General features: G+C 61.5%; 51 protein-coding genes and 2 pseudogenes (1 of these 53 running past the window's edge). 33 read left to right on the top strand and 20 right to left on the bottom strand.

The features are described from left to right. On the top strand, positions 1-296 hold the final stretch of the coding sequence (locus JO965_RS48055) for a molybdopterin-binding protein (protein WP_246776669.1). 724 nt of this gene lie to the left of the window's left edge; only the last 296 of its 1,020 coding nucleotides appear in the window; the start codon falls outside the window, past its left edge; it ends in the stop codon at positions 294-296. After that, complete coding sequence (locus tag JO965_RS48050; protein WP_246776668.1) at positions 293-880, top strand: NTP transferase domain-containing protein; 588 nt, start codon at positions 293-295, stop codon at positions 878-880. Before JO965_RS48055 ends, JO965_RS48050 begins: the two co-directional genes overlap by 4 nt. A 49-nt stretch (positions 881-929) precedes the next feature. Here the strand turns inward: JO965_RS48050 and JO965_RS23925 are convergent, their stop codons facing one another. From JO965_RS23925 to JO965_RS23915, 3 genes are read right to left on the bottom strand one after another with little or no spacing between them, the layout of a single operon-like run. Continuing rightward, positions 930-3,155, bottom strand: coding sequence for a xanthine dehydrogenase family protein molybdopterin-binding subunit (locus tag JO965_RS23925; RefSeq protein WP_203444331.1), 2,226 nt, complete (start codon positions 3,153-3,155; stop codon positions 930-932). A 5-nt stretch (positions 3,156-3,160) separates the two neighbouring features. After that, positions 3,161-4,177: a xanthine dehydrogenase family protein subunit M gene (locus JO965_RS23920; RefSeq protein WP_203441427.1), complete on the bottom strand. Its 1,017-nt coding sequence runs from the start codon at positions 4,175-4,177 to the stop codon at positions 3,161-3,163. Continuing rightward, the gene (locus JO965_RS23915; RefSeq protein WP_203441426.1) at positions 4,174-4,695 is read right to left on the bottom strand and encodes a (2Fe-2S)-binding protein; all 522 of its coding nucleotides are present in this window, start codon (positions 4,693-4,695) and stop codon (positions 4,174-4,176) included. The genes JO965_RS23920 and JO965_RS23915 overlap by 4 nt, the downstream gene beginning before the upstream one ends. A 471-nt stretch (positions 4,696-5,166) precedes the next feature. Between JO965_RS23915 and JO965_RS23910 the strand changes: the two are divergent. Continuing rightward, positions 5,167-6,830, top strand: a pseudogene (locus JO965_RS23910) (Na/Pi cotransporter family protein). A gap of 224 nt (positions 6,831-7,054) precedes the next feature. Here the strand turns inward: JO965_RS23910 and JO965_RS23905 are convergent. Both JO965_RS23905 and JO965_RS23900 read right to left on the bottom strand, forming a co-directional pair. Beyond that, complete coding sequence (locus JO965_RS23905) at positions 7,055-8,035, bottom strand: aldo/keto reductase (protein ID WP_203441425.1); 981 nt, start codon at positions 8,033-8,035, stop codon at positions 7,055-7,057. An 18-nt stretch (positions 8,036-8,053) separates the two neighbouring features. Further along, a complete protein-coding gene (locus tag JO965_RS23900) occupies positions 8,054-8,884 on the bottom strand; it encodes an aldo/keto reductase (protein ID WP_203441424.1) in 831 nt (276 codons plus the stop codon). 208 nt (positions 8,885-9,092) lie between these two features. Here JO965_RS23900 and JO965_RS23895 point away from each other — a divergent pair, with 208 nt between their 5' ends. The 3 genes from JO965_RS23895 to JO965_RS48045 all read left to right on the top strand — a co-directional run bounded on the left by JO965_RS23895 (position 9,093) and on the right by JO965_RS48045 (position 11,020). Continuing rightward, complete coding sequence (locus JO965_RS23895) at positions 9,093-10,007, top strand: LysR family transcriptional regulator (protein ID WP_203441423.1); 915 nt, start codon at positions 9,093-9,095, stop codon at positions 10,005-10,007. Between the two features lie 155 nt (positions 10,008-10,162). Next, complete coding sequence (locus JO965_RS23890; RefSeq protein WP_246776667.1) at positions 10,163-10,765, top strand: NAD(P)-dependent oxidoreductase; 603 nt, start codon at positions 10,163-10,165, stop codon at positions 10,763-10,765. A 102-nt stretch (positions 10,766-10,867) separates the two neighbouring features. Next, positions 10,868-11,020, top strand: a complete 153-nt coding sequence (locus JO965_RS48045; RefSeq protein WP_246776666.1) for a hypothetical protein — start codon at positions 10,868-10,870, stop codon at positions 11,018-11,020. Between the two features lie 77 nt (positions 11,021-11,097). On the opposite strand, the gene JO965_RS23885 is transcribed toward JO965_RS48045, so the two are convergent. The 3 genes from JO965_RS23885 to JO965_RS23875 form a co-directional block, all read right to left on the bottom strand. Further along, a complete protein-coding gene (locus tag JO965_RS23885) occupies positions 11,098-11,685 on the bottom strand; it encodes a hypothetical protein (RefSeq protein ID WP_203441422.1) in 588 nt (195 codons plus the stop codon). A gap of 536 nt (positions 11,686-12,221) precedes the next feature. After that, the gene (locus JO965_RS23880) at positions 12,222-14,648 is read right to left on the bottom strand and encodes a hybrid sensor histidine kinase/response regulator (protein WP_203441421.1); all 2,427 of its coding nucleotides are present in this window, start codon (positions 14,646-14,648) and stop codon (positions 12,222-12,224) included. A gap of 50 nt (positions 14,649-14,698) precedes the next feature. Beyond that, complete coding sequence (locus JO965_RS23875; protein ID WP_203441420.1) at positions 14,699-16,870, bottom strand: EAL domain-containing protein; 2,172 nt, start codon at positions 16,868-16,870, stop codon at positions 14,699-14,701. A gap of 559 nt (positions 16,871-17,429) precedes the next feature. Between JO965_RS23875 and JO965_RS23870 the strand changes: the two genes are divergently transcribed. Next, the gene (locus tag JO965_RS23870; protein ID WP_246776665.1) at positions 17,430-18,389 is read left to right on the top strand and encodes a crotonase/enoyl-CoA hydratase family protein; all 960 of its coding nucleotides are present in this window, start codon (positions 17,430-17,432) and stop codon (positions 18,387-18,389) included. 1,652 nt (positions 18,390-20,041) lie between these two features. Then, entirely contained in the window at positions 20,042-20,470 is a 429-nt protein-coding gene (locus JO965_RS23865; protein WP_203441418.1) for a tetratricopeptide repeat protein, read from the top strand. A gap of 291 nt (positions 20,471-20,761) precedes the next feature. Here JO965_RS23865 and JO965_RS23860 read toward each other — a convergent pair whose 3' ends face one another. From JO965_RS23860 to JO965_RS23845, 4 genes are all read right to left on the bottom strand, one after another. Continuing rightward, on the bottom strand, positions 20,762-23,632 hold the full coding sequence (locus JO965_RS23860; RefSeq protein ID WP_203441417.1) for an ATP-dependent Clp protease ATP-binding subunit: 2,871 nt from the start codon (positions 23,630-23,632) through the stop codon (positions 20,762-20,764). Between the two features lie 311 nt (positions 23,633-23,943). Then, positions 23,944-25,290, bottom strand: coding sequence for an NAD(P)/FAD-dependent oxidoreductase (locus JO965_RS23855; RefSeq protein ID WP_203441416.1), 1,347 nt, complete (start codon positions 25,288-25,290; stop codon positions 23,944-23,946). A gap of 692 nt (positions 25,291-25,982) precedes the next feature. Next, positions 25,983-27,188 carry a pyridoxal phosphate-dependent aminotransferase gene (locus JO965_RS23850; protein WP_203444330.1) on the bottom strand — a complete coding sequence of 402 codons (1,206 nt, stop codon included), beginning with the start codon at positions 27,186-27,188 and terminating at the stop codon, positions 25,983-25,985. Between the two features lie 189 nt (positions 27,189-27,377). Then, complete coding sequence (locus JO965_RS23845) at positions 27,378-28,043, bottom strand: RraA family protein (protein WP_203441415.1); 666 nt, start codon at positions 28,041-28,043, stop codon at positions 27,378-27,380. A 149-nt stretch (positions 28,044-28,192) separates the two neighbouring features. Between JO965_RS23845 and nac the strand changes: the two genes are divergently transcribed. The 18 genes from nac (at position 28,193) to JO965_RS23755 (ending at position 44,346) form a co-directional block, all read left to right on the top strand. Next, on the top strand, positions 28,193-29,134 hold the full coding sequence (gene nac, locus JO965_RS23840; RefSeq protein WP_203441414.1) for a nitrogen assimilation transcriptional regulator NAC: 942 nt from the start codon (positions 28,193-28,195) through the stop codon (positions 29,132-29,134). Between the two features lie 102 nt (positions 29,135-29,236). Beyond that, positions 29,237-29,689: an acetyl-CoA carboxylase biotin carboxyl carrier protein subunit gene (locus JO965_RS23835; protein WP_203441413.1), complete on the top strand. Its 453-nt coding sequence runs from the start codon at positions 29,237-29,239 to the stop codon at positions 29,687-29,689. A 6-nt stretch (positions 29,690-29,695) separates the two neighbouring features. Continuing rightward, positions 29,696-31,048, top strand: coding sequence for an acetyl-CoA carboxylase biotin carboxylase subunit (accC, locus tag JO965_RS23830; protein WP_203441412.1), 1,353 nt, complete (start codon positions 29,696-29,698; stop codon positions 31,046-31,048). Continuing rightward, positions 31,045-31,704, top strand: coding sequence for a 5-oxoprolinase subunit PxpB (pxpB, locus tag JO965_RS23825; protein ID WP_203441411.1), 660 nt, complete (start codon positions 31,045-31,047; stop codon positions 31,702-31,704). Before accC ends, pxpB begins: the two co-directional genes overlap by 4 nt. Continuing rightward, positions 31,701-32,693 (top strand): biotin-dependent carboxyltransferase family protein, encoded by a 993-nt coding sequence (locus JO965_RS23820; RefSeq protein WP_203441410.1) that lies wholly within the window; start codon positions 31,701-31,703, stop codon positions 32,691-32,693. Before pxpB ends, JO965_RS23820 begins: the two co-directional genes overlap by 4 nt. Beyond that, the gene (locus tag JO965_RS23815; RefSeq protein WP_203441409.1) at positions 32,690-33,103 is read left to right on the top strand and encodes a biotin/lipoyl-containing protein; all 414 of its coding nucleotides are present in this window, start codon (positions 32,690-32,692) and stop codon (positions 33,101-33,103) included. The genes JO965_RS23820 and JO965_RS23815 overlap by 4 nt, the downstream gene beginning before the upstream one ends. 12 nt (positions 33,104-33,115) lie before the next feature. After that, positions 33,116-33,880, top strand: a complete 765-nt coding sequence (locus tag JO965_RS23810; protein WP_203441408.1) for a LamB/YcsF family protein — start codon at positions 33,116-33,118, stop codon at positions 33,878-33,880. A 107-nt stretch (positions 33,881-33,987) separates the two neighbouring features. Then, a complete protein-coding gene (locus JO965_RS23805) occupies positions 33,988-34,758 on the top strand; it encodes an SDR family oxidoreductase (RefSeq protein WP_203441407.1) in 771 nt (256 codons plus the stop codon). Between the two features lie 6 nt (positions 34,759-34,764). Further along, entirely contained in the window at positions 34,765-35,466 is a 702-nt protein-coding gene (locus JO965_RS23800; RefSeq protein ID WP_203441406.1) for an amino acid ABC transporter permease, read from the top strand. Between the two features lie 3 nt (positions 35,467-35,469). Continuing rightward, positions 35,470-36,225 carry an amino acid ABC transporter permease gene (locus JO965_RS23795; protein ID WP_203441405.1) on the top strand — a complete coding sequence of 252 codons (756 nt, stop codon included), beginning with the start codon at positions 35,470-35,472 and terminating at the stop codon, positions 36,223-36,225. A 32-nt stretch (positions 36,226-36,257) separates the two neighbouring features. Further along, entirely contained in the window at positions 36,258-36,989 is a 732-nt protein-coding gene (locus tag JO965_RS23790) for an amino acid ABC transporter ATP-binding protein (RefSeq protein ID WP_203441404.1), read from the top strand. A 35-nt stretch (positions 36,990-37,024) separates the two neighbouring features. Next, positions 37,025-37,867 carry an ABC transporter substrate-binding protein gene (locus JO965_RS23785; RefSeq protein ID WP_203441403.1) on the top strand — a complete coding sequence of 281 codons (843 nt, stop codon included), beginning with the start codon at positions 37,025-37,027 and terminating at the stop codon, positions 37,865-37,867. Positions 37,868-38,177: 310 nt separating this feature from the next. Then, complete coding sequence (locus JO965_RS23780; protein WP_203441402.1) at positions 38,178-38,942, top strand: SDR family oxidoreductase; 765 nt, start codon at positions 38,178-38,180, stop codon at positions 38,940-38,942. Positions 38,943-39,064: 122 nt separating this feature from the next. Next, entirely contained in the window at positions 39,065-40,006 is a 942-nt protein-coding gene (locus JO965_RS23775) for a 2-hydroxyacid dehydrogenase (protein WP_203439846.1), read from the top strand. An 11-nt stretch (positions 40,007-40,017) separates the two neighbouring features. After that, positions 40,018-41,052, top strand: a complete 1,035-nt coding sequence (locus JO965_RS23770; protein WP_203439845.1) for an L-idonate 5-dehydrogenase — start codon at positions 40,018-40,020, stop codon at positions 41,050-41,052. A gap of 26 nt (positions 41,053-41,078) precedes the next feature. Next, positions 41,079-42,650 carry a Re/Si-specific NAD(P)(+) transhydrogenase subunit alpha gene (locus JO965_RS23765; protein WP_203439844.1) on the top strand — a complete coding sequence of 524 codons (1,572 nt, stop codon included), beginning with the start codon at positions 41,079-41,081 and terminating at the stop codon, positions 42,648-42,650. 11 nt (positions 42,651-42,661) lie between these two features. Further along, positions 42,662-44,092 (top strand): NAD(P)(+) transhydrogenase (Re/Si-specific) subunit beta, encoded by a 1,431-nt coding sequence (locus JO965_RS23760; RefSeq protein WP_203439843.1) that lies wholly within the window; start codon positions 42,662-42,664, stop codon positions 44,090-44,092. A 44-nt stretch (positions 44,093-44,136) separates the two neighbouring features. Further along, positions 44,137-44,346: a hypothetical protein gene (locus JO965_RS23755; RefSeq protein ID WP_371826817.1), complete on the top strand. Its 210-nt coding sequence runs from the start codon at positions 44,137-44,139 to the stop codon at positions 44,344-44,346. 225 nt (positions 44,347-44,571) lie between these two features. Here JO965_RS23755 and JO965_RS48960 read toward each other — a convergent pair whose 3' ends face one another. Beyond that, the gene (locus JO965_RS48960; RefSeq protein WP_256451900.1) at positions 44,572-44,706 is read right to left on the bottom strand and encodes a hypothetical protein; all 135 of its coding nucleotides are present in this window, start codon (positions 44,704-44,706) and stop codon (positions 44,572-44,574) included. Positions 44,707-45,758: 1,052 nt separating this feature from the next. Next, positions 45,759-45,902 carry a hypothetical protein gene (locus JO965_RS23750; RefSeq protein WP_203441401.1) on the bottom strand — a complete coding sequence of 48 codons (144 nt, stop codon included), beginning with the start codon at positions 45,900-45,902 and terminating at the stop codon, positions 45,759-45,761. 381 nt (positions 45,903-46,283) lie between these two features. On the opposite strand from JO965_RS23750, the pseudogene JO965_RS49435 reads away from it, so the two are divergent. From JO965_RS49435 to JO965_RS23740, 3 genes and pseudogenes are all read left to right on the top strand, one after another. Beyond that, positions 46,284-46,697: pseudogene (locus JO965_RS49435) on the top strand (DUF1612 domain-containing protein); the annotation flags it as partial. A gap of 8 nt (positions 46,698-46,705) precedes the next feature. Beyond that, entirely contained in the window at positions 46,706-46,951 is a 246-nt protein-coding gene (locus JO965_RS49430) for a helix-turn-helix domain-containing protein (RefSeq protein WP_371826816.1), read from the top strand. Between the two features lie 479 nt (positions 46,952-47,430). Further along, on the top strand, positions 47,431-49,050 hold the full coding sequence (locus JO965_RS23740) for an NAD(P)/FAD-dependent oxidoreductase (RefSeq protein WP_203441400.1): 1,620 nt from the start codon (positions 47,431-47,433) through the stop codon (positions 49,048-49,050). A 21-nt stretch (positions 49,051-49,071) separates the two neighbouring features. Here JO965_RS23740 and JO965_RS23735 read toward each other — a convergent pair whose 3' ends face one another. The 4 genes from JO965_RS23735 to JO965_RS23720 all read right to left on the bottom strand — a co-directional run bounded on the left by JO965_RS23735 (position 49,072) and on the right by JO965_RS23720 (position 50,697). After that, positions 49,072-49,383 carry a hypothetical protein gene (locus JO965_RS23735; RefSeq protein ID WP_203441399.1) on the bottom strand — a complete coding sequence of 104 codons (312 nt, stop codon included), beginning with the start codon at positions 49,381-49,383 and terminating at the stop codon, positions 49,072-49,074. Positions 49,384-49,578: 195 nt separating this feature from the next. After that, positions 49,579-49,851, bottom strand: coding sequence for a hypothetical protein (locus JO965_RS23730; protein WP_203441398.1), 273 nt, complete (start codon positions 49,849-49,851; stop codon positions 49,579-49,581). A 99-nt stretch (positions 49,852-49,950) separates the two neighbouring features. Then, positions 49,951-50,256: a helix-turn-helix domain-containing protein gene (locus JO965_RS23725; RefSeq protein ID WP_246776663.1), complete on the bottom strand. Its 306-nt coding sequence runs from the start codon at positions 50,254-50,256 to the stop codon at positions 49,951-49,953. A 33-nt stretch (positions 50,257-50,289) separates the two neighbouring features. Next, positions 50,290-50,697, bottom strand: coding sequence for a hypothetical protein (locus tag JO965_RS23720; protein ID WP_203444357.1), 408 nt, complete (start codon positions 50,695-50,697; stop codon positions 50,290-50,292). Between the two features lie 413 nt (positions 50,698-51,110). Here JO965_RS23720 and JO965_RS23710 point away from each other — a divergent pair, with 413 nt between their 5' ends. From JO965_RS23710 to JO965_RS23700, 3 genes are all read left to right on the top strand, one after another. Further along, positions 51,111-52,064, top strand: a complete 954-nt coding sequence (locus tag JO965_RS23710) for a transglutaminase family protein (protein ID WP_203441396.1) — start codon at positions 51,111-51,113, stop codon at positions 52,062-52,064. After that, positions 52,061-52,879: a transglutaminase family protein gene (locus JO965_RS23705; protein ID WP_203441395.1), complete on the top strand. Its 819-nt coding sequence runs from the start codon at positions 52,061-52,063 to the stop codon at positions 52,877-52,879. Before JO965_RS23710 ends, JO965_RS23705 begins: the two co-directional genes overlap by 4 nt. A gap of 303 nt (positions 52,880-53,182) precedes the next feature. Beyond that, the gene (locus JO965_RS23700; protein WP_203441394.1) at positions 53,183-53,995 is read left to right on the top strand and encodes a bifunctional 2-polyprenyl-6-hydroxyphenol methylase/3-demethylubiquinol 3-O-methyltransferase UbiG; all 813 of its coding nucleotides are present in this window, start codon (positions 53,183-53,185) and stop codon (positions 53,993-53,995) included. 170 nt (positions 53,996-54,165) lie between these two features. Here JO965_RS23700 and JO965_RS23695 read toward each other — a convergent pair whose 3' ends face one another. After that, positions 54,166-55,281: a site-2 protease family protein gene (locus tag JO965_RS23695; protein ID WP_203441393.1), complete on the bottom strand. Its 1,116-nt coding sequence runs from the start codon at positions 55,279-55,281 to the stop codon at positions 54,166-54,168. 469 nt (positions 55,282-55,750) lie between these two features. Between JO965_RS23695 and JO965_RS23690 the strand changes: the two genes are divergently transcribed. Next, positions 55,751-57,130 carry a cytochrome P450 gene (locus JO965_RS23690; RefSeq protein ID WP_203441392.1) on the top strand — a complete coding sequence of 460 codons (1,380 nt, stop codon included), beginning with the start codon at positions 55,751-55,753 and terminating at the stop codon, positions 57,128-57,130. Positions 57,131-57,272: 142 nt separating this feature from the next. Here the strand turns inward: JO965_RS23690 and JO965_RS23685 are convergent, their stop codons facing one another. Further along, entirely contained in the window at positions 57,273-57,467 is a 195-nt protein-coding gene (locus tag JO965_RS23685; RefSeq protein WP_203441391.1) for a hypothetical protein, read from the bottom strand. Between the last annotated feature and the right edge of the window lie 204 nt (positions 57,468-57,671).

Here is a 57,671-nt window from a genome sequence, read left to right as displayed (position 1 = left end):
ACGTCATTCCATCCGCCATCGAGCGGGCAGGCGGACGAGTGGAGCATTTCGGTATGCCTGTCGATCCTGGAAACCTGCTTCTCATCGGATCCATCGCCGGCAAGCCTGTCATCGGAGCTCCTGGCTGTGCTCGGTCACCCAAGGAGAACGGGTTTGACTGGATTCTTCACCGACTTCTTGCGGATGTTCCCGTGACACGGGCTGACATCATGTCACTTGGCGTCGGAGGGCTTCTTATGGAGATCGTCTCCCGGCCACAGCCGCGTGAGGGCGGCGAAAGCGAGGCTGACGAATGAGCGATGTGGCGGCCATTGTTCTGGCTGCCGGGCGCGGCACCCGGTTCGGCGACGAGCCGAAGCTGCTGGCTCGGCTTGGCGGCAAGGCCTTGGTTCGCCATGTCGCTGAGGCTGCCGTCGGCTCCTCGGTCGATCCGGTTATCGTGGTGACCGGCCATCGATCCGAAGAGGTCGAAGCAGCGCTGCACGGGCTTCCCGTTCAGATCCTCCATAATGCCTTGTTTGCACAGGGGCTTTCGACGTCGCTGAAGGCCGGGTTCTCCGCTCTCCCGCCAAGGGCGCGGGCTGCAATCATCCTCCTCGGGGACATGCCCTTCGTGAAAGCCGATCTCATCGATGCCCTCGTGGTAGGGTGGCGAGAAAGGGGAGAACCAGCGGCCCTGATCCCCACCTTGAACGGCCGACGTGGCAACCCGGTCGTGCTCTCACGTGATCTCCAAGCTGCGATCGAAGGCCTGTCCGGTGATATCGGCGCAGGCCCACTTTTGCGTGGACGGTCGGACGTTCTCGAATGGCCGATCACGGATCCTGCTGTCGCTCAGGACATCGACACGAGAGAGGATTTCGCCAAGCACCGAATGTGAGCGGCCGAAGCGGGGACTTTCACCAGCATTGCGGATTGGCCACTTAAGATCAATCGAGCTTGTCCAACGTGATGGGCAGGTCGCGCACGCGCTTCCCCGTTGCGTGATAGACCGCATTGGCGACAGCGGCTGCGACGCCAACAATGCCGATCTCACCCAGCCCTTTGATGCCAAGCCGATTGATGGTGTCGTCCGGCTCGTCGACGAAGATGACCTTGATGTCGTGGATGTCGGCGTTCACCGGGACGTGGTACTCCGCGATGTTGGCATTCATGACGCGCCCGAAGGTGTGGTCGAGAAGCGTTTCCTCGTGCAGTGCCATGCCGATACCCCATACCACGCCACCCAGGATCTGGCTCCCGGCGGTCTTGGTGTTCAGGATGCGCCCGGCCGCAACTGCGCTGACGACGCGGGTGACTCGGATGACCCCGAGCTCTTCGTCTACCTTGACCTCGACAAAGACCGCGGAATGCACGTTGTGCGAACGCGACTCATCCTTGGCAAAGCGCGTGGTCTTCTCCTGCTCGATGCGGTCGACGCCGCCATGGCGCATGGCATCGGCAATCGATACCGCGCTTGCAGGATCGCGCTTGCTCACGAGCTTGCCATCGGCCAGCATGACCTCATCGGGCGCAACGTCTGCAAAAGGCGAATTCGGCATCTGCTTGGCGAGGCCCAACAGTTCGTGGCGGACTGCGTCGGACGTTGTAGCGATCCCATTGGCCACCGAGGCTGCAATCCATGATCCCCCTTCGACCGGCGATTGCGGCAGAGTCGAGTCTCCAAGCTTGACGGTGATAGCGTCGAGCGGCAACCCGAGCATGTCGGCCGCGACCTGGGCCATGATCGTGTAGGTGCCCGTGCCGATGTCGGAGGTCGCGCATGACACCTCCGCATGGCCGTTGGAGGTGAGTGCGATACGCACCGCGATCGGCACCTGCAATGCCTCCCAGACGCCCGTCGCCATACCCCAGCCCACCAGCTCGTTGCCATCGCGCATCGAGCGAGGTTCGGGGGTGCGTTTATCCCAGCCAAACACTTCGGCGCCCTGGCGATAGCAGTCGCGCAGGTTCTTGCTGCCGTAGGGCCGTTCGGCGTGCTGGTCACGGTCCGAATAGCACCTCAGGCGCAGATCGAGCGGGTCGAGCCTGAGCGCGACCGCGAGCTCGTCCATGGCGCATTCGAGGGCATAGACGCCAGTCGCCGCGCTCGGAGCACGCATGTCGCACGAGGTTGCAAGATCGAGCGGCGCGAGTTTATGGGCGTATGTCGCATTGGCACACTGGTAAAGCAGGCCTGACCAGCCTGTCTCCTGCCGATAAAAGTGCTCGTATTGCGAGGTCACCGTGAGAGCATCATGTGTGACCGTCTCGAGTGTTCCGTCAGCCTTGGCACCGAGCTCGATCCGCTGGATCATAGCCGGCCGATGGCCGAGGCCATACATCTGCTGCCGGGTGAGCACGACGCGCACCGAGCGCTTTAGCGCGAGCGCCGCCAGCGTGGCCAGAACTACCTGATATTGTGGGCGCAATCCTGATCCGAAGCCGCCGCCCATGAAGGGTGACATGACGCGCACATCGTCCGGATCCAACTTGAACACGCCACAGATATAGCGCTGGACGTTCTGCACGCCCTGGGTTTTGTCGTAGATTGTAAGCTTGTCATCGCCCTCGAATATGACCGTCGATGCATAGAGCTCCATCGGGTTGTGATGTTCGATCGGAACGTAATATTCGCCCTGGTGGCGCACTTCGGCAGCAGCGAATGCCTTCTCGGCCGCGCCGCGTGGCTTTGGTGGGGCGAAGGGATCCGCTCCAGGCTTTGCAGATGGTTTCAAAGCAGAGGGTTCTTCCCGCCTGCGGTGCATGTCGGTGACATGCGGTTCCCGGTCATAATCGACCCGCACTAAGGAGGCCGCGAACTGAGCGATTTCCGGTTCTTCAGCAACGACTAACGCGATTGGCTGCCCGTCGAACAAAATTCTATCGTCGTAGAGCGGCCGGAACGGCGAGCCATCCGGAGCAACATCGTCCTTATAGGCGTTGTCGTCGTCTGGCATCTCCGGCCGATTCAGGTGCGTGAGCACCTCGATCACGCCATCGACGCTCAATGCCTCGCTCACATCGAGACGCGCAATCCTGCCCTTGGCGATGGTGGATGTGACGACGCAGCCATGGGCGAGGTCGTCTGGGTGGATTTCCGCAGCGTATTTCGCAGCGCCGGTGACCTTTGCATGGCCGTCGACACGGGATGTGGCGGTGCCGATATACGTCATGACAGTCACCGGATCTTCTTGATGGCCTGGACCTGGGGCGTGCCGTTCGCGGCCTGCGTCAACGTGCGTTCGATCGCACGATGGGCGAGTCCGATCTTGAAATTGTTGTGCGCGTAGCCTCTTGCATCGCGAAGCAGGATATCGGCCGCTCTCGCAAACGCCGTCCGGTCGGGGGCTTCGCCACGCAACGCCGCTTCGGCTTCAGCTTTGCGCCAGGGTTTGTGGGCGACGCCGCCGAGCGCGAGCCGCGCCTCCTTGATGCGGCCTCCCTCGATCTCCATGGCAGCGGCAACCGACACCAATGCGAACGCATAAGACAGCCGGTCGCGGATCTTCAAATAGCTGTAGTTTGCCGCGAAGCCCTTCGGCGGCAGTTCGATAGCCACAATGATCTCGGTCGGCGCGAGATTGGTATCGATTTGCGGCGTGTCGCCCGGTAGGCGATGGAAATCGGCAATGGGGATCGCGCGTTCACCAGCGGGCCCTGCCACATGGACTGTGGCTTCCAGGGCCGCAAGTGCGACGCACATGTCGGATGGGTGCGTCGCGATGCAGGCGTCACTCGTTCCGAGGATAGCGTTAATCCGATTGATGCCATTGATCGCGGAGCAGCCGCTGCCGGGCTCTCGCTTGTTGCAAGGGGTTGCCGTGTCGTAGAAATAGAAGCACCGTGTGCGCTGCAGCAGATTGCCGCCAGTCGATGCCATGTTGCGCAATTGCTGCGATGCCCCCGCCAGAATCGCGCTTGACACTAACGGATAGCGCTTCTCGATTAGTGGATGGTAGGCAAGATCGCTGTTCGGCACGAGTGCGCCGATGTGCAAGCCGCCATTCGAGGTTTCCCCGATCGTCTTGAGCGGCAGATGCGTGATATCGATCAGCCGCGTCGGGCTCTCGACCTCGTACTTCATCAGGTCGATGAGGTTGGTCCCCCCCGCGATGAACTTCGCGGTTGGATCGGCCGCGATCTGCCGGATGGCGTCGGGGACGTCAGAGGCACGCGCATATTCAAAGTTGATCATAGCTTGGCACCCATTGCCTGCTGGATCGCCGCGACGATGTTGGGATAGGCGCCGCACCGGCATATATTGCCGCTCATCAGCTCGCGGATTTCCTCCGCGGTCTTTGCCTTGCCCTCCGCTATGAGAGCGACGGCGGAACAGATCTGGCCGGGCGTGCAATAGCCGCACTGGAACGCATCGTGATCGATGAAGGCCTGCTGCACGGGATGGAGTGCACCATCGGTGGCGAGGCCTTCGACCGTAGTGATATTGGCGCCGTCTTTCATGACCGCAAACGTCAGGCACGAAACGAGCCGGCGGCCGTCAACCAAGACCGTGCAGGCGCCGCATTGACCGTGATCACAACCCTTCTTGGTGCCGGTCAGATCGAGATGATCCCGCAAGGCATCGAGCAAAGTCGTCCACGGCGCAATCGTCAATGTGCGTTCTTGCCCGTTGACATTGAGCGTGACGGGTATCGCAGCTGGCTTGGAGATCGATTTAGACCCCGGGTCGTTTGGGAATGGCGATGGGCTCATCCGACTCCCCCGATTCGCCGTTAGGCGTCACACTACGCTCCCAAGTCAATTTGCCTATTTTGAGGCGTGTCATCGTTCCGGTCCGCGCCCATCAGGATCAACACGTGGCCCAGAGCGTAACGCCCTTAACCGGCCCGAGATCAGCCAAAGGGCAGATTCTGTTGAGAAATTCGGCGAAGACCATTCTCGGGCGTTCTGCACCCAGGATCTGGGTCTGCTCTGGAAGGCCGCCGCTACCAGTAGGCTACCAGTGCGGTGGCTGGGGCTTTTTCAGAATCGGCACTGAGTAAAGCAGATCGGATATCCGCATCGGTACGGTGAGCAGGCCTTTACACGGCTGCGCTTAAGGCTCGTCTTTGACCATTTCGGACGTTGGGAGGGTCAGTGCAGTGGAGAGGCTAATGGCTAGGGTCGGCCGGCGCTATACTCCGACGAGGTCCAAGGCGGAAGCGTAGGCGGGACGAGACGTGCATGTCGACAGCAATTGCCATTCTCGGTGGGGTCGGACTGTTCCTGCTCGGCATGACCGTCATGACCGACGGCTTGAAGGCGCTGGCGGGGTCCGCTCTGCGCACCGTCCTCGGCAAGGCGGCGGCTACGCCGCTCTCGGGGGCCTTCTGGGGCGCCGTCGTCACGCTGCTCGTGCAGTCGTCGAGCGCGGTGACGATGACAACGATCGGCCTCGTCAGCGCCGGGCTTCTGACCTTTCCGCAGGGACTCGGCCTCGTGTTCGGCGCCAATGTCGGCACCACGGGCACAGGCTGGCTCGTGGCGCTGATTGGCGTGCGCGTCTCATTGTCGGCCTACGCCCTGCCGATGATTTTTGTTGGCGCGTTGGCCAAGCTGTTGGCTGGCAGGCGGATCGCGGCGGCGGGCGGCGCGCTCGCGGGCTTCGCACTCGTGCTCTACGGGCTGACAACCCTCCAGCAGGGTATGGGAGGGCTTGCCGAGAGCCTGCATCCATCTGACCTGCCGCGACGCTCGGCGCGCCGGGGGTGGGCTGGGTCGCGGGGACGGTCGGTCTTATAACCCTGATCGTCGTCGGTCTGGCGATGACCGCGGTCATGCAGTCTTCGACAGCCGCCATCGCCGTCACCATTTCTGCTTTCTACGCCGGGGCAGTAAGCCTGGAGCAGGGCGCGGCGCTGATTATCGGCCAGAATATCGGGACGGCGACAAGCTCCGCATTGGCGGCCATCGGTGCCAGTACGACGGCCAAGCGCCTCGCTCTCGCCTATGTGCTCTTCAAGGTCATAGCGGCGCTCATCGCGATCGTCGCCTTTCCGTTCACGGCAGCACTGATGAAAGCCCTCGCCGCGTCGGTCGACGGGATGACCCTCCTTGCCGCCTACCACACGGCCTATAACGTCGTGGGGGTCGCGGTGCTCCTTCCGGCAACGCAGTGGTTCACCCGTATCGTGGAGCGGCTCTTGCCCTCCGATCAAACGGCGCTTCAGCGCGCGCTCGATCCTAGTGCGCTCGCCAGTCCGGTGATCGCGGTCGAGACCGCCCGGCGTGTCGTGGCGGACGTCCTCGCGACAACCGCCGCCTCGGTTTCCGCTGCGCTTTCGGGCGGGACGCGCCCCGCTGCGCAGGACATTGCGGCGGCCGCCGCCGCGCTCGAGGAGGTGCGGGATTTCCTGTCCGAATTGAAGGAACCGCCCGAAACCGAGGCCGAGCGGCTCCGCATGACGAGCACGCTGCACGCACTCGACCATGCCTCGCGCCTCGCAGAAGTCGTGGCGGACGGCGGGCTCCCAGGACAGGTGGCTGGAGTCCTCCATGACTTTCGCGCCGCCGAGTTGTGCACAAAGGCCATGCGCGCGGTACAGGCGATTGGTGGCTCGATCACCTCGGAGGCCGCCCTCAGCGCGCAGGCCACCCCCATCGGCTGGAGCGTGTCGTCCAAAGTCGCCGCCGCGCTCGCTGAAGCCGAGGGCACTGCGAGGGAGCTCGATGGTCTCCAACGGGACCATCGTGCCGCGACCCTCGCGTCCGTCACGCTGGGAAAGCTGACTGTCGCGGATGCCTTCGCGCGGATCGACGCCATCGGGTGGCTCGACCGGATCGCGCATCATGCCTGGCGTTCGGCGGCGCATCTCAGCCCCGGCACGGATGACGATCTGGACCGGTAGTCCCAACCAGAGAGCACTCGGCGTGGAAGGAACGAGGATGAACCCCGCTGGGACCGCGGCTTCAGGCATGGATCCGGCGCGCAGCCTCGATGCTGCTGAGGCGCCGGGCGGCTAAGACCTACGGACCCAAATGCCTACCGCAGAGCAGGAAGAGGGGCCGCTTGCGGGCGCCTCGTCGTTTCATCGCTCAGCGTTTCGCCCAACAACAACTTCCTTAGAAGCTCTTATGAAAACCCGGTTACGGCATGGGGAACATAGGGCGCTTCCAAGGCTTTGATCTCGCCCTCTGTTAGCTTGATCGATAGGGCCGCCACCGCATCGTCGAGGTGATGGGGCTTGGTGGCCCCGACGATGGGAGCGGTGATCTCGGGCTTGGCCAGGAGCCAGGCGAGTGCCACCTGCGCCCGCGGGATGCTGCGCTGGGATGCGACCTGGGCCACGGCTTCCACCACTTTGCGGTCCGCATCGGCCGTTGCGGCATAGAGTGTCTTGCCGAACTCGTCCGTTTCCGAGCGCGCACTCGTCTCGTTCCAGTCGCGGGTCAGGCGGCCCCGGGCCAGCGGGCTCCAGGGAATGACGCCGATGCCCTCCGCCCGGCAGAGCGGCAGCATCTCGCGCTCTTCTTCCCGGTACAGTAGATTCACGTAGTTCTGCATGGACACGAAGCGCGCCCAGCCGTACCGTTCGGATAGCGCCAGCGCCTTGGCGAATTGCCAGGCATACATGGAGGAGGCGCCGATATAGCGGACTTTGCCGGCGCGAACCACATCGTTGAGCGCCTCGAGCGTCTCCTCGATCGGGGTCGAAGCATCCCAACGATGGATCTGCAACAGATCGATGTAGTCCGTCCCCAGACGCTTCAGGCTCGCATCGGTCTCGGTGAAGATGTTCTTGCGCGACAGGCCCGCGCCGTTAGGTCCGGGCCGCATCCGGCCATGCAGCTTTGTCGCCAGCACGATCTCCTCGCGCCGGGCAAAATCCTTCAGGGCACGTCCAACGATCTCTTCCGACGTGCCGTCGGAATAGACATTGGCGGTGTCGAAGAAGTTGATCCCATGATCGAGCGCCTGGCGGATGAAGGGCCGGCTCTCGCTCTCGGGCAGGGTCCAGGGATGGGAGCCGCGGTCCGGTTCGCCATAGCTCATGCAACCCAGGCAAAGCCGCGAGACCTCCAGGCCGGTGCGGCCGAGCTTTATATATTCCATGGAGTTCCACCTTCCTCGTTAGAACGAGGCAGTCATGGGATCAGATCCGATGCGCCCGCTCGGATTATCGAGCCCAACAATGGCGGCCATGTCGTGGGCATCGAGGGCAAAATCGAAGACGTTGAGGTTCTCCACAATCCGATCGGGCGTGACCGATTTGGGAATGACGATCAAGTCGTTGTCGAGATGCCAGCGGATAATGATCTGGGCCGGCGTGCGCCCATGCTTCTCGGCGATGTGTGCGATCACCGGATCGGACGGCGCCTGCCCTTGGCCAAGGGGACTCCAAGACTGGGTCTTGACCCCTCGCTTGGCATGCACTTCCCGCAGGCGCTTCTGCTGGAAGCGGGGATGAAGCTCGATCTGGTTGAGCACGGGCGGTACGCCAGTCTCGTCGATGATGCGGTCGAGATGCTCTGCCGCGAAGTTCGACACGCCGATTGACCGGACACGCCCTTCCTTCTGGGCCTTGATCAGAGCACGCCAGGTGTCGACATAGAGTCCCCGCCACGGTGACGGCCAGTGAATCAGATAGAGATCGAGATAATCCTGACCCAATCTCTTTAAGCTTTCATCCAGTGCCTTAAGGGTGTTGTCATAGCCCTGATCTTCGTTCCAGACCTTGGTCGTCAGGAAGATCTCATCACGCGCGACGCCTGACGCATGGATGCCCTTACCGACCCCTTCCTCGTTCTGATAGACGGCCGCCGTGTCGATGTGACGATAGCCGATCTCGAGTGCGGTTTTGACGGCGCTCACCGCGACGTCGTTCGGAGTCTTCCAGACGCCCAGTCCGACCTGGGGAATGCTGTGGCCGTCACTGAAGGAGATACGAGGCTGATGGGTCATCAATGTTTCCAAGTGATGTGCGATGTGAAGCAGAGGTTCAATCATCGCGAATGGCGAGTTGTCTTTGCGGTCGACGCCTCGGCTGCATCTGGTCAGGATATCCTCCAGCGGTACCTTGGCGGTCGGAGACAATCTATAGTGCCATTCCGCTTCACCGGATGCTGCACTTTCCTTGACTGAGCGTTGAGCGCAATTTAACAATTTCCCGATGCTCAGCCGCACTGATCTCGCCGATCTGGACACCTTTCTCGACATCGTTCGATATGGCGGCTTCCGGCGCGCTGCGACCGCTCGGGGCGTCTCCGCCTCGGCCCTGAGCCATGCCATCCGAGGCCTGGAGGCTCGGCTCGGCGTACGCCTGCTCCATCGCACCAGCCGCAGCGTGAAGCTCACGGCGGCAGGCGAGATGCTCTTTCAGGACCTCGATCCCGAGTTTCGGCGGATCGAAGAGGCGCTGGACCGTCTGGACCATTTCCGTGAGCGCCCGGCCGGACGGGTTCGCATCAACGTGCTGCGTGACGCCGCGCGTCTCCTGCTGACGCCGCTGTTGCCGTCCTTCGCTGCCGCCTATCCGGATATTGAAATTGAGATCGAGGTCGACGATCACTTCGTTGATGTGATCGCGAGCGGGTTCGATGCGGGCATTCGCTATGGCGGCACGGTTCCGGAGGGGATGATCGCTGTCCGCCTTTCGCAAGATCTGAACTGGGTCGTGGTCGGATCGCCCGCCTACCTCGATGTGGCAGGGCGGCCCGAAACACCCGAGGACCTCACCCGCCATCGCTGCATCCGGATCAGGACCGGCGACGGTCGCATCTATCATTGGGAGTTAGGAACTGGCGACAGAGCGGTCACCGTCGACGTCCCCGGCACGATTACACTCGATGATTCCGAACTGTCGATCCGTGCCGCTGAGGCGAGGGCAGGCCTGTACTATTGTCTCGAAACTCGCGTCACGCATGAGATCGCAACGGGAACGCTCGAGGTGGTGCTGCCGGAATGGCGTTCCCCCGGTCCTGGATTCCATGCCTATTATGCAGGCCATCGCCAAATCCCGAGCGGCCTGCGCAGCTTTCTTGACTTCGTCCGCGCCCATTCACCCCTCGGACGAGGGGCGCCGTAGCTGATCCCGCGTCGAAGGGCGCAAGCAGCCACATCGTTGAACGAGGCTCAACGGGCTGTTGCGTCGATCATGTCTAGAGAGAAATGATCGGGAGGCATATTCCATGGGATCCGATGCGACATCCGTCGCATCGGACGCTCTCTGGGAGGACCTGCATGAGGAAGGTTATCGTGACTGGCGGCCATGGCAAATTGGGCCGTGCCTGCGTTCAGGACCTCATCGACCACGGCTACGATGTGCTGGTGTTTGACAGCACGCCCTCACCGTCGCACTTGAGGCGTCGCTCCGTGCAGATCGACTTGTCCGATTTCGGCCAGACGCTGGATGCCTTTCTGAGTCTGGACAGTCATCCGGGTCAGGTTGATGCCGTTGTCCATCTCGCGGCCATCCCGGCCCCTGGCCGCCAGAGCGACGCCAGAACCTACCAGAACAATACGGCCTGCAGCTTCAACGTCTTCCATGCCGCCAGGCGGGCTGGCGTCAAGAACATCGTATTCGCCTCGAGTGAGACAGTGCTCGGCTTGCCGTTCGACACACCACCTCCCTACGTTCCCGTCGATGAAGAATATGAGCCTCGACCGGAAACGACCTATTCCCTTGGCAAGGTGATGGACAAGACCTTGGCGCGGCATCTCTGCCGGCAGAATCCGGAGCTGAAGATGTATGGCCTGCGTTTCTCCAATGTCATGGAGATCGGCGACTATGCGGCCTTTCCGGACTTTGACAACGATGTACGGCAGCGCAAGTGGAATCTCTGAGCTTACATCGATGCTCGAGATGGAGCGCAAGCCGTACGAAAGGCCCTGGAGCATCCCGGGAAGGGCTTTGAGATCTTTATCATCGCCAATGCCGATACGGTGATGACGCGACCGAATAAGGAGCTGATTGCGGAAGTCTTTTCCGGTGTGCCGTTCCGGCGTGAGGTTGGCCCCAACGAAACCCTCCTGTCGATCGACAAGGCACGACGGGTGCTCAGCTATGAGCCGCGCCATACCTGGAGGGAAGGTCTGTAAGAAACTCCTGCGCAAACAGAACCATGGATAGTCGGGGCCTTAGGTCTTCATTGAGCGGGAACGTCTGGAGATTAATGTCATAGCGAGCCCGCGGGACTTTGCGCCTGCGCCGCTCTCCGAAACAGCCAGGCGGAGAGGAGCCAGAGCGCGGCGAAAAACCCAGTCAGGATCAAGAGTTTCTCAGGCTCACTCGGTCCCGTAAAGCCCGTTCCGGCAATCAGGGTCACCATGCCGACCAACGCCTGAGCGAGCGCCGTCGCAACCATCGCATACGCCATTCCACGGGGCTGGAAACGAGCCATGACGGCGCCGATGATCCCGGCGGCGAGCACTCCGCCATACATCAGGTTGGCGGGGTTATCCTCCGGCCCGATGATGCCAATGGCAAGGTTCATCCAGACGAGGATGAAGGCTGCCGCCAGCGCAACGCCGACGGCGGCTCGGTACGCAGTATTGCCTGCCATTCTCGCCGCTAGCTCGTAGGTGCCGCCAGCACAGACCAGCATGGCGCCGAAGATGGCGAAATCGGCCACGTCCCAGTCCACCTCGTGGGTGATCTGCATCGCGAGTAAGGGCAGCAGCAGGACGAACGCTGCAGTGCCCCAGGCCGCGAATCTCCAATCGTTCCTGCGCCGTCTATCACCGGCTTTCGCGGGCTCTGGCATGACTCTGTCTCAGTGCATGAGGGAGGCCTTCATCCTAATGGCCGCTTATGTGCGGCAGGAGTCAATTCTGAGCGATAGCACTGGGCTAACCTTATCCGGATTTCCGGATCAGCGACGTGAGCGGCGACTCATTCAGTCCGATTGTTTTCATAGTTTTACCCAGAGCGGCCCTTTCGCGAAAGCTGAGAGCTCCGTACCGGAGATTTGAAACCGGGCATGCGGGCAGGAGCGCGTCGCCGCCGCCGAGCGCATCGTGCGGACCCGAAGGGTCACGCCCGTGAGAAGTGGACCCGGCTTTCCGCGTCAACGATGCACTGCTTAAGGGATTGTGCATCGCCCCGCAGATGATGATCACGGATCAGCTGGCTCTATGCTGCTGCTAAAAGGACGGTGATGCTCTTTGCCAGCATCGGGTTTGAACAATCGAACAAAAAAACTGACATCAGCCGACCCGATGATGCGAGCGTACTATGAAGCGCTTTAAGCTGGCCGGGCAGATCCAGCGCTTTCTCTCCGTTCCCGATCCGGGAGCAAACCTATCTCAAGCCGCTAAATTGACGATGCTCTACTCTAGAGTCCTGCAAAAGATACTCTTTTAACGCGCTATGGGCCCGCTCAAGTTCTCGCGCCAAACGCTCAACCTGTTCTCCTCCGCTTCGGGTAAGATCGGCGCTCGTGACGCGTCTCCAGCCAACGCAGATTTCATGCACCGTCTTGGCTCCCACATTGGCGGATGCGCTCTGCAGGCCGTGAGCTTCAAGGCGAAACCTGTGCGAGTCGCCCGACGCTGCCGCATCTCGCAACTCGCCGACGAGATGGTCGGCGTCGGAGAAAAACTCCTCAACGAGATCGAGAACGAAATCTCTTCCGCCCAATTGCTCTAGTTCCACGAGCAGGGGTTCGTCTATGACGGTGGAAGGGGCAGCCGTCGAAGCAGCAGGAACCGGGTTGTCTTCGACGGGCGCTCGAGCAGGACGGGATGCCACGTGCTCCTCGATGGCTCTGAGAAGAGTCGCAGGCTGCACGGGTTTGGTCAGGCAGGCATCTATACCGGCCGCGAGGGCCTCGGCGGCAACTTCTGGCGTCACGTCGGCTGTCAGGGCGAAGATGGGGGTATGAGTGTCCTTGGGTTCCATGAACCGGAACAGCTTCGCGGCCTCGATGCCGGTCATGACCGGCATGTTGACGTCCAGAATGACCAGGTCGAACGACTCCTCCTCCAGCGCGCTGAGCGCATCCTCCCCATTTGTGACGCATCGGGCGGTATGCCCGCCACGCTCCAGAATCTTCGATATCACCAACCGGTTCGTCGCATTGTCGTCCGCCACGAGGATCGAGAGCGGACGCGATGCGCGGGGAAGCTCGATCCGGCTCGGCTCTCTCCACATTGCCTGAGCCCAGGACGTTTGGGCCGCCGCCGCGATCGATGCGGTTCGAGCGTCACCTTGCGTAAAATCGAGTGGCAATACGCTGCTTGATACATGTATCAAGTCCGACGTCGCGAAGACTCGAGATGTATCCCGGCGTATGAGAACTGGAGCCACAGGAAGGTTCGCACCCTCGAGTTCTGCGATCAAGAGGTCGTCAGACAGGTCGCTATAATAGAACAGAACGATCTGGCGACCTCTGTTCCGCCAGATCCACTCGCTCGCTTCGGACAAAGTTTGAGTGACGGCAGTATCGGCTCCATTACCAAGCCGAAGCGCAATAGCCTGTGCAAGACTAGGATCGGAGCAAACCAGAAGCGGCTGGATCAGCCAGGGCGGCGGTCGGTCCGAAGCTTCCTGATCCGCGGCCCTCATCGGGATGGTGAACCAGAAGCAGCTTCCGTGACCCTCTCTGCTATCGACCCCAATTTTACCGCCCATGGCTTCGATGAGTTGCCGGCTGATGGAGAGTCCGAGTCCCGTTCCGCCAAACCGATTAATGATGGTTTCGTCGGCCTGGGTGAAATTCTCGAAGATCTTTCCTACCGCGTGTGGGGCAATGCCGATGCCGGTGTCGGAGACGATGAATCGGATGAAAGGCTTGTTGTTCTCGTTCACAGGGTGCGCCGCGAGCGTGACATATCCTTTTTCCGTGAACTTGATGGCATTGCCGAGAAGGTTGAGCAGGACTTCCTCGAGATGGTGCTTCGGTCCGTGAAGCTGCAAAGGAGTCGGCGGAGCGATATGGATCGTCAATCGAAGCTCTTTTTGTTGAGCTTGAGTCAGGACCATAGCGCGGGCGGTGGATAGGACTTCCGACAGATCAAACTCAATCTGCTCGATCGGCATCTTTCCCGCTTCGATGCGGGACAGGTTCAAGATGTTATTGATCTGCCTGAGCAAAGACTCGCCGGCGGAACCAATCGTCCGAATGATTCCACGCTGTTCTTCATCGAGGCTCGTTCCCGACATGAGACCCGAAAGACCGATGATCGCGCTCAGCGGAGTTCTCAATTCATGGCTGACGCTGGCAAGGAACAATGTCTTTGCCCGGTTTGCCGCCTCCGCCTGCGCCTTGGCATTGGATAGTTTGCGGATCAGCGTACTTGCATAGAGGGGGAGAACGATAAGGCTCAGCAGCAGGGTTGCCGAGAGGTAGATGTCGTCGTGCCACCTCGGCGTCGTGTAGATGACCACCATGAAGCACACGACCGAGACGACCAGCGCAACATACAGAAACCGGACGCCGAAGCGAAATCCATTTCCAAACGTAATCCATAGATAGAGCAGAAAAAGGACCGAGGACGTTTCCCCGACGTAGTGAAGCTGAACGGAGGCGGTGGCAAGATCGCTGACGATGGCAATAATTCGTCGGACCGTCGACTGGTGAGGTCTGAGGAGAATGTGGATGACGATTCCGATTGAAATGAATGCGAAGATCGTTGCACCGATCAACGCCTCGCGCGGGACGGAAGGATTGATCCAGAAAGTATAGGCTGCGATCAGACTCAAAAAGATGAGCCTGTTCAGGCTCATCTCATGTTCACGGTCGGGACTGTTCTTCAGGCGTGATAGGATACTGGCTATCACGAGCTCTGGACCTTCTTGGGCGGCACGCTCTGCTTCGGCAGCAGGTATCGGGGATTCTCCTTGAGCAAGGACTCGAAGAGATCGGTCGGTATGGGGCGACTGAACAGATAGCCTTGAGCCTCGTCACAGGCATGATTGAGGAGGCATGTGAGCTGAGGGTTGGTTTCGACGCCCTCCGCAACCACTTTCAGCTCGAGGCTTTGGGCCAGGGAGATGATCGCCCTGACAATGGCTTCGTCGCGGCTCCCTGCCAGGAGGCTCGAGATGAACGAGCGATCGATCTTCAACGTGTCGACAGCGAAATTCTTCAGGTAGCTGAGAGAGGAGAAGCCCACTCCAAAATCGTCGATCGCGAGCCGCACTCCAAGCTTCTTGAGTCTCTGAAGAACCTGCTTGGTTCGTTCGACGTCCTTGAGAAGGCTGCCCTCGGTGAGTTCGAGTTCAAGGGACTCTGGATTCAGATTGGTCTCCCTAAGGGTGTCCTCGACGAGCTGGACGATATCCTGGCGGAGAAATTGGACGGGCGACAGGTTGACTGAGATCCGGAGCGGACCGTATCCGAGGTTCTGCCACGCCGCAGCCTGAGTACAGGCCTTCTTGAGCACCCACGCGCCGATCTCGTTGATCAGCCCGGTCTCTTCCGCAATATTGATGAATGCGTTGGGAGAGGTGAGGCCGAATTCCGGCCTGATCCATCGCAAGAGCGCTTCTGCGCCTGCAATCGATCCTGTCTCCAGATCGATCTGGGGCTGATAGTGAAGCTCGAACTGTTCCTGAGCAATTGCCTTGCGTAGATCGGTCTCCAGGCCGATGTTGTTCCAGGAGATACTGTCCATTTCGGGCGAGTAGAAGCGCAGCGTGTTCCTCCCCTCAGCCTTGGCCCGGTACATGGACAGGTCGGCGTACCGGAGGAGCTTCTCGGCATCCTGGCTGTCGCGAGGCGCCAACGTGATTCCGATCGTGCAGCCTATTCTGATCTCGGTCTCTTCAAGGAGGAATGGTGCGGACAGGGAATCGATAATCTTGCGGGCGAGTTCTTCCGCATCGTCCGGAGATTCGGTGTTCGCCTGCACGACGACGAACTCGTCGCCCGACATTCTTGCGACGAGGTCGTTGCTCGAAACGGTTCCAAGAAGGCGGCTCGTCACCAACTGCAGCATGCGATCGCCCCCGGCGTGGCCGAGGGCATCATTAACCGTCTTGAAGCGATCGAGGTCGATCAGGAGGATTGCAAACCGGGTCTCTTCGCTGGAGAGCTCCTGTTGGATCCAATCGTAGAGCATTCTCCGATTGGGAAGATCGGTCAGCGTGTCATGCAGCGCAATATGCCGCAAGGTGCTTTCAGCCTGCTTTCGCTCGGTGATGTCGACCGACGTCGTCAGAACGCTGGTTTCGGTGCCTGAAAACGCGCGCATCGATGTCTTGGTCGTCAGAAAGGCACGTTCATCCCCGAAGATGTCGGAAATACTCTCCTCAAAGCTCACGGAGGTTCGCTGATCCTTGACGATGGAACCGTGAACCTGTCGGCCGAACTCCGGCTTGCTGCTCCGCAGAACATCGCTCATCAGTTTTCCCGTCAGAGCTTCCGGAGTGGAATTGACGAAGTCGGCAAAGTGGGCGTTCACGAAGACGATGCGACTGTCCTTGTCGGCTGCGCTGATCAATGCCGGCACGGTATCGATCACCCGGGCCAGAGCCTCCCGGCTGCTGCGGACCAGTTCCTCCTGAGAGCGTTCGCTGATACGGAGTTGATGCTCGAGAGCCTGGGCGCGGCCTTTGATCTGCTGTTGCTGCCGCTGCAGCTTGAGCAGATTGCGGGCCCGGGTGACGAATTCATAATGATCGACAGGGGATCGCAGGAAGTCCGTAGCCCCTGCTTCCAGGGCGCGAAGCCGGAAGGCTCTGTCATCATAGGCAGTGATGACGATGATCGGAACATCGATGCCATTGGTATTGGCCCGGACATGTTTGGTGAATTCCGCGCCGTCCATGACGGGCATTCGAAAGTCGGTAACGATCAGGTCAGGAGCGTTGCCCTCGAGCCATTCGAGTGCCTCCACCGGTGATGCAAAGGCATGCACCACCGCTCCGTCTTCGATCTTTTGAGCGAGCCGGGAATAGATGTTGCGGTTGGTGCCTTTGTCGTCGAGGATCAGAATAACTGCCATGTGTTGCCCCCCGGCATCCCCCAGTCTGTCAGCTCGATCTATGCTCTGGAGTCGGTGAACCTCCTCAGTGATCGACGGTGGCGTTTAACCTGCTTCGTTGCTGTCATTCCGTGGGTCGTGCGGCGTGTCCTAGCGCAAGTGCCGTTTCATCCCTTTCGTGAGATCATATTCGTTCGCAGGTACGCCACGGTATCTTGTTGCTCTGTTGCATAAGATCAGCATGACGTTTGCATCGAACATTTATATCGCAATTACGTAGGGAATGTATCCTGCTTTGCTTGATCGTTTATGGATTTGGTTAATCCAGTATTTTCTGTATCAGGCAATAAAGCTCTTAGGTATCAAGTAATCAGGCTGTCTCTGATTGTTTAAGTTTCTAAGAGGCAGGCATCATTAACCAAGCTTCTCGACAAATCTTCCTAGGTACTATCCACTAGGCTGTTAAAAGATCATTATCCTTAAGGAAGGTTGCCTCCGACAGGTGCGCACCGCTCGACGGCGAGATGAAGCTCGCCGTGCTGATGAATTCTCTATGATGGAGAGCAGGATGCTATCCCCGTTGGCCAAAGCCGATGACCATCTCTTTTCTGACGTTCAATCTGTCGGCGATCTAGAAATATCGACTCCTGCAACTCCGACGCGGAGGCCCGCAATCGAGTCGACGCAATCCGACCCAACCAAGCTTCTCCTGCCGTATATCGACGTCAAACTTGACTTCGAGCAGAAGATCTATTGGGCGGCCATGCGTCCGAGCCAGCATCCGATGATCACGATGGAGCTTCTGCGGGACATGATGTGTGTGCAGGAATCCGTGCGCGCGATCATGGAAGAGGGAAACCGTGAACAATGTCGGCACCTGGAGTACTTCGTTGCCGCATCCCAGACACCAGGTGTCTATAACTTCGGCGGAAATCTGGCTTACTTTGCCGATTGCATCCGACGCAGGGATCGTGAGGGACTGAGGGACTACGCCTATGCGTGCATCGATGTGGTCTATGGAAATGCAATGGCCTTTCATACGCCACTGATCACGATTGCGCTGGTGCAAGGCGATGCGCTGGGCGGTGGATTCGAATGCGCACTCTCGTTTGATGTTCTTGTCGCGGAGAAAAGCGCGAGAATGGGCCTGCCGGAGGTGCTGTTCAATCTGTTCCCTGGAATGGGGGCATACAGCTTCCTGTCCCGCAAGATCGGTATGGCATCTGCCGAGAAACTCATCATGAGCGGGAAGGTCTATAGCGCAGAAGAACTGCATCATCTCGGTGTCGTTGATGTTCTTGCTGAAGACGGCCAGGGAGAAAACACGGTGCGGGATTACATCGCTCGCAACAGGCGCAGGCATAACGCTCACAGCGCCATCTATCGCTCGAAGAGGAGGATCGACCCCTTAAAGTATGAAGAGCTGCAGGATATCGTCGATATCTGGCTGGATGCTGCAATGAAGCTGAGTGAGCAGGATCTGCGGATGATGAAGCGCCTTGTCGCAGCGCAAGAACGCCGCTTGGATAGACAGGAATAATGGGAGTGTGTCGTGCGGCTTAGGTGCTCCCTTCCTTGATAAGCGCAATGCCAAAGCAGCCAAGTGCTTGTCGCAGTTTCGAGTTAGAGCATCGGACCTAAAAGTGGATTCCGCTTTTAGGTCCGATGCTTCTTTCGTTGACTGGCGCATCGTTCGAGGCGGAAAACCGGATCCACTTTTCATTGGCGTGGCCCTTCGGGTCGTTGACGCGGCCCTCTGGGTCCACACGATGCACTACTATGACGATGCTCCTTGAAGATCGAATCGAGCCGTGAGTTATCTGCTCACGAGGCATCAATTGAGAGTGGCCAAGGCCTTCGGATCAGGCTTGGGATTTGTTCCTCTGGGCTCGCTTCGAGAGCGTCGGATAGGGGGCTGTGCGGAAGTTCGATAGCACCTACAGTATCCACCCAATTGAAACGTGGGCGTAGAGAAAGAAAAGACGGAAGGTCTGGAAACGGGATCGAGATCGAGCTTTCAGCAGCGATCTGCTCTTGTGGAGACGGAGGCAGAGACAGTTCAGCCGGCTCCGGTAGTGGAGGCATCGAAGCCTCCACTGGAAAACTCGGCTCGGCGGGATCGGGTGGCAGTGGCATTGCGGCCTCCGAGGGCGCTGCCGGCATAGTAGATGGAAGTGGCTCCGATGGCGGTTCGCTGATTGGCGGCGTTGAGGGGAATGTCGGTTCAGCAGGTTCCGGGGATGGCGGCATCAGCGCTGCGACCGGGAAGTTAGGCTCGGCAGGCTCCGGGGGCGGAAGCGCCACAACCGCGGGCGGGTCGTGCGAGACTGAGGACACCTCTGGCTGTGGCGATACTTGTGGCTGTGGCGATACTTGCGGTCGCGGAGCCTGAGGTTCGAGCGCCTGCTGTGGATTCACGCTTGCGCTTGGAGTGATCTGACGGGAGCGAATAGCTGAACGCTTTCTGGCATCCTCTGCCATCGTCTCAGCCTGACGCCTCACCTCCACATTGGCGGGTCGTGGCTTGGATGCAGCTTTCGGTGGAGGAGGCTGGGGTATAACAGCGGGATTCACCATTCTTTCAGCGCAGGATGCTGTGATCCAACTCAAAGTAAGGGCGGTAAACATCCCAAACTTACGCATGCCCTCGCGTCCTCCCCTGATCAGCTTATCAGATTAGCGAAGAAAAACCATTCAGAGGAGGTCCCGCGTCAATTCGCGCTCTGAATGAACAAGATTATCTGAAAGTAGTTGCAGAATGCCCGTTGCATCAACTGGCATTTGAGTTTCGTCCGCGAGCCCCGTCTTGGATTATGCGGTGATACACGAACTCGAATGTCTCGAACATCTTCCTTCCTGTCACACGAATTCAGCTATGGGATAGGATCATTGAAAATGTGGTTCCTTCGATTATTAGGCATGGTCACGCATCCGGTGATCGAGACACTATCGGCATTGGCATCGAGCTTGCCGCTAGACCTGACTGCATCCGTAATCCACGCAATATTTTCCCATGGAGCAGGTGGGCGATAAGCTTGCGGGCGGCGAGAGAGAGGTGCCCGCCTGCTGCCCTCGCCGCGAAAGAGCGGTTTTCCTGCTGGAGCGGGCAATCACGCTCGATCCGGATTACGCGGAGGCGCACCGCTGGCTGGCGCTGATCTGTGGCTGGGCTGGGAGTTCTGGGATGAACCGATGGAGTCCTGCGCACGGTCCCTTGCCGAAGCGCAACAGGCGGCAGCGCTCGATCCCAACGATGCTGGGAACCGGCGAGTGCTGGGCATCCTCTTGGGCCATGGGCGCCGCTGGGCCGAGGCGGACGTGGAATTCGACGACGCCCTTGAACTGGACCCGAACCACGCCGACGCCTGGGCGATGCGCGCAGATCTGGCGACACTTGGCGGCCAGCCCGCCGAGGGCATCGAGCTGGTTCGCAAGGCTCTCCGGCTCAACCCGCATCCGCCCGGCTGGTACTACTGGCAATTGGGACAGGCCCAGTACGCAATCCGCGACTACGAGGCGGCGGTCCACACGCTGCACCGGCCTGAAACCTATCGCACGACCTCACGCCGCCTGCTTACCGCGAGCCTGGCGCAGCTTGGCCGTCTGGATGAGGCGCGCTAGGAGACAGATCTGTTCATGATGAGCAACCCGAAGTTCACGATCCGGCACTGGGCTGACACCCAGCCCTTCCGGGACGATGACCTGCGGCGGCATTTTCTGGAAGGATACCGCCTGGCTGGGCTTCCGGAGTGATGTGGGTGCCGATGTAAGCGCCGCGTCCAGCCCATTGTAGGGCACACTAACCCATGTCTCGCCCTTGTCCCGGCTGACCGCATGACCGAGAGGAACACCGGTAGCAGAGTCCGCTTGTCTCGTGAACCGTTGCCGCTTTGGATCAGATGGCTTTGCTTCCTACTCGGCGGCCGTGCGTCCTTCATCGGTGGCTTTGCGCTGAGCAGTCCGGTCGACTTCGACGGTGTCAGGGGCCTCCTTCTTGGCTTCTCCGCGATCCTGCTCGGCGGCTTGCGCTCCGGGCTGCGGTTCCAGCAACACCTTCCGCTGCTCGCTGTCCCAACGCGCGATGACCCGGTCGCCTTCATGAACCTCATTTGCAAGCATCGCGCGGGCGAGTTGGGTTTCAAGCTCCGAGCGGATCAGGCGTCGCAATTCGCGGGCGCCGAATTCCGGACGGAATCCCGCTGCCGCGAGATGGTCGAGAAGAGTAGCGTCGACGACGAGATCGACTCCCTGGCCATGGGCCGTGCGCTTGACCCGTTCGAGCTGGAGCTCGACGATGGAACGGATCTCGCTGCGCGACAGGGCATGGAAGACGATGATCTCGTCGATACGGTTGATGAATTCCGGCCGGAAGTGCCCGCGCAAGACTTCCATCAATTCGCGCTTGAGCTTCGCCTGATCGTCCTCGGCCGTGCCGCGCAGGTTGAGATGGCGCTGAATGATGTCGGAGCCGAGATTGCTCGTCGCAATGATGACGGTGTTGGTGAAATCGACCACGCGGCCCTTGCCGTCGGTCAGGCGGCCGTCATCGAACACCTGGAGTAGGACGTTGTAGACATCCGGATGCGCCTTCTCGATCTCGTCGAGGAGCACCACGGAATAGGGCCGCCGCCGCACGCGCTCGGTGAGCTGTCCGCCTTCCTCGTAGCCGACATAGCCGGGCGGTGCGCCGATAAGTCGGGCGACCGCATGGCGCTCCATGTATTCCGACATGTCGAGGCGGATCATCGCGTCCTCGTCGCCGAAGACCGTCTCGGCGAGGGCTTTGGCGAGCTCGGTCTTGCCGACACCGGTCGGGCCGAGGAACAGGAAGGTCGCGATGGGACGGCGGCCTTCGCGCAGTCCAGCCCGCGCCAGCCGGACGGCATCGCTGACCGCCCGGATGGCCTCCTCCTGGCCGATGACGCGCTTGTGCAGGCGCTCTTCCATCTTCACAAGGCGCTGGCGCTCCTCGGTCGTGAGCTCGTTGACTGGCACGCCGGTGAGCTTCGACACCACCTGCGCGATTTGCTCGGTGCGCACCTCGGTCGAGGCCGAGCTGCGCTCCCGCCGCCACCGCTCCATGGCCTCCTGCAGGTCCTTGTTGCGGGCATCGTGCCGCGCCTGGATTTCGGATGCGCGGTCGAAAAGCTTGCGGGACGAGGCGTAATCCTGCTCCCGCTTTAGCTGGCGAACCTCCGCCTCCATTTCCTGCACGTCGATGGGCCGGGCGGTCGCCGAGATTTTGACGCGCGCGGCGGCCTGGTCGATCAGGTCGATGGCCTTATCCGGCAGGAAGCGCCCCGTGATGTAGCGGTCGGAGAGTTCCGCCGCCGCGATGATGGCCTCGTCCGTGATGGTGACCTTGTGGTGCGCTTCCAGCGTGTCCCGCAGGCCGCGCAGGATCATGATCGTCTGCGCGACCGTCGGTTCGGGCACAAACACCGGCTGAAAGCGGCGCTCCAGGGCGGCATCCTTCTCGATGTGCTTCTGGTATTCGTTGAGCGTCGTCGCACCGATCAGGTTGAGTTCGCCACGGGCGAGCGCAGGCTTGAACACATTGGCGATATCGAGCCCGCCTTCGCCGCCGCCTTGGCCGGCGCCGACGATGGTGTGGATCTCATCGATGAACAGGACGAGCTCGTCTTCGCGCTCGGTGACCTCCTTGAGGATCTGCTGGACGCGCTCCTCGAACTCGCCGCGATATTTGGAGCCGGCCACCATGGAGTTGATCGACAGCTCGACGAGGCGTTTGTCTCGCAGGCTCTCGGGCACTTCGCCCGCGATTATGCGTTGGGCAAGACCTTCGACGATGGCCGTCTTGCCGACGCCCGGCTCGCCGATGAGGACCGGGTTGTTCTTCTTACGCCGTGCGAGGACTTCGATAGTGGTTTCGATTTCCTGTGCGCGGCCAATCACGGGGTCGAGCTTACCCTCGCGGGCGAGCTTGGTGAGATCGCGGGAATATTTGTCGAGATTGGGCGTATTGGTGGGTGTATCGACCCGTCCTTCCTCGGCGCCGTGCCCGACGACCTTGGCCACCTGCTGGCGGATGGCCTGGGGCGTGAGGCCATAGCGGGCCAAGACATCGGGCCCGATGCCTTCGCCCTCTTCGGCCAGACCGATGAGCAGGTGCTCCGGCCCGACATAGGAATGGCCGAACTCGCTCGAGACGGAGAAGGCGCGGGAGAGGGCGCTCTTCACGCGGGGAGAAACGCCGATCTCGCCGCCTTCTTCCGGATTGAAATCGCCACGCGGGCTCTCCGCAACGATCTGGTTGCGCAGATCGTCGAGAGAAACCTTGAACTGTTCGAGAATGGTGCGGACGACGTCGCTTTCGGTGAGTGCCAGGAGCAGATGCTCGGTATCAACCTCGCGGCGCCCGAAATCGCCGGCCCGCCGGGCGGCCGATTGCAGGATCTCCTCCGCATGTTCGCTCAGGCGCTCGGCGACGCCCGCCGCTGCGCCGCGTCCGCGGGCCCGTCCGCGGCCTGATCTGGCAGGTGTCGAGGGGCCTTCGTCTCGGGCCTCGGAAGCGTCCTCTGGCCGGCTGCGGCTTCCTGCCGATGGGCTGCCGCCGAAGAAGTCATCGGAGAAGAAGTCGTCGAACAAGCTGCCTCGTCCGCCGAAGAGGGATTCCAGCGGCGAGCTCGACCGTTGCTGGCGAGCCAGACGCCGGTAATCGACGTCGCAGAGTTCCATGATTTGCCGCTGGCCGTTGCGGACAACCTGTGCTCGAACGGTTGCGGGCCGGATTCCACAAATGTCACACAATCCATCCGCCATGGCCTTGCCTTCATGCTGGCTGTTTCGTGCGGTGGCAGACGTCGTTCCATCGTTGACGCTTCACCTTGGCGCACGACTTCGGCGTGATCATCCATCGTTAGCAGTCGTCCCGGTCGATACGCGGACCGGGTGATCCCTGAGGGAGAGTACGCACTCGCTCGACAATTCGCCCTGGAGCCGTCGCCAGGTTTGGGTTGAAAAATGCTCACAGAGAAGCCGGCTTGGCGATCATTATAGGGGCCGTCACGACAGGGACAATGAGCGGCCCAGGCGGACCGAGGCGGTCCTCATCGCCGCTCCGCCCTGTCAGCTCACGGTCGATCATCGCCAGGTTGCCGCCTCTGGATGACCTCGGCTGGCGGGCTCATCTTCTCCGTCTGCTCTTTCTGTACCGTCTTGCGGGCCTGCGCGCTGTCGATGATGAGGCGGGCGCCGCGCTGATAGGTCAGGTAGTTCCAGAACCAGTTCAAAGCGACCGCGGCCCGGTTGCGCAGGCCGATCAAGAAATAGACATGGGCGATGCCCCAGAACCACCAACCGACAAGCCCCTTCAGGTGAAAGCGGTCGAGCTTCACCACGGCAGCCTTGCGCCCGATCGTGGCGAGGTCTCCCTGGTGGCGATAATGGAACGGTCCCGGAACGGGCCTGTTCGCGACTTTTGCGGCAATGACATCGGCCACATAGCGCCCCATCTGCTTCGCTGCTGGAGCGATGCCGGGTACCGGCTTTCCGGCTGTGCCATCGACCACCGCTGCGGTATCGCCGATCACGAAGATCTCGGGCCTGCCCGGCACCGTCAGATCCGGTGCGACCTTCACCCGTCCGGCGCGGTCTGCCTCCACCCCCAGCCATTCGGCAGCCGGGGAGGCCACCACGCCTGCGGCCCAGATGATCGTGCCGGTCTCGATGCGCTCGCCATCGAGATCGACCCCGCCCTCATTGCAGTTCGTGACCGAGGCCTGAGTGCGGACTTCGACGCCCATCTTCTCCAGAGCTTTGCGCGCATAGGCCGACAGGTCTTCGGGAAAGGCCGGCAGCAGGCGCGGTCCCGCCTCGATCAGGATCACACGGGCGGCATGCGGATCGATCCGGCGAAATTCGGCCGGAAGGGCGTGGTGAGCGACTTCCGCGATGGCTCCGGCCATCTCGACGCCTGTCGGCCCGCCGCCCACGACCACGAAGGTGAGCAGACGGCTCTGCTCGTCATAGTCGTTGGTCAACTCGGCATGCTCGAACGCCAGCAGAACCTTGCGGCGGATCTCGGTCGCATCCTCCATCTGCTTCAATCCCGGAGCGACGGAGGCCCATTCCGGATGCCCGAAGTAGGAGTGCGTCGCGCCTGTCGCGAGAACGAGGTAGTCGTAAGTGACCGTCAAAGATCCTGCATGGACGACACGCGCATTGGCATCGATCCCGGTCACATTCGCCAGGAGCACGGTCGCGTTTTTCTGCCGCTTGAGGATGCCGCGGATCGGCCAGGCGATATCGGCAGGCGACAGAGCCGCCGTGGCGACCTGGTAGAGCAGGGGCTGGAAATAATGGTAATTGTGCCGGTCGATGATCGTCACATCGACAGGAGCGCGGGCCAACGATTGTGCAACCGTCAGTCCCCCAAACCCCGCTCCGACGATCGTGACCCTTGCTCTGCCAGCGATCATGATGTCCCCGCTACCGCTGCATCGGATACCACCAATGTTTGCAGGGAGAGTTTAACGGGCCAGAATGGGACCTGGATGTGTGCGGACAGCGCCAGCAGCCCTGTTCCGAGGAGGATGAGTGTAGCAGTGCGCAGGGCAATGCTTCCTGCCGTTCGTGGCCACAGTCGGTCCAGTGGCGTTGCCGGGGCGGCTATGGTGGTCATCTATCAGCTCCTTGAGTATTGGCGACCTCTCTACGTAACGAGGAAGCTTTGCCAGGGTGAGGCTTTAGAATGATATGTATCCTGTTTACACTGGTCCTTGTGTGGAACTGAAAGTGTAAGCACTTTGTGTGGCAGTTCCATTTAGCGTAGCGACTGTATGCGATCGATTTTTATTCGAAGCCGTCAGTACGGGTCCATCAGTGTTGACAAGCGAAAACGAGTTTGCAGTAGAACCAATGACCCTGGTGTGGGTAAGCCACTCGGATTTCACCATCTGCACATGAGCTTTCTCGGACCTCGATCGAGGTATGGCAGTGAGGTCGAAGCCATCGAGCCGCTGCTTTTGGAGCAAAGTGGGGCATCCTGCTACATTACGTCAGCTTACGTTTATCGTCGATTTGCATCGTGGTGCGAACGGTAGCTCAGACGAACCAGGGACATATCCCCTGATGCAACAAAGCGTCCTGAAGATCGCCCTGAATAGGCTCCTTATGATCGCAACCCTTCGCAGAAGCGCGAGATGCGTCGGCACCCCTCCTTCAACGTTTCTGTATCGGTGGCATAGGAAATCCTGAAGTAGGGGCTCATCCCATATGCGCTACCTTGTACCGTCGCGACATGCTGCTCCTCCAACAGGGCTGAGACAAAGTCGGTGTCGGAGTCAATGCGCCGTCCCCATTCAGTCTTCTTGCCGATGCAGCCGGCGATGTTTGGATACACGTAGAACGCACCCTCGGGCTTGTGACAGGTGATACCCGGAATCTCATTGAGGAGCTTGACGACTAGGTCACGCCGCTCGCGGTAGACGTCGGCACGCTCTTTCAGAAGATCCTGGGGGCCGTCAAGGACAGCGACCGCTGCGGCTTGACTCAAAGTGCAGATTCCACCCGTCGCTTGCCCGTGGACATTGTTCATTGCTGCAATCAGGTCTTTCGGGCCACCGCAGTAGCCGACACGCCAGCCGGTCATGGCATAGGCCTTCGAGGCACCGTTCACGGTCAGCACGCGATCCCAAAGCTTGGGCTCGACCTCGGCGATCGTGCAGAACTCGAAGCCATCATAGGTGAGATGTTCGTAGATATCGTCGGTCAGGATCCAGACGTGAGGGTGCTTTAACATGACATCGGCAATCGCGCGCATCTCGGAGCGCGTGCAGGCCGCACCAGTCGGGTTGTTGGGGAAGTTCAGAATGAGCCATTTGGTGCTTGGCGTAATCGCAGCATCCAGATCCTCGGCGCGAAGCTTGAAATGATTGTTCTCAGGGCAGGGGATGGAAACGGGCGTCGCTTCGGCCAGGAACGCGATATCGGCATACGTGATCCAACCAGGAGCGGGGATGACGACTTCGTCGCCAGGGTTGCAGGTCGCGAGAAGTGCGTTGAAGATGATCTGCTTGCCGCCGTTGGCAACCAGGATCTCATCGAGCGCATAGTCCAAGTTATTCTCGCGCTTGAACTTGCGCTGAACGGCGGCCCTCAAAGCCGCGGTGCCCGGCTGAGCGGGATACTTGGTGTCTCCGGCCAGTGCGGCTTGGTGGGCAGCCTCAATCGCATGCTGCGGCGTCGGGAAATCAGGCTCACCCGATGACAGGCTGACGATCTGAACGCCCTGAGAGCGAAGCTCACGTGCTTTGTCCGTCATGGCTGCGGATGCGGAAACCTTCACGTTGTCGAGACGGCTTGCGAGTTGAGGCATCATCGTGGTCCTTGTTAATCCTGCCTTTAGGCAAAGGCGGCCGTTGCCGGCGCCTGCTTCGCGAGAAATCCTGCAGCGTCAGCCATTGGGGGAATTCATGTCGCATGCCTCGATGGATGAAGCCGCCACGCGGACGCTCTCGTCAGCATCTCGGATTGGGCTTCGTCATTCCCGATCCGAGAAGAGGCGTCACAAGTTGATGCTGCGTGCTTCCAGCGCGTCGACAAACGAGCGGTCCCATCTGCCGTCTCTGATCGCCTGCATGGTCTCTTCTTCCTTCTGCTTCTGAAGGAGAGCCTTCTCGATAACGGTCGGCGCTTCCTCGCGAGAGAGCACGACAAGTCCGTCCTGATCGCCGACGACGATGTCGCCGGGGCGTACTGCCATCCCGCCCACAGATACAGGGACATTGATCGCCCCGGGACCGTCCTTGTACGGGCCTCGGTGATTGACGCCTCTGGCGTAGACGGGGAAAGGACGCTCGCGGATCTCGGCGACGTCGCGGATGGCACCATCGAGGACCATCCCGGCCAAGCCCACGCTTGCGGCATAGAATGTCATGATTCCGCCGACGAGCGCATTGGCGATGTCGCCATCGGCGTCGACCACGAGCACATCGCCGGGCCTGCAGATATCGAATGCCCGCAGAATGGCCAAGTTATCTCCGGCGCGCGTGCGCACCGTCACCGCCGTGCCGGCCAGCGGGGCAGGGTGATGATAGGGCTGAAGCCCGGTGCTGCCACGGTTGCGCTGCAGCTGATCGCTGAGGAGTGCGACCGGAATTTGTTTCAGGGTTGCAATGAGCTCTGGATCGGCCGACAGAGCCGACGGGTGTTTCCTGATGCTATTTGTCATTGTTCAGCTCACGGATCTCTGATCGATCCTTGACAGCTAGCGGGACGCCCGGAGTCTAGCCAAGACAAGTTCGGTCTGCCAACATAGGAAAATCTTATGGCTCGCGTGTAGGAGGAGCCCGGCTCATGTCCGGTGGCGGTGATCGGATAATGAATCTCAAACGCCTCCAGTATTTCGTGAAGATCGTCGACATCGGCAATCTGACACAGGCGGCAGATGTCCTGCATGTGGCTCAGCCGGCGCTGAGCCAGCAATTGGCAACCCTGGAATCCGAAGTCCGTCAGCAACTCCTCGTTCGCACGCCGCGGGGCGTGACGCCGACGGAGGCCGGCAAGGTCCTGTATCGCCACGCTCAGCTCATTCTCCGGCAATGCGATCAGGCGCGCGTCGACATGAGGGCGGCCGGAGAGGGTATTTCCGGCGCCGTTTCCGTGGGCCTCGCGCCCGGCACCGCCGCCGCTGGCCTTGCCATGCCTCTGCTGATTGCCACAAGGAACCGTCATCCCGGCGTCGTGCTCTATCTCAACGAGACCTACGGAACCACGCTTTCGGAACTCGTCATGAACGGCAGAATGGATCTGGCCGTGCTGTATGGCGGGGGACAATCGGTGCATGGGCTCATGTTCCAACCGCTCCTGCGCGAGGCCCTTTATCTAGTGGGTCCCGGCAGCATCCCGGCCCCATCGGACCCCGTGCCTCTCGAACGGATCGGCGAAATGGACCTCTTCCTGCCTCGGCCCTACAATGTGGTCCGCAAGGTCGTCGACGCTGCGTGCGCAGGCATTGGACTGGTTCCTCGCGTCGTCGCCGAAATCGAGTCGGCGAGCACGCTGGCATCCGTCATCGCCGCAGGAATGGGCGTGACGATCCTGCCCGGCTCGATGGCGAGGCAGGTCGTGGAGACCACATCGGCATGGCATGCGCGGATCATTGATCCGGCCATCGAGGTGCCCCTGGCACTGTGCCAATCCGATCACCTCCCACTTTCGGAGCCGGCTGCCGCGATCAGGCAGATTTTGCTGGAACTCGTTCGGGAACTGCCCGGCAACATGCTGTTGTCTCAAGACGAAAGCGTCCTGAGGAGAGCATAAGCTGCTCTTATGGGCACAGAGACAATCTGTCTTGGCCTCCCTTTTGGGCGACTGCTAGCGTCACGGATATAGGCCCGTCACGGTGACGGACCGGTGATCCCCATGACGCTTGACGAGATCAAAGCTGCAATCGATGCGATGAACGCATCCGACCTTGTTGAGGTGGAGATCAGCAAGGATGGTTGGACCCTGCGGCTGACGCGGGACACAGGGACCGCCGTGCCCTCTACCAGCGGAGCCGAGCCCAGATCCAATGCGGCGCCGATGCGCCCGGAAGCCCCTCGTCGCGAGCCGACGCCCTCCGCCAAACCCCCATCGTCGAAGAACGATGTCAGCGCTCCCTTGTCCGGGATCGTCTATCTCGGCCCTTCGCCGGATGCGCCCCCCTTCGTGGCCGTCGGTCAGGCCGTCACGACCGGAACCACGCTCTGCACCGTTGAAGCCATGAAGATGTTCAATCCCGTGACGGCCGAACGGGACGGCGTGGTCGAGGCCGTATTCGTCACGACCGGCGACGAGGTCGCAGCTGGCCAGCCCCTCTTGCGGATCGTCTGAGCGCCCATGTTCGACACTGTCCTCATAGCCAATCGCGGCGAAATTGCCCTTCGGATCCAGCGGGCCTGCCGAACGCTTGGTCTGCGGACGGTCGCCGTCTATTCGCAAGCCGATCGAGATGCCCCCCATGTCAGGCATGCGGACACCGCCGTGTGCATCGGGCCAGCTCCCGCAGGAAAGAGCTATCTCGATGGTGCCGCGATTCTGCTCGCAGCAGAGGCGACGGGCGCACAGGCGATTCATCCCGGATACGGATTCCTGTCCGAGAATGCCGCCTTTGCCGAGAGCGTCGCGCGATCGGGCCTGACGTTCATCGGCCCAAGCCCAGAATGCATTCGCACCATGGGGGACAAGGTTGCGGCCAAGCGCGCCATGCGCGAAGCGAACGTGCCGTGCGTGCCCGGCTCGGAAGGAGCTTTGCCCGACGATATCGAGGCCTTGCAGGCCGTTGCCGGTGAGATCGGCTTCCCGTTGATCCTCAAGGCGGCAGGCGGCGGGGGTGGCCGCGGCATGCGGGTCGTCAGAGCACGCTCGGAGCTTGCTGATGCATTCGCGCTCGTGCGCGAGGAAGCACGTCGGGCCTTCGGCAATCCGGAGATCTATGCCGAAAAGTTCCTCGAACATCCGCGCCACGTGGAGATCCAGGTATTGGCGGATGGCAATGGCACCGCGCTCTGGCTCGGCAGCCGCGATTGCTCACTCCAGCGTCGCCATCAGAAGGTCTTGGAGGAAGCACCGGCTCCGGGTCTGCCTGTCGACCTCGTCGCGAGGATTGGCGAGCGCTGCGTCGAGGCCTGCCGTCGGATCGGCTACCAGGGCGTCGGCACCTTCGAGTTCCTGGTTGAGCAAGGGGAATTCTTCTTCATCGAGATGAATACGCGGGTGCAGGTCGAGCACCCCGTCACCGAGGCGACGACCGGAATCGACATCGTGGCGGAAGGCATTCGGGTTGCGCGGGGCGAAGCCCTCACCCTGACCCAAGCCGATATAGGCTGCCATGGTCACGCCTTCGAATGCCGGATCAATGCAGAAGACCCCGACAGCTTCGCACCCTCCCCGGGGCAGGTCACGCGGTTCGATGTTCCTGGCGGCCCTGGCGTCAGGGTCGACAGTCACATCGCCGCAGGAGCGACCGTTCCGCCTTACTACGACTCGATGATCGCCAAGCTCATTGTGCACGGGCAGACCCGGCACGAGGCGCTGGCGCGGTTGAGGGTGGCACTGTCCGAGATGAAGGTCGACGGTGTTGCCACGAATCTTGCCTTGCACAAGAGGATCGTGGACGAGCCCGGCTTCATCAAGGGCGGGTTTGATATCCACTACCTTGAGCAAATGCTGAAAGCCGGGGCCCCCGCATGATCGTCAAGGAGCCTCAGATCAGCTTGCTGGGCACCAGAGCGCTTCTCTTCGAAGCGCCCGGTGAGACCAGCCTGACGACGCAACGGCGGATTTGGTCGCTCGCCCGTGAGGTGGGGACCTGGCCGGAGGTGAGCGAAGCCGTGCCGGGCGTCAACAATCTCCTCGTCAGCTTTTTGGCGCCGCCGCGGACGCTTGCGCCGATCGAGATGCGTCTGCAATCCGCCTGGGACACAGCGACGCCGATGATCCTGCAGGGCCGCACGATCGAATTGCCGGTCGTCTATGGCGGGGAAGGGGGGCCGCACATGGCGGATGTCGTCGCCCATACCGGCCTGTGCCCAGAGGAGATCGCGGAGATCCATGCCAGCCCGCTTTACCCGGTCTATGCGATTGGAAGCCATCCGGGCTATTGCTATCTCGGCGGCATGGACGCACGCATCGCAACACCGCGCAGAAAAGTGCCGGTGCTGAAGCTTCCGGGCGGCGCCGTATCGATCGGAGGGTCGCAGACCGGCGTGTCGGCTTCGGCGGGGCCCAGCGGCTGGAACACGATCGGCACGACATTGACATCGTTCTTCGATGCGACACGTAATCCACCTGTCCTGCTGCAGCCGGGTGACAGCATTCGCTTCCGCATCGTCGAGGTGGTTCGATGATGGAGATTCTCTCAAGGAGCGCTCTCACGACCATACAAGATCTTGGACGCTTCGGCGCTTTGAAATGGGGCGTCGGCACAGCCGGTGCGATGGACGGCCTCGCGCTTGCCTGCGGCAATCTTCTGCTCGGCAACGGTGAGGACACCGCTGCGATCGAGATCCAGGTCTTTCCTTTCGAAGCTCGGTTCGACCGTGAAACAGAGATCGCATTGACCGGTGCAACGTGCGAGGCAACGATCGATGGGAGGGCCATCCTTCCTTGGTCGAGCGTCCGAGCGAAAGCCGGCTCGGTGCTGCGCCTTGGACTGACGAGATCCGCCCGTTGGCGGGGATCCCGTGCCTACGTCTGCGTGGCAGGCGGCATCGATGTTCCCATCGTCCTAGGATCACGGTCCACGCAATTGCGCGGATCCATCGGCGGTCTTGGGGGACGGGCGCTGCGGCAGGGAGACAAACTGCCTTTCGGCGAGCCCAACGGCGCGCGCCGCGCGTCGGATGGGATCAGCATTGTGCCGCCGGCATTCGCGTTGCCGCTGATGCTGGATGGCCTGCCGGCGGTCCGGGTTCTGCCGGCCGCTGAATACCACTGCTTCAAGCCCGAGTCCCAGAGCGATCTGTGGCTGAAGCCGTGGAAGGTGACGCCTCAGAGCGACCGCTACGGATATCGCCTGTCCGGCCCTGTTCTTGAGCCCATTGCTCCCATGGAGCTGCGCTCGCATGGCATCGTTCCCGGGGTCATTCAGGTGCCGCACGGCGGCCAGCCGATCGTGCAGATGTGCGACGCTCAGCCCTCCGGCGGATATCCGAAGATCGGAACCGTCATCGAGGCGGATCTCTGGCGGCTCGGGCAAGCCCCGATCGGCAGTTCCATCCGCTTCATCGAGACAGACTGGGATGGGGCGCTGCACGCCCTCGACGAAATCTCGCAATGGCTGTCCGATGTGGCGCGGTGTCTTGATCTTGCGGGAGCCCGGAGCGTGAGCTCATGAAGATCTCAGACATCCCACAAATTGCAGCCTGGATTTCCGAAGCGGGGATCGCGACATACGAGCTCATAGGGCCGGATTATCGCATCTGCCTGAGGCGCAGTGTTAAGGCTCGAAGCAAGCGCGTTGTGTCGGCGGGCTCCGTACGGGATGCAGCCGTTCCGGCAAAAGGCCAATCTGATGTCATCGGCTCGCCGGGTGTGGGGCTTTTCCTGCATGCTCACCCTGTCCAAGAGACCGCGCTGGTGGAGCCGAACGAGCCAGTCGCGACCGGTCAGCTGCTGGGGCTTCTGCAGGTCGGACCCATTCTCCTACCTGTCGTCTCCCCGCGCGATGGGATTGTGGCCTCGATCGTTGCGCCGGACTGCTCGCTCGTCGGCTATGGCGATCCGCTCGTCGCATTGAAGCCTTAGGGGAGCCAACCGATGCAAATCGATCTCAATGCAGACCTTGCCGAGGGTTACGGCCAGTGGCGTATCGGTGACGACGATGCCCTGCTGGATGTGCTGTCGTCTGCGAACCTTGCCTGCGGCTTTCACGCGGGCGATCCTCTTATTATGGAGAAAACCGTCAAGGCAGCTCTGCAACGCGGCGTCGATGTCGGTGCGCATGTCGGCTTTCCCGACAAGCAGGGGTTCGGACGACGGCCGATGCAGATCGACTCGGACGAATTGGCTGCGATGGTGATCTATCAGCTCGGAGCACTTGAGGGCATCGCGCGCGCTGTGGGGCACAGAATGACCCACATGAGCTTCCATGGGGCGCTCGGGAACATGGCTGCCGCGGATTCCGCTGTTGCCGCGCCCCTCGTTGCCGCGGTCGCACGCTTCAATCCTGAGCTGATCATCGTTTCCTCAACGAGCCAGGCTATTGAGGATGCGGCGACCTCCTGCGGCCTGCGTGTCGCGACCACCTTTCTCGCGGACCGTGCCTACGACAGGTCAGGTCTTCTCGTGCCGCGCCGGCTGCCGAACTCCGTCATTCACAATGAGGCCAAGGTTCTGGAGCGGGTGCGACAGATTCTCCGGCAGGGGACCGTTACAACGTACGAAGGCGAGGATCTGCCGATGCGTCCTCACAGCGTTCTGCTGCATGGGGACACCCCGGGCGCCTTGTCGCTGGCTCGCAAGATCCGCATGGAAATCGAGCAGGCGGGTGGGAAGGTCGTGCCCGTCTCCCATCTGGCATAGTCCGGCTTCGGCACGGCAAGATAAGAACAGCTTATCGCCACAAACACAAACGGTCTTGGCGTCGGCCGGCTAACTTCTCCTAAGTTATTTCAACAGCGAGGACACTCATGCCCTTCTCTGATTACAAGACAGCTCTCGTGACCGGCGCTTCTTCGGGAATTGGCGCCGCCGTGGTCGAGCGGTTCCGCCGCGAAGGCTTGGAGGTCCATGCGATCGCCCGCAGTCGAGAGCCGCTGGAGCGCCTTGCCGAAAGGACCGGATGCATCACTCACGTCATCGATGTGACCGATCGCGAAAAGCTCGCCCGCCTCGCGGAGACGGTCCAGTTCGACATCCTGGTCAACAATGCGGGCGTCGATCGCCCCAAGAAATTCCTCGAGGCTGATCCCGAGGACATCGACCTGCTCGTCGACGTGAACACGCGGGCCGTGCTCCATCTCTGCCGGCTCATCGTTCCCGGCATGGTGGCGCGAGATCGCGGTCACGTCATCAACATCTCGTCGATCGCCGGTGCCTATAACTTCGGCGGAAACTCGACCTATCATGCGACCAAAGCCGCGATCAGCATGCTTTCCAGCCAGCTGCGGATTGACGCCTTCGGGCACCGGGTCCGTGTTACGGAGATCTGTCCCGGACGCGTCGCAACCGATATCTTTGCGCACGTCCATGGCGACACGCCCGAGATCCGGGAGCGCTTCATCGAAGGCTTTGAACTGCCGGAGGCGGCTGACATTGCCGAGGCCATCGCGTTCGCCGTTGCGGCGCCCGTGTCCATGAATGTGGGTCACATGGAGATCACTCCGACCCTTCAAGTCCTCGGTGGTCTCCAAACCGCTCGTCCGGCCGCCAGAGATGGCCAACCGTCCAAGACGGGTTAAGCTGCAATGACCGGGTTCGATCTTATCACGATTTTAACGAACCCGAACTTCGGGCTCATGCTCCTCCATGGGATGGAGATGACCTTTGTGATCGCAGCCGGGTCATGGCTCCTCGCCATGAGCCTCGCAATGCTGCTTCTGATCATTCGGCTGACCCCGAGCCGCCTCGCTGATCGCGCCGTTGCAGCCTACGTCTCTTACCACCGCAATGTTCCGACACTGGTGCAGCTCATGCTGTGGTATTTCGGAATATCGAGTCTCCTGCCCGAAGCGCTGCAATACTGGCTCTCCGACCATGGTGCGGAAGCCATTTTTGCTATCGTTGCACTTGGGCTGTGTCAGGCGGCCTATTTCAGCGAGGATCTGCGCTCCGGCATCCGTTCCGTGCCGGCCGGGCAATCCGAGGCTGCCCGCGCCCTTGGCCACAGCTTCGTCGGCACGATGCGCTATGTGCTCATGCCGCAAGCGTTTCGCAACGCTTTGCCGGCTCTCGTCAATCACAGCGTCTCCCTATTCAAGAACAGCAGCCTTGCGATGGCGATTGGGGTTGCCGAGCTCACTCACGCCGTCAAGGAAATCGAGAGCCAGAGCTTCAGAACCTTCGAAGCCTACCTGATTGCAACCATCGCGTACCTGATCTGCTCTCTGCTGATCATGTCGGTCGGAGCTGCACTCGGCCGGCAGGCAGCCTTGAAGGGAGGGCGCTGACCGATGCTCTGGGACATCCTCTCCATCATTCAGGATAACTGGCTTCTTCTGCTGATCGGCCAATACCCTAATGGGCCGCTTGGAGGTCTAGCTGCGACCCTGATCCTTTCCGTGCTCAGCATCGCTCTCGCGTTCCCGCTCAGCGTGCTGCTTGCACTCGCCAGGCTGTCCCAATCGCCATTCTTGCTCTGGCCGTCTACCGCGCTTGTCTATATCGCGCGAGGCGTTCCGCTTCTGATGCTGATCCTGTGGGTCTACTTCATGGTTCCACTGCTTGTCGGCGCGAATATACCCGGGTTCGTGACGATGCTCGTGACCCTGGTCCTTTATGAGGCCGCGTTTCTGAGCGAGGTCGTGCGAGCCGGGATTGCCGCCCTTGGCCGCGGTCAGATGGATGCGGCGCGTGCCCTCGGCCACAGCTATCTTGGGGCGATGTGGTACGTCATCCTGCCACAGGCTCTCTACAACATGCTGCCCAGCATCCTCAGCCAGTTCGTCTCGACGATCAAGGAAACGACTCTGGGATACGTGATCAACGTTCCGGAACTCACCTTTGCGGCCAATCAGATCAACAATCGCCTCCTCACGAAGCCATTCGAGGTCTTCTTCATCCTGGCGATCGTATACTACCTCGTCTGCTGGACACTGTCCTACGCCGCGACCGTTCTGGAGCGACGCATCGCGCGCAAGCGAGCTGGAACGAGTGCCGGTCCGGTACCCGTCACAATGCAACCTCAAACACTTACGGCTGAGCCATGAGCACTGTGCGTCCGTCCGCGGGAGGCCCACCAATGATCCGCTTTTCGAACGTCCGCAAGAATTACGGGAGTTTTCAGGCGCTTGACGACATCAACGCTGAGGTAGCGCGGAGCGAGGTCGTGGTGGTCTGCGGGCCGTCAGGCTCGGGAAAGTCGACGTTGATCAGAACCGTCAACCGGCTCGAAGAGATCCAGTCCGGTTCAATTATCTTCGACGGCCAGGATGTGCATGCCAAGATGCGCAGCAAGGAGCTCAACCATCTTCGAAGCCGCATCGGATTTGTGTTTCAGAGCTTCAACCTCTTTCCGCATCTCTCGGCGCTCGACAACGTCACTCTGTCGCCCGTCACGGTGAACGGCGTCAAGCGGGAGGTTGCCCGCGAGAAGGCAATGCAGCTTCTTGATCGCGTGGGCCTCGCCGCAAAGGCCGGCTCCTATCCGGGCCAGCTGTCCGGTGGCCAACAGCAGCGTGTCGCCATTGCCCGGGCGCTCGCCATGGAGCCGCCGGCGATGCTGTTCGATGAGCCCACCAGCGCCCTCGATCCCGAGATGGTGGGCGAGGTGCTCGCCGTGATGAAGGCCCTGGCGGCGGATGGCATGACAATGATGTGCGTCACTCACGAGATGGGGTTCGCACGTGAAGTTGCGGATCGCGTCTGGTTCATGGACGGAGGCCGCATTCTTGAGGAGGCCGATCCCGAGAGCTTTTTCTCGCGGCCTCAGCACCCTCGGGCGCAGCGCTTCCTATCGGATCTGCGCCACTGATCGACCAGCCAAAAATAAAACCAGAGGAGAAGGACATGTCACTGAAATTGCTTAAACTCAGCCTCGCTGTCACTGCGCTCGGCATCGCGGCGATTGCCCCCGCGAGCGCCGATCAGCTTGCCGACATCATGGTTCGCAAGGAGCTTCGCTGCGGCACCTATGCGGACGTGCCGCCGTTCTCGGCTCCGGATCCGAAGACGCGCGAGCTGGTAGGCTTCGATGTCGATCTGTGCAAGGGGATCGCCAAGCGATGGGGCGTCGAGGCAAAGCTTACGCCGCTGTCCGTCGAGGCACGCGTGCCGGAGGTGAAGCTCGGTCGCGTCGATCTGACGATTGCGAACCTCGCTTACACCCTAAGCCGCGCTGAACAGATCCAGTATAGTGATCCTTACTATATGGCCAAGGAAATGCTGGCCGTGAAGGCGAGCGATCCGGCAACGTCGAAGGCCGACTTCAAGGGTAAGCGACTTGCTTCAACGAAGGGATCAACCTCTGAGCTCGCCATCAAGATGAACGGATCCGAGCCGCTGACGTTCCAGGACACGGGCTCAGCGTTCATGGCGGTTCAACAGAACAAGGCGCTCGGCATGGTCGCAAATACCATGACGATCACGAAGCTCGTCAACGAGTCGAAGACGCGCGGCGTTGAGCTGAAGATGATCCAGGAACCCATGGTCTTGCAGCCAACGGGCATCGGCATGAAGAAGGACGAGCCTGCCCTGCTGGCAAAGGTCAACGAAACCCTCAGAGCAATGGATGAGGCCGGTGAAATCAATGCGGCCTGGGACAAATGGCTCGGGCCAAACACTGAGTTCAAGATGACGCGGACCGACAAGGTCACACCCCTGACCGAGCTGAAGTTCGAGCCAATTCCCTAAAATCTGGTACGTCCGTTCGCTCTTGGCGAACCTTCCCGCCGGCTTGCGTCAAGCGAGCCGGCGTTTGCTTTTGCGATGCCGCTTCGCCCTTGAGTCCCCATTCGCCCCTTGAGCGAAGGCGCATACTCCGCCTCCGACTCATGCGATCACAGTGCCATAAGGAAAAGCTATGGCTACAGATTGTAGTTGTCTTTGTCGAACCGGTTTTCTGAGCCTAACTTTGCAAGCCATCCGGCCATGAGGAAATGGCTGGGATAAACGACAAACTACATCTGACATTCCATCGCGCTTGATGATTGAGAAGGTTTTCATGGTGTCTTCGTTGTTTTCTCTTTCCGGGCGGCGTGCGGTTGTGACGGGCTCGTCGCAGGGCATTGGCTTTGCGTTGGCCAGGGGCTTGGCGGAGCACGGCGCGGCGGTGGTTCTCAACGGCCGCGACCCGGGCAAGATCGAGGCCGCGGCCGCCGACCTGGCGGCGGCGGGCCACACGGTCTCGACGGCGATCTTCGACGTGACCTCGGCAGAAGCGGTCCGGGACGGGATCGCGGCCATCGAAGACGAGGGCCCGATCGACATCCTGATCAACAACGCCGGCATGCAGTTCCGCACCCCGCTCGAGGACTTTCCCGTCGAGCGCTGGGAGCAGCTGCTCGCCACCAACATCTCCAGCGTGTTCTATGTCGGCCAGGCGGTCGCCCGGCCCATGATCGCCCGCGGGCGCGGCAAGATCATCAACATCGCCTCGGTGCAGAGCGAGCTCGCCCGGCCCGGGATCGCGCCGTATACGGCGACCAAGGGGGCGGTGAAGAACCTGACCCGCGGCATGTGCGCGGACTGGGCCAGGCACGGCCTGCAGGTCAACGCCATCGCGCCGGGCTACTTCAAGACGCCGCTCAACCGGGCCCTCGTCGACAACCCGGAGTTCTCGCGCTGGCTCGAGCAGCGCACGCCGGCGGCCCGCTGGGGCAACGTGGACGAACTGATCGGTGCAGCGGTGTTCCTCGCCAGCGATGCCGCCTCGTTCGTCAACGGGCACACGCTCTACGTCGATGGCGGCATCACCACCTGCCTGTGACGCGACGACCCGCTCCATGCTTACCGTCATGACGGGCCCAGATCCCCGTCCGATCAACGATCGCGGCTGCGCCTGAAGCACGCCGCAGCCCGCCAAAAAGCCGACCTGGGAGAACGCTCACCATGACCAAGCCCGAGATCCTGCTGATGGGGCCGTATCCGGCCTGGGACCTGGACGGCCTCGAGAACACCTACACGGTGCACAGGCTCTGGGAGGCGGCCGACCGGGCGGCCTTTCTCAAGGATGTCGGCGCCAACGTCAGGGCCATCGCCACCCGCGGCGAGATCGGCGCCTCGGCCGAACTCATGACGGCACTGCCGCGGCTCGAGATCGTCGCCTGCTATGGCGTCGGCACCGATGCCATCGACCTGTCGCACGCCAGGGCGAACGGCATCCGCGTCACCAACACGCCCAACGTCCTGACCGCCGACGTGGCCGATATCGGCGTCGGGCTGCTGCTGGCGGTGGCCCGCCAGATCCCGCAGGCCGACGCTTATGTCCGGGACGGACGCTGGCGCAACGCCAACATGCATCTCGTCACCCGCGTCCACGGCAAGAATGTGGGCATCGTCGGCATGGGCCGCATCGGCGTCGAGGTCGCCAAGCGCCTGACCGCGTTCGATTGTCCGATCGCCTATTGCGACGTCGCCCAGCGATCCGACCTGCCGTATACCTTCGTGCCTGATTTGGTTGTCCTGGCCGAGCAGTCCGAGTTCCTGATCGTCACCCTGGCGGGCGGTGCCAGCACGCAAAAGATCATCACCGCCGATATCCTGCAGGCGTTGGGGCGCGATGGCATCCTGATCAACGTCTCACGCGGCTCGACCGTCGATGAGGCCGCCCTGCTCGATGCGCTCGAGCGCAACGTCATCAAGGGCGCCGGCCTCGATGTGTTCTGGAACGAGCCGGCCATCGACGAGCGCTTCCTGACGCTGGAGAACGTCGTCCTGCAGCCGCATCACGCCTCGGGCACCGTGGAAACACGCCAGGCCATGGGCCAGCTCGTGCGCGACAACCTCGCGGCGCATTTTGCCCGTCAGCCGCTGCTCACGCCCGTCATCTGAAGGATTGCCCCATGAAAGCCGTCGTCATTCATGCCGCCAAGGACCTGCGCATCGAGGAGCGCGCGCCGGAGGCGCCCGGGCCGGGGCAGGTCGAGATCGCCATCGAGGCCGGCGGCATCTGCGGCTCCGACCTGCACTACTACAACCATGGCGGCTTCGGCACGGTGCGCGTGCGCGAGCCGATGATCCTGGGACACGAGGTGGCCGGCACGATCCGCTCCCTCGGTGAGGGCGTCTCGGGTCTTGCCATCGGAGACCGGGTCGCGGTCTCGCCGAGCCGGCCCTGCCAGCACTGCGAGTATTGCCTCAAGGGCCAGCAGAACCAGTGCCTGAACATGCGCTTCTATGGCAGCGCCATGCCGATGCCGCACATCCAGGGCGCCTTCCGGCAGCGTCTGGTGGCCGAGCACTGGCAATGCCACAAGGTGGCCGAGGGGGTCTCGATCAACGAGGCGGCGTTGGCCGAACCGCTGGCGGTGACGCTGCATGCGGTCAACCGGGCCGGCTCGCTCCTGGGCAAGCGGGTTCTGGTCACCGGCTGCGGCCCGATCGGAGCGCTCGCCATCATCGTCGCGCGGGCGCATGGGGCGCGGGAGATCGTCGCCACCGATGTCATGGATGCGGTGCTCGAGAAGGCGCGGGCTGTCGGCGCCGACCGGACGATCAATGTGGCGACCGATCCGGAAGCACTGTCGGCCTATGCCGCCAACAAGGGCACCTTCGACGTCCAGTTCGAGGCCTCGGGCAATGGGAGCGCCGTGCGCTCCGGCCTGGAGGTGCTGAAGCCGCGCGCGGTGCTGGTGCAGCTCGGGCTCGGCGGCGACGTGTCGATCCCGCAGAACCTGGTGGTGGCGAAAGAGATCGAGATGAAGGGGACGTTCCGCTTCCACGACGAGTTCGCGCTCGCGGTCGACCTCATCAACGCGCGGCGCGTCGATTTGAAGCCGTTGATGAGCGGGATCTTTCCGATCGCCGATGCGGTGGCGGCCTTCGAGGCGGCCGGCGATCGCAGCCGGTCGATGAAGATCCAGTTGAGCTTCACCTGATACAGCGCCAGAGCAGGACAGTGACCATGAGGATCGGAACTCTGAGGGAAGTCTTCCCGGGCGAGGCGCGGGTGGCAATGACGCCCGAGTCTGCTCTCCAGCTGCAGAAACTCGGGCATGCGTGCTTTGTCGAGGCCGGGGCAGGGGAGAAGGCGGGCTTCGCGGATGCCGCCTACACGGCTGCCGGGGTGAGCGTCGTGCCGGATGCGGCAGCCCTCTCTGCCGCGACCGACGTGATCACGAAGGTGCGCCCGCCGACGGAGGCCGAGGTGGGCCGCCTGCGCCAGGGCCAGACGCTGATCGCGTTCGTCTGGCCGGCGCAGAACGCCAGCCTTCTGGAGCAGGCCAGAGCCCAGGGTGCCACGGTCATCGCCATGGACATGGTGCCGCGCATCTCGCGGGCCCAGAAGATGGACGCGCTCTCGTCCATGGCCAACATCGCCGGCTACCGTGCCGTGATCGCGGCCGGCAACGCCTTCGGCCGCTTCTTCACCGGCCAGGTCACCGCCGCCGGCAAGGTGCCGCCCGCCAAGGTGCTGGTGGTGGGCGCCGGCGTGGCGGGGCTCGCGGCCATCGGCACGGCGACCGCGCTCGGCGCCGTCACCTATGCCTTCGACGTGCGGCCCGAGGTGGCCGAGCAGATCGAGTCGATGGGGGCCGAGTTCGTCTTCCTCGACTTCGAGCAGACGCAGGACGGCGCCGCCACCGGCGGCTATGCCGCGCCGTCGAGCCCCGAGTTCCGCGACAAGCAGCTGGAAAAATTCCGCGCGCTCGCGCCCGAGATCGACATCGTCATCACCACGGCCCTGATCCCGGGACGGCCGGCGCCGAAGCTGTGGACGGCCGACATGGTGGCCGTGATGAAGCCGGGCTCGGTCATCGTCGATCTCGCGGCCGAGCGCGGCGGCAACTGCGACCTGACCGTGCCGGACGAGACGATCGTCACCGAGAATGGCGTTACGATCATCGGCACCACCGACTTCCCGAGCCGCATGGCCGCCCAGGCCTCGACGCTGTACGCCAACAACATCCGCCACTTCCTCACCGACCTGACCCCGAACAAGGACGGCGTCATCGTCCACAACATGGACGATGACGTGATCCGCGGCGCCACGGTCACGCACCAGGGCGCCATCACCTACCCGCCGCCGCCGCCCAAGGTGCCGGCGATCGCGGCCGCCAAACTGAGCGAGAAGGTGAGGGAGCTGACCCCGGAGGAGAAGCGGGCTAAAGAAGCGGCCGCCTTCCGGAGCCAGACAAAAAACCAGGTCGGGCTCCTCATCCTGGGTGGCCTGCTGATCGCGCTGGTGGGCGCCTATGCGCCGGCCAGCTTCATGGCCCACTTCATCGTCTTTGCGCTGGCGTGCTTCGTCGGCTTCCAGGTGATCTGGAGCGTCAGCCACGCGCTGCACACGCCGCTGATGGCGGTGACCAATGCCATCTCGGGCATCGTGGTGCTCGGCGCCCTGCTGCAGGTCGGCTCGAGCCACTGGCTGGTGGTGGCCCTCGCCGCGCTCTCCTTCCTGATCGCCACCATCAACATCGTCGGCGGCTTCCTGGTCACGCGCCGGATGCTGGCCATGTTCCAGAAGTCTTAGAGGATCCTCCGATGAGCTTTGGACTTGTCTCCGCCGCCTCTGTGGCGGCCGCCATCCTGTTCATCCTGGCGCTCGGCGGCCTGTCGGGCCAGGAGAGCGCCAAGCGCGCCGTCTGGTACGGCATCGCCGGCATGGCGCTCGCCGTCGGCGCGACCGTGTTCGGCCCCGGCGTCGGCAACTATGCCGTCATTGCCGCCATGCTGGTGATCGGCTCGGCCCTCGGCTGGGTTGTGGCCAAGAAGGTCGCGATGACCGCGATGCCGCAGCTGGTGGCGGCGCTACACTCCTTCGTCGGTCTCGCCGCTGTGTTCATCGGCGTCAACGCCGATCTCGAGCTCACCCGCGTGCTGGCGCTCGACGAGGCCGCGCGCCAGGCGCTGACTGGCTTTGCCGGGGTGCTGGCGCACAAGAGCGGCGTGGAGATCGCGATCCTGAAGGTCGAGGTCTTTCTCGGCGTGTTCATCGGCGCGGTGACGTTCACCGGCTCGGTGATCGCGTTCGGCAAGCTCGCCGGCAAGGTCGACGGCAAGGCCAAAAAGCTGCCGGGCGGCCATGGGCTCAATGCCGCGGCTGCCCTGGCTTCGCTCGTCCTGCTGGTGCTGTACGTCAATGGTGCCGGCATCTGGGCGCTGGTGGCGATGACCCTGCTGGCGTTCTTCATCGGCTACCACCTGATCTTAGGCATTGGCGGCGCCGACATGCCGGTGGTGGTGTCGATGCTCAACTCCTACTCGGGCTGGGCCGCCGCGGCGATCGGCTTCACGCTCGGCAACGACCTCTTGATCGTCACCGGGGCGCTCGTCGGCTCGTCCGGTGCGATCCTGAGCTACATCATGTGCACGGCGATGAACCGCTCCTTCATCAGCGTGATCCTCGGCGGCTTCGGGGCTACGACGGGACCCGTCATGGCGATTGCCGGCGAGCAGATCGCCATCGCTGCCGATGGGGTGGCGACCGCCCTGGAGGAGGCCGACAGCGTCGTGATCGTGCCGGGCTACGGCATGGCGGTGGCCCAGGCGCAGCAATCGGTGTCGGAGCTGACCCGCCGCCTGCGCGCCAAGGGCAAGGACGTGCGCTTTGCCATCCACCCCGTCGCCGGGCGCCTGCCGGGGCACATGAACGTGCTCCTGGCCGAGGCCAAGGTGCCCTACGACATCGTGCTCGAGATGGACGAGATCAACGCGGACTTCTCAGAGACGGATGTGGTGATCGTCATTGGCTCGAACGACATCGTCAACCCGGCCGCGCAGGAGGATCCGAACAGCCCGATCGCCGGCATGCCGGTGCTGGAGGTGTGGAAGGCCAAGCAGGTGTTCGTGTCGAAGCGCGGCCAGGGCACCGGCTATTCCGGCATCGAGAACCCGCTGTTCTACAAGCACAACACCCGCATGTTCTACGGCGATGCCAAAGCCAGCATCGATCTGCTGGTGCAGGCCATCTGAGGCTGTGGGGCAGGTGCAATCGGCATCTGGATAAGCTGCTGGTCGTGCGCGCGCACGCGGTGCTCTACAGCATGAAGTCCGGCAAGACCAGAACAGCCATGGTTGACTGGGCCCGGAGCCTATTGACCAAGAAGCCCTTCAAGGTCGTCGTTGCCTTGGCCAATAAGATGGCCCGGATCGCATGGGCCATGATGGCACGGGGCCAGACATACGAGTCTTCCTTCAGAGTGACGGCAGCCCAGCCGGTAGCATAAACTTCAGATTCTTTGCCCCTTGGGGCATTCCAGCTGACACTGGTGACGATGCGATGATGTGAAGCCAAAGCGGACATGAACCGCTGAAACTGGCAAACCCGTGGCGTCGTCTTGCGTCAGCCAACCGCGATAACGTGAGAGGGACCAGCTTCCAGCGTAAAACATCAGGCCCTGCGGTCATGAAGCACCGCGTACTCACCCCTTTTTTAGAACAATCCATCATCCTCAAGCTGCAAGCAGCGAGAAAACAGTGGCGGCAACGTTGATGGACCCCATGACCAGAAGGAAAGCGATGGGCAAAGAAAAGCGCGGTGCCTCAAGCCCGTGCTCGTTCTGAAGGTGGTGGTCAGGTGCCCTCATGACATCCTCCTTATGTTTAAGAGGGCTGCAAGATGGCGTACGCTGGCCCAGAGTTCTGTAAAGTGCGTCACACCCCCACCAACAGTCTGCGACACCTAGAGAGGCCCCCAAGACATCCAGGATGTCATTGGTGTCTTGGGACCTCGTATGGTGAGGTATTGCCTAGGTCCGCTCACCTACCACGAGCGACGCCCACGCAGCGAGAGCCAACCAAACACTGGCGAACATCCCTTGTCGGAGCCCACCCAGGCCCCGGCACTTCACCCATCTCACAATATGCACCCGAGGCCACATATCGGTCGTAGCTTGTGGCACTGGTGTTAAGAACAACCGTTCCTTGGGAAGCGACAAGGCTCTGTGCCTGACTACAAGACATCGCAGTGGTCAGCGAACGGCCTTGCGCCAATGCGCCAGAGCTGATGCTGATGAGGCCGATGGCTGCACACACCAGTTTCATATGGTTCATAAACATCTCCATGGATCAGACAGGGCACAAGGTGCCGCAATCTGACCATGGAGGCTGTGAAATGCCTCACACCTCCGCACCTTGGGTGATCTCAGCACGACGGCAATACATGAAGTCACCCAAGACACTCAGGATATAATTGGAGATGAGGAAGCCGCACGGTCGGTATGAGTTATGGCGGAGCAATGTCTTAACAAGGTGGTCGTGGAATAGGCGGCACGCAGCTCTCAAGCCCTTAACCTCTCGAAGGCCTTGCCCGTTGCCGACAACGATAGCCAATGGGGCACCGAGGGGTATCGGCTGTTGGAACCCAAACAGGCTCTAAGGTCTCACCCAACGCACATTGACCATTTCCTCCTACGTAACGGTCGTAGGTTGCGGGGCCAGTATTGAGGACGATAGCCCCTTGGGCGGCAACCAATTCTCGTGCCTGGCCACAGACCATCCGCAAAGTCAAAGGGTGGCTCTGGGCCAGCGCGCCAGAGGCCATGCCCATGAAGACGATAGCAGCACACGTCGACTTCAGGTGTTCCATTGCCACCTCCAGAGCAGGCACGTTGGAGCAAGGCGCCTGTCAGGATGCGGATCAGGCCAGGAGCGACAGCACGGTCGCACAGACATTCATGACCACCACGGTTGCAGCCAGATACTCGGCAACAGGTGGACAGGGCTCAAGGTCAATGTCTGGCCGATTAGGTAGAGCCTCGTTGGAAAGCTTTCTGCCTCTCATGGTCATTGTCCATCACGCCAGTCAGGGATGAGGCGCTCACGACCCAGACAGGATGGCACTGAGCGGCCAGGTCGGCCGTGCTTTCCCGCACCTTGGGGTACAGGATAGTTGTCTCTTAACAGTCTGAAAGACTTGGTGAATTGACCCACCTAAGTGCTGGGATGACACTGACGATGGGCTGGGAAGTTCATTGGTCCTCCCTGAAACTCAGGCTCCCTTACGGAGCCTTTTCTTTGCCCAACCACACTATGGCCGCGAGAGCATGAGGTTGTGTGGGGCAGGTATGTTGCACGTGAGGACCGCCCTATTGCCGAATATGTCACCATGTTGAGATGGCGGAAGCCTTAAACCGAGCCATGACTGAGTGTTCCATCCATCCTCATGCTGGCCCTGCCCGCTTGTTTCGCCCCATGGCCACTGTTGATCGATGGATTGTCGGCCCTAAGGGGGATCGGGGGTGTGGCGGGAGAGATGCCGCGGCCGTCCAAGGTGAAGCAGCCCGATCCTGGTGATGACGAGGCCTATCCGCCGCATGCGAACGATGCCGATCCGTGGAAGGCGCACTTTGCCGAGCCTGTGGCTCGACGTAGTCAAGCGCACCAACCACTGGCGTCGGCGGCCTGGAATGCTTGGCTCGATCTGAAGCCCTATACCCGCCTGCCGTGGCTGGGACGGGTCATGGCCGCGTTCATTCTGCGAGCGCGAGGTTTGACGAACCATTTGCTGTCGCTGGCGGCTGGATTCAAGCAGTCAAAATTCCGGCCTCAGGGCAGGGAAGGGGCGAAGGAGAAACTCGATGGCTTTTGCCAGGTGATCGAGGAGGCACTGGCGATCGCCCGCGAGCTTATGAGCCGGGTCACAGCAAAGATCCGGAGCAATTCCAAGCTGCCGCACTTGGGAGACCTGTTCCCTCGCGCCCGCTGGTCACGGCGCCGCTCGCGGCCAAGCTGTTGCAGGTCACGCCCAAGGCCGTCGACCTCATGCTGGCCCAACTCGGCGCCTCGCTCTCGCCTTACTGCCATGCTTCAGGACCCTTGGTCGAGCCTTAATTGGAGAGGGCAGCTTGTTCGAAGATCACGGGAGCACACGGATTGATCTGGTCTGTCCTCGCTGCCACCAACAATTCAAGGTCCGGCTGCGGAAACTTCAATTTGGAGCCGATCTGAGCTGCCGCTTGTGTCGGCATGAGTTCTCGGCCCGAGATGTGTCTCACCGTCCTGAGATTCAGGAGGCTCTTGCACGTCTGGGTATGGTGGTGAACAAGCGGGTGCGTCATTTGAAGTCTCACAGAAGCCGGGACATCGCCGAGGAACGCACCGGCGCGAGTACCTGAGCCACGACAGTGCTCGCATGAGCAACTCTGCTGAGCATGGGCGCGAAGCTGTTCATTCCGCCCCGTGCGAGCAGGCGAGCCGCATTTCTGGCCGACCTGCGCAAGGCGCCCGCAGAGGCTGCATAAGTCCGCGGGGTAGCGGATCCTCGCGATGCCGATATCTTGATCCGGGGGCGGATCGGCAGGAGGACGCTTGTGGCGGACAGCTATGATGTGGTGATCATCGGGGCAGGACATAACGGCCTCGTCTGTGCCTGCTATCTCGCCGCCGCCAGTCTGAAGGTGAAGGTGGTCGAACAGCGCTCCGTCGTCGGAGGCGCGGCCGTGACGGAGGAGTTTTACCCCGGCTTTCGCAACTCGGTCGCGTCCTACACCGTCAGCCTGCTTAACCCCAAGATCATCCGCGACCTCGACCTGCATCGCCATGGCTTGCAGATTGTCGAGCGCCGCCTGGCCAACTTCTTCCCGTTGTCGGACGGGCAGTATCTCAAGACAGGTGAGGGAGTGACACACTCTGAGATTGCCCGCTTCAGCCAGCGCGATGCCAAGCACTACGAGGCCTACTCGGCTGAGATCGAGGCCATTGCGGATGTGTTGCGCGATCTGGCGCTGCAGCAGCCGCCCAATCTCGTCGACGGGGGCTGGAGCGCTGTGCTGACCGAGGGCTGGAGAGGCCTGAGCATGGGCAACCGCCTGCGCCGGCTGTCTATGACCCAGCGGCGGGCCCTGCTCGACCTCTTCACCAAGTCGGCTGGTGATTACCTCGATGGCTGGTTCGAGACCGACTGCGTCAAGGCCGCCTTCGGCTTCGACTCCATCGTTGGCACCTTCGCCAGTCCCTACACCCCCAACACGGCCTATGTCCTGCTGCACCACGTCTTCGGCGAGGTGAGCGGCAAGAAGGGCGCTTGGGGCCATGCCATCGGTGGCATGGGAGCCATCACGCAGGCTATGGCGAAAGCCGCCCGCGAGCGTGGGGTGGAGATCGAGGTCGGCGCCCCTGTCCGGGAGGTGATCGTCGAGAAGGGCAGGGCGGCGGGCATCGTGCTCAAGGACGGCCGGTCCATTCGAGCGCGAGCTGTGGCCAGCAACGTTCATCCGAAGCTTCTCTTCGACCAGCTGGTGCCGGAAGAGGCACTGCCGCAGGAGTTTCTCGCCCGCATCCGGCGCTGGAAATCAGGCTCAGGCACCTTCCGCATGAACGTCGGTCTGTCGGAGCTGCCGAGCTTTACCGCGCTGCCGGGCCGCGAACCCGCCGACCATCACACCGCCGGCATCATCATTGCGCCGTCACTCGCCTACATGGACCGGGCTTATGACGATGCCAAACGCGAGGGCTGGAGCCGCGAGCCGATAGTCGAAATGCTGATTCCGTCCACCCTCGACGACAGCCTAGCGCCAAAAGGAGCTCATGTGGCGAGCCTGTTCTGCCAGCATGTACAGCCGGCCCTCTCTGATGGCCGCTCCTGGGACGATCACCGCGAGGAAGTGGCCGACCTAATGATTGCGACAGTGGATCGCTATGCTCCCGGCTTCCAACAGAGCGTGCTGGGGCGCCAGATCATGAGTCCGCTCGATCTCGAGCGGACGTTTGGGCTCATCGGTGGCGACATCTTCCACGGCGCTCTGACGCTCGATCAGCTCTTCAGCGCCCGGCCGATGCTGGGTCATGCGGACTACCGGGCGCCGTTGGCGGGACTGTACATGTGCGGCTCCGGCACCCATCCAGGCGGTGGCGTCACCGGTGCCCCAGGTCACAATGCGGCACGGGCAATCCTCGCAGACACCGGCCGACGCCGATTTAGGAGGACCTAATGCGGAGTTTCCGGTGCGTCTCTACCGTCTTCCTCGCCAGGCGTCCCGCAGCAATCGGCGACTTTTCATGCGTATCAAAGAACTCAGCCACGGTGTATCCCCCGGATTGTCACCCGGGCAGACAAAGTCCAGATAATCCTCTGGAGCCTCCTCAAGGCTCCTGACCACTTGCGGCTTCTTCTCTCCATCGAAGTAAGGCAGAAGGCTCTCCTCGTCCGCCTCGCCATGGTCCTGGTACTCCAGGGTATGGGGCAGACTATCCACGTCCTCGACAATAGCAAAGATCGCGGATGACTCTCCATCCGCAGTGATATTGCGGTGGTACAGCTTCATGCGTCGCGAGCCCTCTTGCAGCTGTTCAGCTGGTGCCAGTACTCAACAGGGAAGCGGACAGAAATTAGGTCCGGGGCAAAAGAAAACCGAACTCAACAAGCGTCAGACCTGTGGATCCAGCGAGGAGCGACAGCGCTGGGTGATGTGAACTTGCCACGTCAGTCCGTCACAAATGTCGAAACCTGGTCCGCTTCCTCACTTGGGGGGCATCCACGCATTACTTGGCCTGGTCGCTCCTTCGTCCTCATGCCGCTCGATCCAGATCCAGACCGCAAGATCAGCCTCGCACGACCGGCGCGCCAGCCAGTAGCTTTCTGTCGGGCAGCGGCTCACCTCTGGGTACGGCCGCAGGAACTCAACCACTGCAGCCACCGCATCACGGTACGCGCAAATGCCCTCGCCGATGCAGCCGTTGTCGAGCGGCAGCCCGGATCGGCCGACGAGTTGCCACCGGACATGGTAGGCCATCGAGAGCTCCGAAGCACCGTGAAGGCTAAATTGGCATGCCCCAACATCTTCTGACAGAGGCTGATGCACTTGTGGGCCGCGGCTGTTTGAGCTGTGGTATCAGACGTCGTTGTCGCTCGTCAGCTGATCCGGTCTGAGGCCCTCATCGGGAGGACCCGCATACCGCAGCCGAACGCCGGGTCCTTCTCCGCCATCAGCCTCGAGGAAGAGCACACCTTGATCCTCGAGCGCAACCCGGATGGCCGCCACGGCAGCCTCGGAGGCGCGAAGATCGCCATCCCCTTCAGCCCGTTGGATGGTCGGAATGGACAGGCACGTGCATCCTGCAAGCTCGGCTTGGGACAATCCGAGGAGCGCCCGTCCGGCGCGCAACTGAGCGGATGTGATCAGTCTCTCGCGCATCATGACCGTGCCTCTGCTGATCTCAGGACAGCAACATCATGATGACAAGATGTGGTTGACCTGATCATAAGTCGAGCATTCGCCTGTCATGAGCATGACGGGACAGCTGAGCTGTGCCAGCCAGTTGGCGTCGGTCTCGAGCGTTCGCCCGCTGGTGTCCGTGTCATAGCCAGCAGCCCATCGAAGAAAGGCCTGATGCCGCTCATACATTGGACCACCCAGCTCGATCTCGCGTCCAAAGCGCTCGCGTTCCCGTGCACGAAGGCGGGCGAGCCTAACCTCGGCAGGGATGTACAGAAAGATCACGAGATCAAAGATCGGGATCAAGGCATCACCCCAACCGACGATCGAACCGGAAAGCACCCAGTTTCCAGCCCAACGGGTTGCAGCCTCCAGCATCCGTACGCGCTCGGCTGCCGCTCGCTTGGTTTGGAACAGTCGCAAGCCAATACACATCGTCCACATCCACGTGCTGACACTCCAGCTGTTGAGCAAGCGCTCGCCCGAGCGTGGATGAGCCGCAGCCTGCCGCTCCGAAGATGTGAACGCGCTCCAAGGATCGCATCGTCCGGTCCTGCCCACCAGCGCAGTAGGAAGTCTAATCGACTGAGCCGGAGGAACAAGGCAGGGTTGGACAGCCCGCGAATTCGCACTTCCCTCTGTAAAACTGCAATCGATGCTGGCGCGGGAGGGGCGAAACTCATTGGATCGGCTCACCCGAGCGGCGACCCCGATCGCGACATTGCCGACGGGAAGGAAGCCGAAACTATGGGCTTCCTCCTCCAGATCATTAGAGCCTAAACTCTTTGCAGGCAGGAGGTCCGGTGACAGCGTTCCCTCACTGATTGGCGGCTGAGATGACCCTTCTCGCGGTCCGACATGTAACTACTTATCATTATAAGCAGCCCGTCTCGTTCGGTGAGCACCGGATCATGTTCCGGCCCCGCGACAGCTATGATCAAAGGCTTCTGGACGCGCGGATCGAGATTGATCCGCCTCCGAGCGCGATGCGATGGATCCACGATGTCTTCGGCAACTGCGTCGCCATTGCACGGTTCACCAAAGAGGCATCCGAGCTGCGGTTCGAGAGCAACATCCGCCTCGACCATCTGCCTTTGAACGCGCCAGACTTCCAGATGGAGGATTATGCCCAGACCTATCCCTTCGCCTACAGCGCGGAGGAAATGCCTGACCTGACACGGGCCATGGAGCGGCAGTATCTCGACCCCGACCACCAGATCCATCACTGGGTCCAGAAGTTCCTGCATCAGGGACGCCCGACGCGGACGGGTGAACTCCTGATGACCCTCACCTACGCCATCAAGGAGAGCTTCACCTACAACAGACGCTCGGAAACTGGGATCCAGGACCCTTTGACAACCCTGATGCTCAATCGCGGGAGCTGCCGCGACTTCGCGATCCTGATGATTGAGGCCGTGCGCGCGCTGGGGCTCGCGGCACGCTTCGTGTCCGGCTACATTTACAGCCCGAGCCTCGACGGTTCCGGCCATGTCGGTGGAGGCTCGACCCACGCCTGGTGCCAAGTCTACCTGCCCGGTGCCGGTTGGGTCGAATTCGACCCGACCAATGGCATCATCGGCAATCGCGATCTCATTCGCATCGCGGTGGCACGGGATCCCCGGCAGGCAGTACCGCTCTCCGGAACATGGATGGGCGAGCCAGGTGATTTCGAAGGAATGACTGTCGAGGTGAACGTGACGGCCTCGGAGAGCAGCCCAGCGCGCCGCGCCGGCAGGACAACCTCGCCCGGCAGTGAGCCTTGGCTCTCCGACTCGCAGGGTACCCGATGAAGATTCAGGCCGGCTATCGGATCGCCTTCGAGTGTCCGCAGCCGACGCCGATGCTCCTGATGCTAAATGTTCATCCGTCGCGCGTGCCGGACCTTATCACGCCTGATGATCTCATGTGCGATCCTCCGGTCGAGTACAGGCAGTATCGTGATGCCTTCGGCAATGTCTGCACCCGACTTCTTGCGCCGGCCGGGCGGCTCGAGCTTTCAGCGGATTTCATGATCCATGATTCCGGATTGCACGATCCTGTCGTTCCAAGCGCCGTGCAGCAGCCTGTCGAGGAGTTGCCTGACGACGTGATCGTCTATCTGCTCGGGAGCCGGTACTGCGAAACCGATCAGCTCTCAGACACCGCCTGGCGTCTCTTCGGCGGTATCCAGGGAGGGTGGGGGCGCGTTCAGGCGATCTGCGATTATGTGCATGATCGGATCATGTTCAATTATCAGGATGCTTGTGCAACCCGGACGGCTTGGCAAGGGTACAACGATCAGGTCGGTGTCTGCCGCGACTTTACCCATCTGGCCATCACCCTGTGCCGCTGCATGAACATCCCGGCGCGTTATTGCACGGGATACCTGGGCGATATCGGCATTCCGCCGGTGGATTATCCGATGGATTTCAGCGCTTGGTTCGAAGCCTACCTGGACGGCTGCTGGTACACCTTCGATGCTCGGCACAACACGCCACGGATCGGGCGGGTGCTGATGGCCACGGGACGGGACGCGACCGATGTGGCAATCTCTACGAGCTTCGGTCCGTCCGTACTGACGGCCTTCTCTGTCGTCACAGACGAAGTGGCAAGCGAACACAATTGAGACGGGCTTTGTGCCGGCATGCAATATTGTCCCTCCGACATGACGCTCCGCAGAAGGAGTGCTTCTGTCAACGCTTTGATCTCATGCAACACTATGAAGGGCAGGGAACATCATAGCCCTGGCTGATGCGGTCCTTGGAACTGTGCCACCCTGACCTAGAGATCGCCCGTCCAACAAGTCGCCGCCGGAAGGCATTGGTGGTATCCTGTCCCGTCATCATGGTGACTTCATGCAGGCGGGGAATCAAGCTGTTCCCGCAAGCGGCCGGCTTGAGGAGTCGCTAGATCATCCGGGGGGCGCTGCATGTCCTCGTCTCACTACATCCACGGAACCAGCCCCGAAGAACAGCAGCGGCTAACTGCGATGAACCGCCTCCTCAACGAGCGGTTTCTCGCACAAGCCGCACTCGAACCCGGAGAGCGCATCGTTGATTTCGGCGCTGGGCTTGGACAGTTCTCACGCGCGATGGCGAAAATAACAGGTGTCCCGGTCGTGGGGATAGAACGCAGCAATGAGCAGATCCTCGAAGCGATGAGACAGGCGGATGCGGATGGCGAAACCCATCTCATCGATATGCGGCAGGGGAGCGCAGAAATCGCCCCCCTGACCAATAGTGAGTGGGGGCGCTTCGACCTGGCACATGCCCGCTTTCTGCTCGAACACGTTCACAATCCCTTGTTCATCGTGCGAACCATGGCTCGGGCCGTGCGCCCAGGCGGGCGGATCATCCTGGCGGATGACGACTACGACGTGATGCGGCTCTGGCCGGAGCCGCCGGGGCTGGCCCCGGTCTGGCAGGCATACCAGCGAACGTACGACCGCCATGGCAACGATCCCATTGTTGGCCGGCGCCTGGTGCAGCTTCTGCACCAGGCTGGCGTGCAGCCCCGTCGCAACACCTGGATATTCTTTGGCGGCTGCTCCGGGCAGCCGGACTTCGAGGGTTATGTCAGCAACTTAGCCAAGATTATCGAGGGGGCCACCGATGCGATTGCCGAAACCGGCACTCCGCGCGAGACCGTCCAAGCAGTCTTGGATGCGCTTGCCACATGGCACAGGCGACCGGACGCCGCGCTTTGGCATGGCATCGCCTGGGCGGAAGGGGTCAAGGTCTGACGCGACGGAGCGTCCGCGCATGTCTCGGGGCCAATGTGGATCGCTACTCCTTCATTGCGATGGACTTGCACCACCTATTGCTTGCTGGTCTCCCGGCACACCATGCTCTGACCCCATCAGCAGGCAAGACGGGATTTATCATTCTAGGATGATCGGGAATCTACGCCGAGTTAACTGGAGGAGATCCGTTGCCAAGGCATTCGCACGAAGCGTTTTGGGTTTGCCGCAAGGATCATCATCATCTCGGCAACGTTTTCCGGTGTGACCAGACCCACAAGGTGTGCCTCGCTGTTGACCACTCCGATGGCAGGTAAGCGACCATCCTGCATGAGGCGCAAGGCATCATCGAGCGGCAGACGATGATGAATGACAGGAACGTCGGAGCGCATGACCTCCACCGCCGGCGCGTCCGGACCTCGTTCGCGCAACGCGCGGATCATGTCGTCGCGCGTGAGCACGCCTCGCAGATGTCCCGCACCATCAACAACAGGGAATTCGTGTTGAGTGGTCTGGATTAGATACTGCACCGCGTCCTCGACACGGCTGCTGGGGGTCAGGATCTCAAACCGGGTGATCATCGCATCTGAGACCAGCAGCCCACGGGAGACCTGGCGCATCTGGACTGCATGAGCTTCCGAGGCCGCCCCCAGATAGACAAAGATCGCGATGAAGATCAGAAGCGGGTTGCCTATGAGGCCGAGCAGGGCAAGTCCAAACGCCAGGACCTGTCCGACTGTAGCGGCAATCTGTGTGCCGCGGCTGTAGCCCATGCGATAAGCCAAGATCGCTCGGAGCACGCGCCCGCCATCCATCGGAAACGCGGGGATGAGGTTGAAGATTGCCAGGAAGATGTTCACCGAGACCAAGCGGGCCAGCAGGCTCACTCCCGGATTCTGGAGCTCCATGCTCTCCCGCGGCAGAAACCCACCGAGCGCTAGGTACAGGACGGCCGCGATCATGAGGTTCACGGCCGGTCCAGCCAGGGCGATGATTAACTCCTGAGACGGCTCCTCGGGGATACGCTCGAGCCGAGCCACGCCACCAATGGGCAGAAGGGTGATGTCCGGTGTCTGCACGCCGTAGCGTCTGGCAGCCAGGACATGGCCGAACTCGTGCAGCAGCACGCAGAGGAACAGAAGAACGATGAAGATGACGCCCTGGACGGCCGCATCGCGTCCACCCTGAGCGTAGTGCGTCACCGCAATCCAGACGAGGAAGAGAAGAAAGGTGAAGTGGACGCGAATGATCGTGCCCTTCACGGCCCCGATGGGGATCGACCAAGCCATACTCTCTCCTCAGGCCGCACCTCTGGTTCAGGAACGTCCGACCGCAAGGAAGAGTTCTGAGGCCTCCTGAGATCGCCCGAGTTCATGCCAAGTGCCTGTGCGCCACTCATTGAGAGCGCCAAGTTCCTAAAACGAGGAGAGTATAAGGAAGTGTGGTGCAGCATTATCTCCCGCAGGCTTGGCTCTTATTGCACTGCCGCTGATCGGGCTTGATCGCCTGCCTCTCGGAGGGCCCTCACAGGCTGCCCCACAAAACCTCATGCTCTCCGGGGGGAGGCACGTTAAGAGCGAAATGCGGGCTCTTAAACAGCCGAGCTTAAGGGCGTGGGTGAGCCAGAGTTGCCCGTTTGGATCACATCCAAGGGGCACTCCCATCTCATCGCTGATGCCTTGGAGTCATGAGTGTCGGTCAGGTTGACAGGGGTAGCAGATCATTCATCCTCTCGGGCTTAGACGTTGCGGAGGAGCCATGCTCACGCATGTCTCACACGGTTCACCACCACCGCGCCGCGCTCCTGGTCCGAAGGGGCTGCCGTTCCTCGGGAATTTGCCCGACCTCGGACGCGATGTTCTGGGGTTCTTCACGCAATGTGCGCGCCAATACGGTGACATCGTCAGCTTTCGGTTAGCCGCTTGGCCGGCCATACTCCTTAATCATCCTGACCTGGTTGAATACGTCCTGGTCAAGAACCACCAGAACTTCATCAAGCACCGCTTCTTCTGGCGCCATGTCGAGGCCATCTTCGGTCACGGGCTGCTCACCAGTGAGGGCAAGTTCTGGCACCAGCAGAGGCGTCTGGCAGCACCGGCTTTTGCTGGGTCCCGAGTGAACCGCTACAGTGGCACCATGGTGCAAGCCACCGAGTCCATGCTCCAGCACTGGCAGCCGGGACAGGTTCTCGATGTGCACCAGGAGGCTATGGCGCTTACCCTGCAGATCGCCGCCAAGACCCTGTTCGATGCGGAGACGAGCCAGGACGTGACTGACGTCAGCCGGGCGATCGACGAGGTGATGGAGCAGATCGCAACCCGGTTCCGGCGCCCGTTCTGGCTTCCCGATGCTCTTCCACTTCCAGGCAATCTCCGCTATCGGCGCGGCGTACAGCGCCTGGATCGGTTGGTCGCCAGGATTGTCGCTGAGCGAGGGGGCAAGGCTGAGGATCGTGGCGACCTGCTGTCCCAGTTGATGCTGGCCCGCGATGAGGCAGGCCAGCCGATGGGTAAGCGCCAGATCCGGGACGAGGTCATCACCATGCTCCTCGCCGGGCATGAGACCACGGCCCTGACCCTCTCCTGGAGCTGGTATCTTCTCGGATTGCACCCTGCGGTGGACGCGCAACTTGCAGAGGAAGTGCATACGGTCCTGGGAGGGCGATCACCGACCGTCGATGATTTGCCTCGCCTTCGCTTCACTGAACAGGTTGTGAGCGAGGCCTTGCGCCTGTACCCACCCGCCTATGCCATTGGCCGCGAGGTGCTGGCAGACTGTGAGATTGCGGGGTATCGCGTGCCGGCGGGCACTACAGTCTATGTCAGCCCGTGGGTGATGCATCGGGATCCGCGCTGGTTTGACAACCCACAAGCATTCCAACCCGAACGCTGGGCGAGCAATCTGGCAAAGGAACTGCCGCGCTTTGCTTACATGCCATTCGGCGGTGGGCCCCGCATCTGCATCGGTAATCGGTTTGCCATGATGGAGGCGGTGCTGATCCTCGCAACAGTGGCCCAACAATTTCGGCTGACATGGCAGACAGCTCGGCCGGTTCAGCCGAAGCCCTCCATCACGCTCCGTCCTGGCGGCGGGGTTTGGGTCAAGCTCGCCTCGCGATCGCCTGAGGTCGTCCCGTAGAGCACAAGCTAACAGGGCCTTCGAACCATTAGGCGGCGAGAGCCAGGGACATCGGCAGGAACGCTTTGGTCTTGCTCGTCGGACCGTGGCTGTGAGGGGACTGCGTCCGGCCTGGGGCTCTTCATGCCAGGTGACTGGAGTCCTATGCGCCGCCGATTTCCTCGATGACTACGCCGGTGCCACCGCAGATCGGGCAGTCTTTCTCCCCGAGCTTGCCGGTGCCCTGGCATTCCCGGCAGACATTCTCACCGGCTCCTGGCGTGCCAAGTTCGGCTTGGTCGCCGGGATTGAGCTTCGGCTTGTCGGGATGAACCGTGATGGGCTTTTCGTTGGCCATGATCTCACTCCTATAGCAAGTCCATAAGTAAAACGCGGCGGTGAGTGCCACGGTTGCCGTGGCGCGTTCTTGCAGGGCCGGGTACCTGCCCTCGTCACCGGCAGCCTCCACACGGCGGGTGCGAGCTTGGCCACGGATGTGTCACCCAGCACATCCAGACCGAGCATCCCGCCGTACCTTGAAGCAGGTGCCATTGAACGCCTT

It is taken from the genome of Microvirga sp. VF16, from assembly GCF_016864375.1.
Lineage (GTDB): Bacteria > Pseudomonadota > Alphaproteobacteria > Rhizobiales > Beijerinckiaceae > Microvirga.
This window is presented reverse-complemented; position numbering and strand designations above follow the sequence as displayed.

Bases quoted from the DNA above. Each gene is read 5' to 3' on its own strand.
- JO965_RS48050 (WP_246776668.1), top strand. From the start codon at position 293: ATGAGCGATGTGGCGGCCATTGTTCTGGCTGCCGGGCGCGGCACCCGG.
- JO965_RS23925 (WP_203444331.1), bottom strand. From the start codon at position 3,155: ATGACGTATATCGGCACCGCCACATCCCGTGTCGACGGCCATGCAAAG.
- JO965_RS23920 (WP_203441427.1), bottom strand. From the start codon at position 4,177: ATGATCAACTTTGAATATGCGCGTGCCTCTGACGTCCCCGACGCCATC.
- JO965_RS23915 (WP_203441426.1), bottom strand. From the start codon at position 4,695: ATGAGCCCATCGCCATTCCCAAACGACCCGGGGTCTAAATCGATCTCC.
- JO965_RS23905 (WP_203441425.1), bottom strand. From the start codon at position 8,035: ATGGAATATATAAAGCTCGGCCGCACCGGCCTGGAGGTCTCGCGGCTT.
- JO965_RS23900 (WP_203441424.1), bottom strand. From the start codon at position 8,884: ATGACCCATCAGCCTCGTATCTCCTTCAGTGACGGCCACAGCATTCCC.
- JO965_RS23895 (WP_203441423.1), top strand. From the start codon at position 9,093: ATGCTCAGCCGCACTGATCTCGCCGATCTGGACACCTTTCTCGACATC.
- JO965_RS23890 (WP_246776667.1), top strand. From the start codon at position 10,163: ATGAGGAAGGTTATCGTGACTGGCGGCCATGGCAAATTGGGCCGTGCC.
- JO965_RS48045 (WP_246776666.1), top strand. From the start codon at position 10,868: ATGACGCGACCGAATAAGGAGCTGATTGCGGAAGTCTTTTCCGGTGTG.
- JO965_RS23885 (WP_203441422.1), bottom strand. From the start codon at position 11,685: ATGCCAGAGCCCGCGAAAGCCGGTGATAGACGGCGCAGGAACGATTGG.
- JO965_RS23880 (WP_203441421.1), bottom strand. From the start codon at position 14,648: ATGAGCCTGAACAGGCTCATCTTTTTGAGTCTGATCGCAGCCTATACT.
- JO965_RS23875 (WP_203441420.1), bottom strand. From the start codon at position 16,870: ATGGCAGTTATTCTGATCCTCGACGACAAAGGCACCAACCGCAACATC.
- JO965_RS23865 (WP_203441418.1), top strand. From the start codon at position 20,042: ATGGAGTCCTGCGCACGGTCCCTTGCCGAAGCGCAACAGGCGGCAGCG.
- JO965_RS23860 (WP_203441417.1), bottom strand. From the start codon at position 23,632: ATGGCGGATGGATTGTGTGACATTTGTGGAATCCGGCCCGCAACCGTT.
- JO965_RS23855 (WP_203441416.1), bottom strand. From the start codon at position 25,290: ATGATCGCTGGCAGAGCAAGGGTCACGATCGTCGGAGCGGGGTTTGGG.
- JO965_RS23850 (WP_203444330.1), bottom strand. From the start codon at position 27,188: ATGCCTCAACTCGCAAGCCGTCTCGACAACGTGAAGGTTTCCGCATCC.
- JO965_RS23845 (WP_203441415.1), bottom strand. From the start codon at position 28,043: ATGACAAATAGCATCAGGAAACACCCGTCGGCTCTGTCGGCCGATCCA.
- nac (WP_203441414.1), top strand. From the start codon at position 28,193: ATGAATCTCAAACGCCTCCAGTATTTCGTGAAGATCGTCGACATCGGC.
- JO965_RS23835 (WP_203441413.1), top strand. From the start codon at position 29,237: ATGACGCTTGACGAGATCAAAGCTGCAATCGATGCGATGAACGCATCC.
- accC (WP_203441412.1), top strand. From the start codon at position 29,696: ATGTTCGACACTGTCCTCATAGCCAATCGCGGCGAAATTGCCCTTCGG.
- pxpB (WP_203441411.1), top strand. From the start codon at position 31,045: ATGATCGTCAAGGAGCCTCAGATCAGCTTGCTGGGCACCAGAGCGCTT.
- JO965_RS23820 (WP_203441410.1), top strand. From the start codon at position 31,701: ATGATGGAGATTCTCTCAAGGAGCGCTCTCACGACCATACAAGATCTT.
- JO965_RS23815 (WP_203441409.1), top strand. From the start codon at position 32,690: ATGAAGATCTCAGACATCCCACAAATTGCAGCCTGGATTTCCGAAGCG.
- JO965_RS23810 (WP_203441408.1), top strand. From the start codon at position 33,116: ATGCAAATCGATCTCAATGCAGACCTTGCCGAGGGTTACGGCCAGTGG.
- JO965_RS23805 (WP_203441407.1), top strand. From the start codon at position 33,988: ATGCCCTTCTCTGATTACAAGACAGCTCTCGTGACCGGCGCTTCTTCG.
- JO965_RS23800 (WP_203441406.1), top strand. From the start codon at position 34,765: ATGACCGGGTTCGATCTTATCACGATTTTAACGAACCCGAACTTCGGG.
- JO965_RS23795 (WP_203441405.1), top strand. From the start codon at position 35,470: ATGCTCTGGGACATCCTCTCCATCATTCAGGATAACTGGCTTCTTCTG.
- JO965_RS23790 (WP_203441404.1), top strand. From the start codon at position 36,258: ATGATCCGCTTTTCGAACGTCCGCAAGAATTACGGGAGTTTTCAGGCG.
- JO965_RS23785 (WP_203441403.1), top strand. From the start codon at position 37,025: ATGTCACTGAAATTGCTTAAACTCAGCCTCGCTGTCACTGCGCTCGGC.
- JO965_RS23780 (WP_203441402.1), top strand. From the start codon at position 38,178: ATGGTGTCTTCGTTGTTTTCTCTTTCCGGGCGGCGTGCGGTTGTGACG.
- JO965_RS23775 (WP_203439846.1), top strand. From the start codon at position 39,065: ATGACCAAGCCCGAGATCCTGCTGATGGGGCCGTATCCGGCCTGGGAC.
- JO965_RS23770 (WP_203439845.1), top strand. From the start codon at position 40,018: ATGAAAGCCGTCGTCATTCATGCCGCCAAGGACCTGCGCATCGAGGAG.
- JO965_RS23765 (WP_203439844.1), top strand. From the start codon at position 41,079: ATGAGGATCGGAACTCTGAGGGAAGTCTTCCCGGGCGAGGCGCGGGTG.
- JO965_RS23760 (WP_203439843.1), top strand. From the start codon at position 42,662: ATGAGCTTTGGACTTGTCTCCGCCGCCTCTGTGGCGGCCGCCATCCTG.
- JO965_RS48960 (WP_256451900.1), bottom strand. From the start codon at position 44,706: ATGAGGGCACCTGACCACCACCTTCAGAACGAGCACGGGCTTGAGGCA.
- JO965_RS23750 (WP_203441401.1), bottom strand. From the start codon at position 45,902: ATGAGAGGCAGAAAGCTTTCCAACGAGGCTCTACCTAATCGGCCAGAC.
- JO965_RS23735 (WP_203441399.1), bottom strand. From the start codon at position 49,383: ATGAAGCTGTACCACCGCAATATCACTGCGGATGGAGAGTCATCCGCG.
- JO965_RS23730 (WP_203441398.1), bottom strand. From the start codon at position 49,851: ATGGCCTACCATGTCCGGTGGCAACTCGTCGGCCGATCCGGGCTGCCG.
- JO965_RS23725 (WP_246776663.1), bottom strand. From the start codon at position 50,256: ATGATGCGCGAGAGACTGATCACATCCGCTCAGTTGCGCGCCGGACGG.
- JO965_RS23710 (WP_203441396.1), top strand. From the start codon at position 51,111: ATGACCCTTCTCGCGGTCCGACATGTAACTACTTATCATTATAAGCAG.
- JO965_RS23705 (WP_203441395.1), top strand. From the start codon at position 52,061: ATGAAGATTCAGGCCGGCTATCGGATCGCCTTCGAGTGTCCGCAGCCG.
- JO965_RS23700 (WP_203441394.1), top strand. From the start codon at position 53,183: ATGTCCTCGTCTCACTACATCCACGGAACCAGCCCCGAAGAACAGCAG.
- JO965_RS23695 (WP_203441393.1), bottom strand. From the start codon at position 55,281: ATGGCTTGGTCGATCCCCATCGGGGCCGTGAAGGGCACGATCATTCGC.
- JO965_RS23690 (WP_203441392.1), top strand. From the start codon at position 55,751: ATGCTCACGCATGTCTCACACGGTTCACCACCACCGCGCCGCGCTCCT.
- JO965_RS23685 (WP_203441391.1), bottom strand. From the start codon at position 57,467: ATGGCCAACGAAAAGCCCATCACGGTTCATCCCGACAAGCCGAAGCTC.